Source organism: Streptococcus lutetiensis (genome assembly GCF_900475675.1).
In the GTDB taxonomy this organism is placed as follows: domain Bacteria; phylum Bacillota; class Bacilli; order Lactobacillales; family Streptococcaceae; genus Streptococcus; species Streptococcus lutetiensis.
Genome location: NZ_LS483403.1, coordinates 1,555,953 through 1,613,623 on the forward strand (window position 1 = coordinate 1,555,953; position 57,671 = coordinate 1,613,623).

The 57,671-nt window shown below is 37.2% G+C and carries 51 protein-coding genes, 1 tRNA gene and 3 pseudogenes (2 of these 55 cut by a window edge); 6 read left to right on the top strand and 49 right to left on the bottom strand.

Translation table 11 applies throughout. The features are described 5' to 3' along the window. Window positions 1-1,401, top strand: the 3' portion of a protein-coding gene (rnjA, locus tag DQN23_RS07840) for a ribonuclease J1 (RefSeq protein ID WP_020917472.1). It extends 282 nt beyond the left edge of the window; only the last 1,401 of its 1,683 coding nucleotides appear in the window; its start codon lies off the left edge, out of view; the stop codon is at window positions 1,399-1,401. A gap of 109 nt (window positions 1,402-1,510) precedes the next feature. On the opposite strand, the gene DQN23_RS07845 is transcribed toward rnjA, so the two are convergent. From DQN23_RS07845 to purR, 14 genes and pseudogenes are all read right to left on the bottom strand, one after another. After that, window positions 1,511-2,862 (bottom strand): IS3 family transposase gene (locus tag DQN23_RS07845; protein WP_111712835.1). Its coding sequence is split into 2 segments (ribosomal slippage): window positions 1,511-2,403 and window positions 2,403-2,862, totalling 1,353 coding nucleotides; the frame shifts between segments, so codons are not numbered across the junction. An 80-nt stretch (window positions 2,863-2,942) separates the two neighbouring features. Then, window positions 2,943-3,611: pseudogene (locus tag DQN23_RS07850) on the bottom strand (CHAP domain-containing protein). A 180-nt stretch (window positions 3,612-3,791) separates the two neighbouring features. Then, the gene (locus DQN23_RS07855) at window positions 3,792-5,231 is read right to left on the bottom strand and encodes a glutamate synthase subunit beta (RefSeq protein ID WP_020917473.1); all 1,440 of its coding nucleotides are present in this window, start codon (window positions 5,229-5,231) and stop codon (window positions 3,792-3,794) included. Window position 5,232: 1 nt separating this feature from the next. Continuing rightward, on the bottom strand, window positions 5,233-9,750 hold the full coding sequence (gltB, locus tag DQN23_RS07860) for a glutamate synthase large subunit (protein ID WP_061408633.1): 4,518 nt from the start codon (window positions 9,748-9,750) through the stop codon (window positions 5,233-5,235). 171 nt (window positions 9,751-9,921) lie between these two features. Further along, complete coding sequence (gene glnA, locus DQN23_RS07865; protein WP_020917475.1) at window positions 9,922-11,268, bottom strand: type I glutamate--ammonia ligase; 1,347 nt, start codon at window positions 11,266-11,268, stop codon at window positions 9,922-9,924. Between the two features lie 46 nt (window positions 11,269-11,314). Continuing rightward, window positions 11,315-11,686 carry a MerR family transcriptional regulator gene (locus DQN23_RS07870; protein WP_111713002.1) on the bottom strand — a complete coding sequence of 124 codons (372 nt, stop codon included), beginning with the start codon at window positions 11,684-11,686 and terminating at the stop codon, window positions 11,315-11,317. Window positions 11,687-11,767: 81 nt separating this feature from the next. Further along, window positions 11,768-12,313, bottom strand: a complete 546-nt coding sequence (locus DQN23_RS07875; protein ID WP_043895123.1) for an FUSC family protein — start codon at window positions 12,311-12,313, stop codon at window positions 11,768-11,770. 135 nt (window positions 12,314-12,448) lie between these two features. Next, window positions 12,449-13,645 carry a phosphoglycerate kinase gene (locus tag DQN23_RS07880; protein WP_009854982.1) on the bottom strand — a complete coding sequence of 399 codons (1,197 nt, stop codon included), beginning with the start codon at window positions 13,643-13,645 and terminating at the stop codon, window positions 12,449-12,451. Window positions 13,646-13,775: 130 nt separating this feature from the next. Continuing rightward, window positions 13,776-14,729: an IS30 family transposase gene (locus DQN23_RS07885; protein ID WP_111713003.1), complete on the bottom strand. Its 954-nt coding sequence runs from the start codon at window positions 14,727-14,729 to the stop codon at window positions 13,776-13,778. Window positions 14,730-14,916: 187 nt separating this feature from the next. After that, a complete protein-coding gene (gene gap, locus DQN23_RS07890; RefSeq protein ID WP_020917478.1) occupies window positions 14,917-15,930 on the bottom strand; it encodes a type I glyceraldehyde-3-phosphate dehydrogenase in 1,014 nt (337 codons plus the stop codon). 205 nt (window positions 15,931-16,135) lie between these two features. After that, window positions 16,136-18,214, bottom strand: a complete 2,079-nt coding sequence (fusA, locus tag DQN23_RS07895; RefSeq protein ID WP_020917479.1) for an elongation factor G — start codon at window positions 18,212-18,214, stop codon at window positions 16,136-16,138. Between the two features lie 201 nt (window positions 18,215-18,415). Further along, on the bottom strand, window positions 18,416-18,886 hold the full coding sequence (gene rpsG, locus DQN23_RS07900; protein ID WP_020917480.1) for a 30S ribosomal protein S7: 471 nt from the start codon (window positions 18,884-18,886) through the stop codon (window positions 18,416-18,418). 21 nt (window positions 18,887-18,907) lie between these two features. Then, window positions 18,908-19,321, bottom strand: coding sequence for a 30S ribosomal protein S12 (rpsL, locus tag DQN23_RS07905; protein ID WP_003066537.1), 414 nt, complete (start codon window positions 19,319-19,321; stop codon window positions 18,908-18,910). 243 nt (window positions 19,322-19,564) lie between these two features. Then, the gene (gene purR, locus DQN23_RS07915) at window positions 19,565-20,380 is read right to left on the bottom strand and encodes a pur operon repressor (RefSeq protein ID WP_020917482.1); all 816 of its coding nucleotides are present in this window, start codon (window positions 20,378-20,380) and stop codon (window positions 19,565-19,567) included. Window positions 20,381-20,785: 405 nt separating this feature from the next. Between purR and DQN23_RS07920 the strand changes: the two genes are divergently transcribed. After that, complete coding sequence (locus DQN23_RS07920) at window positions 20,786-21,244, top strand: DUF3642 domain-containing protein (RefSeq protein ID WP_058814252.1); 459 nt, start codon at window positions 20,786-20,788, stop codon at window positions 21,242-21,244. A gap of 98 nt (window positions 21,245-21,342) precedes the next feature. On the opposite strand, the gene DQN23_RS07925 is transcribed toward DQN23_RS07920, so the two are convergent. The 5 genes from DQN23_RS07925 to rsgA are packed head-to-tail and all read right to left on the bottom strand — an operon-like array spanning window position 21,343 to window position 25,713. Beyond that, window positions 21,343-22,281: a 3'-5' exoribonuclease YhaM family protein gene (locus DQN23_RS07925; protein WP_020917484.1), complete on the bottom strand. Its 939-nt coding sequence runs from the start codon at window positions 22,279-22,281 to the stop codon at window positions 21,343-21,345. After that, window positions 22,271-23,545 (bottom strand): DNA recombination protein RmuC, encoded by a 1,275-nt coding sequence (rmuC, locus tag DQN23_RS07930; protein WP_020917485.1) that lies wholly within the window; start codon window positions 23,543-23,545, stop codon window positions 22,271-22,273. The genes DQN23_RS07925 and rmuC overlap by 11 nt, the downstream gene beginning before the upstream one ends. A gap of 1 nt (window position 23,546) precedes the next feature. Then, a complete protein-coding gene (locus tag DQN23_RS07935) occupies window positions 23,547-24,179 on the bottom strand; it encodes a thiamine diphosphokinase (protein WP_020917486.1) in 633 nt (210 codons plus the stop codon). Next, the gene (gene rpe, locus DQN23_RS07940) at window positions 24,172-24,834 is read right to left on the bottom strand and encodes a ribulose-phosphate 3-epimerase (RefSeq protein WP_020917487.1); all 663 of its coding nucleotides are present in this window, start codon (window positions 24,832-24,834) and stop codon (window positions 24,172-24,174) included. Before rpe ends, DQN23_RS07935 begins: the two co-directional genes overlap by 8 nt. Window positions 24,835-24,840: 6 nt before the next feature. Beyond that, window positions 24,841-25,713 (bottom strand): ribosome small subunit-dependent GTPase A, encoded by an 873-nt coding sequence (gene rsgA, locus DQN23_RS07945; RefSeq protein ID WP_058832824.1) that lies wholly within the window; start codon window positions 25,711-25,713, stop codon window positions 24,841-24,843. Between the two features lie 187 nt (window positions 25,714-25,900). Here rsgA and DQN23_RS07950 point away from each other — a divergent pair. Continuing rightward, a tRNA-Ser gene (locus DQN23_RS07950) sits at window positions 25,901-25,989 on the top strand. A gap of 41 nt (window positions 25,990-26,030) precedes the next feature. Here DQN23_RS07950 and DQN23_RS09535 read toward each other — a convergent pair. The 11 genes and pseudogenes from DQN23_RS09535 to DQN23_RS09715 form a co-directional block, all read right to left on the bottom strand. Next, the gene (locus tag DQN23_RS09535; protein ID WP_313769791.1) at window positions 26,031-26,192 is read right to left on the bottom strand and encodes a LytTR family transcriptional regulator DNA-binding domain-containing protein; all 162 of its coding nucleotides are present in this window, start codon (window positions 26,190-26,192) and stop codon (window positions 26,031-26,033) included. After that, window positions 26,170-26,550 (bottom strand): LytR/AlgR family response regulator transcription factor, encoded by a 381-nt coding sequence (locus tag DQN23_RS09540; RefSeq protein ID WP_267895290.1) that lies wholly within the window; start codon window positions 26,548-26,550, stop codon window positions 26,170-26,172. Before DQN23_RS09540 ends, DQN23_RS09535 begins: the two co-directional genes overlap by 23 nt. After that, window positions 26,535-26,762, bottom strand: a complete 228-nt coding sequence (locus tag DQN23_RS09435; RefSeq protein ID WP_233422877.1) for a hypothetical protein — start codon at window positions 26,760-26,762, stop codon at window positions 26,535-26,537. Before DQN23_RS09435 ends, DQN23_RS09540 begins: the two co-directional genes overlap by 16 nt. Before the next feature lie 557 nt (window positions 26,763-27,319). Then, window positions 27,320-28,153, bottom strand: coding sequence for a sensor histidine kinase (locus DQN23_RS07960; RefSeq protein WP_111713004.1), 834 nt, complete (start codon window positions 28,151-28,153; stop codon window positions 27,320-27,322). Between the two features lie 895 nt (window positions 28,154-29,048). Then, window positions 29,049-29,342, bottom strand: coding sequence for a bacteriocin immunity protein (locus tag DQN23_RS07965; RefSeq protein WP_020917489.1), 294 nt, complete (start codon window positions 29,340-29,342; stop codon window positions 29,049-29,051). 27 nt (window positions 29,343-29,369) lie between these two features. Next, entirely contained in the window at window positions 29,370-29,675 is a 306-nt protein-coding gene (locus DQN23_RS07970; RefSeq protein ID WP_020917490.1) for a bacteriocin immunity protein, read from the bottom strand. Window positions 29,676-29,687: 12 nt separating this feature from the next. Next, on the bottom strand, window positions 29,688-29,837 hold the full coding sequence (locus DQN23_RS07975; RefSeq protein WP_020917491.1) for a hypothetical protein: 150 nt from the start codon (window positions 29,835-29,837) through the stop codon (window positions 29,688-29,690). 406 nt (window positions 29,838-30,243) lie between these two features. Further along, complete coding sequence (gene rsmA, locus DQN23_RS07980) at window positions 30,244-31,116, bottom strand: 16S rRNA (adenine(1518)-N(6)/adenine(1519)-N(6))-dimethyltransferase RsmA (protein ID WP_021143191.1); 873 nt, start codon at window positions 31,114-31,116, stop codon at window positions 30,244-30,246. A 122-nt stretch (window positions 31,117-31,238) separates the two neighbouring features. Continuing rightward, window positions 31,239-31,808 (bottom strand): ribonuclease M5, encoded by a 570-nt coding sequence (rnmV, locus tag DQN23_RS07985; RefSeq protein ID WP_167394768.1) that lies wholly within the window; start codon window positions 31,806-31,808, stop codon window positions 31,239-31,241. Then, on the bottom strand, window positions 31,801-32,571 hold the full coding sequence (locus DQN23_RS07990) for a TatD family hydrolase (protein ID WP_003066600.1): 771 nt from the start codon (window positions 32,569-32,571) through the stop codon (window positions 31,801-31,803). Before DQN23_RS07990 ends, rnmV begins: the two co-directional genes overlap by 8 nt. A 136-nt stretch (window positions 32,572-32,707) precedes the next feature. Further along, window positions 32,708-35,042 (bottom strand): annotated as a pseudogene (locus DQN23_RS09715) (Cna B-type domain-containing protein). A gap of 478 nt (window positions 35,043-35,520) precedes the next feature. On the opposite strand from DQN23_RS09715, the gene DQN23_RS08000 reads away from it, so the two are divergent. Beyond that, complete coding sequence (locus DQN23_RS08000; RefSeq protein ID WP_111713006.1) at window positions 35,521-36,489, top strand: L-lactate dehydrogenase; 969 nt, start codon at window positions 35,521-35,523, stop codon at window positions 36,487-36,489. Window positions 36,490-37,347: 858 nt separating this feature from the next. Continuing rightward, complete coding sequence (locus DQN23_RS09460; RefSeq protein ID WP_233422878.1) at window positions 37,348-37,851, top strand: CPBP family intramembrane glutamic endopeptidase; 504 nt, start codon at window positions 37,348-37,350, stop codon at window positions 37,849-37,851. Between the two features lie 119 nt (window positions 37,852-37,970). Here DQN23_RS09460 and DQN23_RS08010 read toward each other — a convergent pair. The 6 genes and pseudogenes from DQN23_RS08010 to DQN23_RS08035 all read right to left on the bottom strand — a co-directional run bounded on the left by DQN23_RS08010 (window position 37,971) and on the right by DQN23_RS08035 (window position 45,067). Continuing rightward, window positions 37,971-39,076: pseudogene (locus tag DQN23_RS08010) on the bottom strand (IS3 family transposase). Window positions 39,077-39,383: 307 nt separating this feature from the next. Continuing rightward, a complete protein-coding gene (locus DQN23_RS08015) occupies window positions 39,384-40,202 on the bottom strand; it encodes a metal ABC transporter permease (protein WP_230318133.1) in 819 nt (272 codons plus the stop codon). A gap of 10 nt (window positions 40,203-40,212) precedes the next feature. Beyond that, a complete protein-coding gene (locus tag DQN23_RS08020) occupies window positions 40,213-40,926 on the bottom strand; it encodes a metal ABC transporter ATP-binding protein (protein WP_013852281.1) in 714 nt (237 codons plus the stop codon). Between the two features lie 42 nt (window positions 40,927-40,968). Beyond that, window positions 40,969-41,895 (bottom strand): metal ABC transporter substrate-binding protein, encoded by a 927-nt coding sequence (locus DQN23_RS08025; protein ID WP_058832832.1) that lies wholly within the window; start codon window positions 41,893-41,895, stop codon window positions 40,969-40,971. A 256-nt stretch (window positions 41,896-42,151) separates the two neighbouring features. Then, a complete protein-coding gene (locus tag DQN23_RS08030) occupies window positions 42,152-43,423 on the bottom strand; it encodes a 2-hydroxycarboxylate transporter family protein (RefSeq protein ID WP_020917500.1) in 1,272 nt (423 codons plus the stop codon). A gap of 21 nt (window positions 43,424-43,444) precedes the next feature. Next, window positions 43,445-45,067, bottom strand: coding sequence for a malolactic enzyme (locus DQN23_RS08035; RefSeq protein WP_058814259.1), 1,623 nt, complete (start codon window positions 45,065-45,067; stop codon window positions 43,445-43,447). Window positions 45,068-45,223: 156 nt separating this feature from the next. On the opposite strand from DQN23_RS08035, the gene DQN23_RS08040 reads away from it, so the two are divergent. Then, window positions 45,224-46,105 carry a LysR family transcriptional regulator gene (locus DQN23_RS08040; RefSeq protein ID WP_020917502.1) on the top strand — a complete coding sequence of 294 codons (882 nt, stop codon included), beginning with the start codon at window positions 45,224-45,226 and terminating at the stop codon, window positions 46,103-46,105. A 58-nt stretch (window positions 46,106-46,163) separates the two neighbouring features. On the opposite strand, the gene dltD is transcribed toward DQN23_RS08040, so the two are convergent. The 13 genes from dltD to DQN23_RS08105 form a co-directional block, all read right to left on the bottom strand. Next, window positions 46,164-47,429: a D-alanyl-lipoteichoic acid biosynthesis protein DltD gene (gene dltD, locus DQN23_RS08045; protein WP_111713007.1), complete on the bottom strand. Its 1,266-nt coding sequence runs from the start codon at window positions 47,427-47,429 to the stop codon at window positions 46,164-46,166. Further along, a complete protein-coding gene (gene dltC, locus DQN23_RS08050; RefSeq protein WP_015695707.1) occupies window positions 47,422-47,661 on the bottom strand; it encodes a D-alanine--poly(phosphoribitol) ligase subunit DltC in 240 nt (79 codons plus the stop codon). Before dltC ends, dltD begins: the two co-directional genes overlap by 8 nt. 32 nt (window positions 47,662-47,693) lie before the next feature. Next, the gene (gene dltB / locus DQN23_RS08055) at window positions 47,694-48,956 is read right to left on the bottom strand and encodes a D-alanyl-lipoteichoic acid biosynthesis protein DltB (protein ID WP_020917504.1); all 1,263 of its coding nucleotides are present in this window, start codon (window positions 48,954-48,956) and stop codon (window positions 47,694-47,696) included. Continuing rightward, window positions 48,953-50,491, bottom strand: coding sequence for a D-alanine--poly(phosphoribitol) ligase subunit DltA (dltA, locus tag DQN23_RS08060; RefSeq protein WP_020917505.1), 1,539 nt, complete (start codon window positions 50,489-50,491; stop codon window positions 48,953-48,955). The genes dltB and dltA overlap by 4 nt, the downstream gene beginning before the upstream one ends. 15 nt (window positions 50,492-50,506) lie before the next feature. Continuing rightward, window positions 50,507-50,629, bottom strand: a complete 123-nt coding sequence (locus tag DQN23_RS08065; RefSeq protein ID WP_111713008.1) for a teichoic acid D-Ala incorporation-associated protein DltX — start codon at window positions 50,627-50,629, stop codon at window positions 50,507-50,509. Between the two features lie 9 nt (window positions 50,630-50,638). Next, window positions 50,639-51,799 (bottom strand): sensor histidine kinase, encoded by a 1,161-nt coding sequence (locus DQN23_RS08070; protein ID WP_164496881.1) that lies wholly within the window; start codon window positions 51,797-51,799, stop codon window positions 50,639-50,641. Further along, complete coding sequence (locus DQN23_RS08075) at window positions 51,793-52,482, bottom strand: response regulator transcription factor (protein WP_043895131.1); 690 nt, start codon at window positions 52,480-52,482, stop codon at window positions 51,793-51,795. The genes DQN23_RS08070 and DQN23_RS08075 overlap by 7 nt, the downstream gene beginning before the upstream one ends. 325 nt (window positions 52,483-52,807) lie before the next feature. Further along, the gene (locus DQN23_RS08080) at window positions 52,808-53,602 is read right to left on the bottom strand and encodes a helix-turn-helix domain-containing protein (protein WP_111713009.1); all 795 of its coding nucleotides are present in this window, start codon (window positions 53,600-53,602) and stop codon (window positions 52,808-52,810) included. 158 nt (window positions 53,603-53,760) lie between these two features. Further along, on the bottom strand, window positions 53,761-54,402 hold the full coding sequence (bglS, locus tag DQN23_RS08085) for a beta-glucanase (protein ID WP_111713010.1): 642 nt from the start codon (window positions 54,400-54,402) through the stop codon (window positions 53,761-53,763). Window positions 54,403-54,413: 11 nt separating this feature from the next. Further along, window positions 54,414-54,605, bottom strand: coding sequence for a hypothetical protein (locus DQN23_RS08090; RefSeq protein ID WP_020917511.1), 192 nt, complete (start codon window positions 54,603-54,605; stop codon window positions 54,414-54,416). A gap of 321 nt (window positions 54,606-54,926) precedes the next feature. Then, complete coding sequence (locus tag DQN23_RS08095; protein WP_020917513.1) at window positions 54,927-55,772, bottom strand: carbohydrate ABC transporter permease; 846 nt, start codon at window positions 55,770-55,772, stop codon at window positions 54,927-54,929. Continuing rightward, entirely contained in the window at window positions 55,772-56,716 is a 945-nt protein-coding gene (locus DQN23_RS08100; protein WP_020917514.1) for a carbohydrate ABC transporter permease, read from the bottom strand. The genes DQN23_RS08095 and DQN23_RS08100 overlap by 1 nt, the downstream gene beginning before the upstream one ends. Window positions 56,717-56,876: 160 nt before the next feature. After that, on the bottom strand, window positions 56,877-57,671 hold the 3' portion of the coding sequence (locus DQN23_RS08105) for an ABC transporter substrate-binding protein (RefSeq protein WP_020917515.1). The gene runs 573 nt beyond the window's last position; only the last 795 of its 1,368 coding nucleotides appear in the window; its start codon lies beyond the right edge, outside the window; its stop codon occupies window positions 56,877-56,879.

Here is a 57,671-nt window from a genome sequence, read left to right on the forward strand (position 1 = left end):
CCAATCTACGCTGGACCATTGGCTCTTGCACTTATCAAAGGAAAATTGGAAGAACACGGACTTCTCCGTGATGCTAAACTCTATGAAATTAATGCTAATACAGAATTAACATTTAAAAACCTTAGCGTTACTTTCTTCCGCACAACCCACTCAATTCCAGAACCTCTTGGAATCGTTATCCACACACCACAAGGTAAAATTGTCTGCACAGGGGACTTCAAATTTGACTGGACACCAGTTGGTGAGCCAGCAGATATCCACCGCATGGCTGCCCTTGGTGAAGATGGCGTTCTCTGTTTATTATCAGACTCAACCAACGCTGAAATTCCAACCTTTACAAATTCAGAAAAAGTCGTTGGACAATCTATCATGAAGATTATTGAAGGCATTCATGGACGTATTATTTTTGCATCATTTGCTTCAAATATCTACCGTCTCCAACAAGCTGCCGAAGCTGCCGTTAAAACAGGACGTAAAATCGTTGTTTTCGGACGTTCTATGGAAAAAGCCATTGTCAACGGTATCGAACTTGGTTATATCAAAGTTCCAAAAGGAACATTTATCGAACCAAGTGAACTCAAAGACTATCACGCTAGTGAAATCCTAATCATGTGTACAGGTAGTCAAGGAGAATCAATGGCTGCACTAGCACGTATTGCCAATGGTACACACCGCCAAGTCACATTACAACCTGGCGACACCGTTATCTTCTCATCTAGCCCAATTCCTGGTAACACAACAAGTGTTAACAAACTTATCAACACTATCCAAGAAGCTGGTGTAGAAGTTATCCACGGAAAAGTTAACAATATCCACACATCTGGTCACGGTGGGCAACAAGAGCAAAAACTTATGCTCCGCTTGATGAAACCAAAATTCTTCATGCCAGTTCACGGTGAATACCGTATGCTTAAAATCCACGCTGGTTTAGCGATGGACACAGGTGTGCCAAAAGACAATATCTTTATCATGGAAAACGGTGATGTGCTAGCTCTTACAGCTAACTCAGCTCGTCGTGCTGGACACTTTAACGCCCAAGATATCTATGTTGATGGTAATGGTATTGGAGATATTGGCGCTGCCGTACTTCGTGACCGCCGTGATTTATCTGAAGACGGTGTTGTTCTTGCCGTAGCTACTGTTGACTTTGATAGCCAAATGATTTTGGCTGGTCCAGACATTCTTAGTCGTGGATTTATTTATATGCGTGAATCTGGTGACCTTATTCGTGAAAGTCAACGTGTTCTCTTCAATGCTATCCGTATTGCTTTGAAGAACAAAGACGCAAGTATCCAATCTGTAAATGGCGCTATCGTTAACGCACTTCGTCCATTCCTATACGAAAAAACCGAACGTGAACCAATCATTATTCCAATGATTCTCACACCAGATGATAAATAACCAAAAAGTCTAGTTGACTCAGTCAACTAGACTTTTTTATTAACAACTTATCCACAGAAACTTAAAAAGCCTGGAATTTTGTACTGACCCCAAAAAGTTGGACAATAAATTATTGAAAGGATTTAGTTCTGTATTGCACAGGACTGAGTCCTTTTAATTTTGTCTTGATACGTTTATTGTTGTAATAAAAAATATAATCCGTAATGGCTTGTTCTAGCTTATCAAGCGACTTAAAAGTCTTTTCATAACCGTAAAACATCTCAGACTTTAAGATGCCAAAGAAGGACTCCATCATGCCATTATCTGGACTATTTCCCTTGCGTGACATAGATGGACGAATCCCTTTGGATGCCAAGAAATCATGATAAGACTGGTGTTGATATTGCCACCCTTGGTCGCTGTGAAGAATAGTTCCTTGGTAAGAGGTAGCCGGAAATGCTCTTTTAAGCATGGTTTGAACCTGTTTTAAATCAGGTGAGCGTGACAAGGTGAATTCAATAATCTCACTATTGTATCCATCAAGAACAGGGGATAAATAGAGTTTCCCTCTAATATTCGGTAAAGCGAATTCAGTGACATCTGTATAACACTTCTCATAAGGCTTAGCCCCTTCAAACTGACGTTGAATTAGATTATCAGCTTTCTTCCCAATCTCTCCCTTGTAAGACGAGTATTTACGCTTACAACGAGTACGAGCAGCGAGTCCCATGAGTTTCATTAACCGTTGAACCTTCTTATGATTGATAACAAATCCTCGGTTTCTTAGTTCTAAATGAATACGACGGTATCCATAATTGCCTTTATGGTCATCGTAAATGGTTTGAATCATCTCTTTGACCTTCTTATCTTTCTTAGCTCTATTAAACCGTTTCAACTGATAATAATAAGTAGAACGAGCTAGCTTAGCGGTTTTTAGTAAGAGGTCTAATCGAAATCCTCCTGAGACCAGTTCTCTAACTGTTTCCGCCTTTTGCGCTGTAAGGCTTCGTCCCTCAAGCGCAATTCCCTCAACTTTTTTAGATAAGCTACCTCGGTACGCAGACGCTCATTCTCTTCCAGAATATGCTCTAGCTCAGTCATTTCTTTACAAGTTTTCTTTGGTTTACGTCCCATCTTACTCGGTCTCCCTCGTTGTTTCTCAACAATAGTATACCCGTTTTTCTTGTATTGTGCTATCCAATTGGTGAGTAGGGATTGTTGGGGAAGAGCATAATCCAGTGATACGGTGAGCTGAGATTGACCTTCAATAAGAACTTTATTAATGATTTCCTGCTTTAATTTAGAGGGATAATACTTATTTTTCCCTTTTTTAACAACCTCAATACCATGTTTATTCATAAGCCGTACCATGTACTTAAGATTGGATAGACATACACCGTACTTTCGACTAATATAAGGCCAAGAAAAACCAGCTTGTCTTAACTGATATATTTCTAGTTTATCTTCATAACTTAATTTCATACAAAAACACCCCAATTGTTAGATTTTTTTCTGTCTAACTTTTGGGGTGCAGGTCATTTTCCCAGACTTATTCTATCTTGTTAATAACTTTCTGGATAGATATAGCTGATAGCTCCAGCAGTATTACTCTTTGTTGGATCAAACCAGCCACGATCATTATCAAGCCATTGCTTATTGCCATAATTAGATTCTAAAACTTGAATTTGCCCACTAGCATTTACAGCTGTCATGTAAGCCACGTGACCATAACTATCAGGATCAGTCCAGCAGACAATAGCTCCTACTTCAGCCTGTGTCCCAACCACATAGCCTTGTGAAGCGGCATTAGCTGCCCAGTCGCCAGCATTTCCTCACCAATTACTTGCCCATGTTGCTACCTGCTTAACACCCTAGGTACATTGTCCAACAGGATAAGTATTAGTTGGATTTTCTGACTTTACCGCCGGTACACCAGCTTGAGCTGACTCAGAATTTCTACTTGATGTTAACAAATTAGTCACAAATGGATCAATTGGTGTCTTATCAGGTATCTGTAACACTTGCCCAGAAACAATAGTGTCATAAATCGACATCCCATTTAAGGCTGCTAAGTCATAAATACTCAGTCCATACATTTGCGCCATACTATAAAATGAATTACCACTTTGCAAGGTATAAGTATCTGTCTTTACATTTACCTGTGAAAATAGCAAAGCACCTGACAATGTTGCGGTTGCTAAAACTAATTTTGTTTTGTAATTCATAAAAATCTTCCTCCCTTTATGAACACTAGTATAGCAAGCCAATATTACAAATTATATAAGGGAATGTAAGCGTTACATTTAACGAAATCTCAATTTGCAAAATGAACGTTACAAAAAAACTGCCCAATGGACAGTCTTTTTATGATTGAAAAACAAGAAAGTGTGTTAAATGCTTAGATTAATTTATTATTGAGCTACCATGACACGAAGACCTTGGTCGATTTGTTCAGCAGCCTTACGTCCCTCACGAATTCCCCAAATAACAAGACTTGGACCACGACGAGCATCACCAGCAACAAAGACACGATCGTTGTTAGTTGAATAATCATCGTAAACACTTTGGACACCAAATTGTTCAAAGAGTGATTTTTCAGCACCAGTGAATCCCATTGCTAACAAGACAAGGTCAGCTTTAATTGTTTCTTCAGTACCTTCGATTGGTTTGAAACCAGGACCAACTTTGATAGTTTTCGCAGCAATAACTTGACCACGATCAGCACCAATAAATTCTGTTGTTGATGTTGCATAAGTTGTCAATTCTGTATCTTGTACGAAATTAGCTTCTTCTTGTCCATATCCAACACGTTTAATCATTGGATATTGTGGCCATGGATTAGTTGGCAAGCGTTTTTCTGGTGGTTCTGGAGTGATTTCAAGCTGTTTAACACTTGCTGCACCTAAACGAACCGCTGTACCGATACAGTCATTACCAGTATCACCACCACCAATAACAAGAACATGTTTTCCTTCAAGTGTTGGACCAAGTTTTTTGTTATCAGATGCAAGAACGTTTTTAGTTGTTTCAGTTAAGAAATCAACTGCAAATCGAATACCAGTTAAGTGACGACCAGGAACATCCAAATCACGTGGCACGCTAGCACCAGTGGCAAGAACAACACGGTCATATTGTTTCAACAATTCATCTGCAGTAATATCACGTCCAACTTCTGTATTGGCAACAAAATTGATACCAAGTTTTTCCATAAGGTCAATACGACGTTGAACAACTTCTTTATCCAACTTCATATTTGGAATACCATACATCAAAAGTCCACCAAAGCGGTCACTACGTTCATAAACTGTGATACTGTGACCAAGTTTGTTAAGACGCCATGCCGTTGAAAGACCTGCAGGACCAGAACCAATAACAGCAATTTTAAATCCTGTACGGAATGCTGGGCGACCTGATTCTTCTACCCAACTATTTTCAAAGGCTGTATCAATGATAAAGCGTTCGTTATCATGTATAGTAACACCAGAGCCATTGAGACTCTCTGTACAGCCTTTTTCACATGGAGCTGGACAAACACGTCCAGTCATCTCTGGGAACGGATTAGTGCGTGATAAACGCTCAAATGCACGCTTATAGTCACCTTTGTATAGCAAATCATTCCATTCAGGAATCAAGTTGTCATTTGGACAACCTGAGACCGCACGTCCACCACCGTAAAATTGTCCTGAGTGACAGAAAGGAATCCCACAAGACATACAACGCGCAGCTTGTTTTTGACGTTCTTCTGCTGTTAATGGAACTTGTAATTCTTCAAAGTCCAAGATGCGTTCAGCAACAGGACGAAACGGATTGTCTTTTCGATTATATTTCAAAAATCCAAACGGATTAGCCATTTTATTTACCCCCTGTTACTTGTGCGAGAAGTTCTTCTTTTTCTGCTGCTGTTTCTGCACCACCAGTTGCAATTTCGAAAGTACGCAATTCAAGTTCGTCACCTTCTAGACCAGTGTTAGCAAGAGCATACTCAATGTTATTGATTTCGTGGAACTCAGTTGGGTAAACTTTAACAAATTTATCAACTTCTTGTGCCCAGTTTTCAAGCAAACGTTTAGCTTTAGTACTACCTGTGTATTCGTAGTGTTTTTGAATCATATCTACTAAAACATCGTCACCACGTGTTTCACCAACTTTGTAAAGGTCAACCATTTGACGGTTAACTTTTTCAGCAAAATCGCCATCAGCATCGTAAACGTAAGCAACACCACCACTCATACCAGCAGCGAAGTTACGACCTGTTGTACCAAGGATAACCGCAACACCACCTGTCATGTATTCACAACCGTGAGCTCCAACACCTTCAACAACAACTTTCGCACCTGAGTTACGAACACAGAAACGTTCACCAGCACGACCAGCGAAGTAAGCTTCACCTTTGACCGCACCAAAGAGGGCAACGTTACCAACAATTGGTGAATTTTCAATATCATAAGCAGCATCACGTGGTGGTTTCACAATTAAACATCCACCTGACATAGATTTAGCAATGTAGTCATTGGCTTCACCGACCAAAGTCAATTCCATACCTTGAGTAATAAAGCTTGCAAATGATTGACCTGCGATACCAGTGTACTCGTACTTAATCAAACCAGGTTCAACTGAGTAGTTACCATAACGTTCAGCCATCCAACCTGCCATACGAGCTCCAACAGCACGTTGAACATTGTTGATTGTTTCTTTAACAGTTACGCTTGTACCACTATCGACAGCGGCTTTGGCAAATCCATCCAATTCTTTCCATTGACGTGCTTCAGCAAATGGGTCTTCTGTCTTACGTTCAATTGGATAAGCTGTTCCAAGCATACGAGAGAAATCAAGTGATTTAGCTTTACCTTTTGGAACAAATTTAGCTTTCAAGATTTCTGAGTGTCCAACCATTTCGTCAACAGAACGGAAACCAAGTTCAGCCATGTATTCACGTAATTCTTCTGCCATAAACATCATCATGTTGATAACATGTTCAGGTTTACCAGCAAAGTGTTTACGAAGTTCTGGATTTTGAGTAGCAACACCAACTGGACAAGTATTAAGCGAACATACACGCATCATGACACAACCAATTGAAATCAATGTCAAACTTGCAAATGAATATTCTTCCGCTCCAAGAAGAGTGGCAATGGCAACATCGCGACCAGTCATTAATTTACCATCAGTTTCAAGAGTCATACGTTGACGGAGACGGTTAAGTGACAATGTTTGGTGAGCTTCAGCCAATCCCATTTCCCATGGAAGACCAGCATCACGAACAGAGTTACGAGGAGAAGCTCCTGTACCACCATCATAACCAGAAATCACAACCTTATCAGCACCAGCTTTTACACAACCTGTAGCAATTGTACCAACACCAGTACTTGAAACCAATTTAACATTGATTTTAGCATAAGGATTGATAGCTTTAAGGTCATAAATCAATTGAGCCAAATCTTCGATTGAGTAGATATCATGGTGAGGTGGTGGTGAAATCAAACGCACACCAGGCGTTGCACCACGAATTTCAGCAACCCATGGGAAGACTTTTTGACCCGGCAACTGACCACCTTCACCAGGTTTTGCACCTTGTGCCAACTTGATTTGGATTTCTTCAGCAGACATAAGGTATTCAGCATTGACACCAAAACGTCCTGAAGCGACTTGTTTAATCTTAGAGTTCAAGTTACGACCATCTGGTTGCACTTTGAAACGATTACGGTTTTCGCCACCTTCACCAGAGTTTGACTTAGCTCCGATTGAGTTCATTGCTTCGGCGATTGTTTCGTGCGCTTCTTTAGAAAGTGAACCAAAACTCATGGCACCAACTTTGAAGCGTTTAACAATTGCTTCAGCTGGTTCAACCTCAGAAAGGTCAACTTTTGGACGATCTGATTTAAATTCCCAGATTGAACGAAGTGTCGTCGGAGTTGACAAGGCTTCTTTATCCAATTCAGCAGTGTATTCTTTGAAGAGTTTGTAATCTCCTTTACGAACAGCTTGTTGGAAATTATAAATTGTATGTGGATTGAAGAGGTGATATTCACCATCAGCTTTAAATTGGTAAATACCGCCACTTTGCAAATAGTCTCCACGACGAGGACCAAAGGCATCTTCCATACGTTGAAGATATTCTTTTTCAATTTGGTCAAGAGACAATCCACCGATACGTGTTACTGTACCTGTAAAGTATTTGTTAACTACTGAGTCTGAAAGACCAACTGCTTCAAACAATTGAGCCCCTTTGTAACCTAGGATTGTCGAAATCCCCATACGACTCATAACTTTAACGATACCTTTTTCAGCTGCTTTACGGTATTTCTCAAATGCAGTTGCATCTTTACCATATTCTTTCAATGTTGCATAAGCACCATAAGGGTGAACGGCTGCAGCACCATAACCAACCAAAGTAGCAAAGTGATGAACTTCAATTGCTTCTGCTGTATCCACAACGATTGAGAATTGACTAGCTTTACCTTTGCCAACCATGTAGTTATTCAAACCAGAAACAGCCAAAAGCATTGGGATTGTTGTTTGGTTTTCTTTTACATTGCGGTCTGAAAGAATGATAATCTTGCTACCATTATCAACAGCTTTTTCAGCTGCTTTGAAAAGATTTTCCAAAGCACGTTGCAAACGATTATGTGATGGTTCAACAACATCGTAAACTGTTGAGAGAGTTGTTGCACGGTAACGTTCGTCTTGCAAGTTAGCAATTTTAGCAAAATCTTCGCTTGAAAGAACTGGACTATCAATTTTAACTTTGACACAGTTATCAGCACCATCAGCTTTGAAGTTACCATCACCACCTAGGTAAACACTTGTTGAAACGACAATTTGTTCACGAATCGCATCGATTGGTGGGTTTGTAACTTGGGCGAATTGTTGTTTAAAGAAAGTGAAAAGAGATTGACTCTTATTAGAAAGAACTGCTAGTGGGCTATCAAATCCCATTGAAATAACAGGTTCCTCACCTTTTTCAGACATTGGAAGAATAACTGTACGGATAACTTCTTCATTATATCCGTAAGCTTTCCACATTGTTTCAATGTCATTAGTTTCTTGAGTCAATTCTGAAGCTTCAAAGTCATTAAGATGTGCAATATTTTCTTCAACCCATTCTTTGTATGGATGTTGTGCAGCATAGTAGGCTTTGACTTCTTCATTACGCATCAATTTACCAGAAGTTGTGTCAATCAACATCATATTACCAGGTCCAAGCACACCTTTTTCGATGACGCGACTTGGTTCAAGGTCAACAACACCAGATTCACTTGAACAGATCAAGAAATTATCTTTTGTCAATGAGTAGCGGCTAGGACGCAGACCATTACGGTCCAAACGAGCACCAACCATATCACCATCTGTAAAAACAAGAGCAGCAGGACCATCCCATGGAGCTACAAAACTTGATGCATATTCATAAAATGCTTTAAGGTCATCAGAAAGACCTGACTCGTCACCCCAAGCTTCTGGTACCATCATCAAAAGACTTTGTGGGATATCACGACCATTGCGATAAAGGTACTCTAAACAGTTTTCCAACTTGGCAGAATCTGAGTTTTCTTCATTATAAACTTCAATCTGGTGGCTGTGCATCCAGTTTTCTGCACCACGAAGAGTATTGATTTCACCATTGTGCGCTAAGAAACGGAACGGTTGTGCACGGTCCCAAGATGGGAAAGTATTAGTAGAGAAACGTGAGTGTGTCAATGCAATGTGTGATTTAAAATGTTCATCTTGCAAGTCAGGGTAGAAGAGCCCTACTTGGAAAGCGTGAAGCATTCCTTTATACACAATTGTTTTACTTGAAAGAGAACAGATGAAGAATTCATCAGATGAAAAGCTCTTTTCAAGTTGACGACGCAAGCGGAACAATTTGTCTTCAAAATCACGACCATCTTTAGTATCATCAGGTTTTTTAACAAAAACTTGAACAAAACTTGGCATAATTTCTTGTGCCGCTGGACCACAATTGTCATAATTAAATGGCACATCACGAGTCATCAAAACATGAAAACCAGCTGATTTAATTTCTGCTTTAACTGCTTCTAGAAGGCTATCTTTAGCCTCAGTATCTTGAGGTAAAAATAGTTGTGCAACAGCGTAGTCACCTTTTTTAGGTAAATCATAACCTGCTTCTTTTGCTTTTACTTGAAAAAATTCATCTGGTAAAGCAAGCAACATTCCGGCACCATCACCAGTATCAGGTTCTGCACCTGTACCACCACGGTGATTCATACGTGTCAACATTGTCAAGGCATAATCAATCAAAGTATGACTTGCTTCAGCATCGAGTTGTGCAACAAACCCCATCCCACAGGCATCTGATTCAAAAGATGGATCCCAAAGCGTTGTCTGCTGTGCCCTCAAAGCACTTTCATTCATAGCTCTTACTCCTATCATTAATACAAATAGTCTAATTATTCAGAATATTTACTTCACATTATACCACATTCTATCTAATTAGAATAGCTCTTATTTAAACTTTCTAATGAGAATATGGTATTTTTTGGAAAAAAAAAGACAGCTAGAAGCTGTCTTACTTACTACTACTTCTTAGTAAAGATCTAGATAGTTATCAATTTCCCATTGTGAAACAAAGGCCGCATAGCTAGACCATTCAATTTTCTTAGCTTCCACAAAGTTTGTAAAGATGTGATTTCCAAGAGCAGCTTTAACCACTTCATCATCTTGCAATGCTTTAACGGCATTGTGCAATGTTGATGGAAGATCACGGATTCCAGCTTCTTTACGTTCTTCTTGAGTCATGATGTAGATATTTGATTCAACTGGAGCTGGTGCTTCAATTTTATTTTCAATACCATCAAGACCTGCTTCAAGAAGGACAGCAAGAGCAAGATATGGATTAGCAGTTGGGTCAACTGAACGAAGTTCCAAACGAGTACCCATTCCACGTGATGCAGGTACGCGGATAAGTGGTGAACGGTTACGTCCAGCCCATGCGATGTAAACTGGTGCTTCATAACCAGGAACCAAACGTTTGTATGAGTTTACAGTTGGATTCATGATTGCAGTGTAGTTATAAGCATGTTTCATCAAACCACCAAGGAAGTAGTATGCTGTTTCAGACAATTGCATACCTTTTGGATCTTCAGTATCAAAGAAAGCATTGTTTCCATCGTAATCAAACAATGACATGTTACAGTGCATACCTGAACCGTTGATACCGAATTTAGGTTTAGCCATGAATGTAGCATAAAGACCGTGTTTACGAGCAATTGTTTTAACAACAAGTTTGAAAATTTGAATGTTATCACATGCTTTCAAAACATCAGCATATTTAAAGTCAATTTCGTGTTGACCGATTGCAACTTCGTGGTGACTTGCTTCAACTTCAAATCCCATTTCAGTCAAAACATTAACGATTTCACGACGAGTGTTATCTGCAAGGTCAGTTGGTGCAAGGTCGAAGTAACCACCACGGTCGTTTACTTCAAGAGTTGGTTCATCTTTTTCATCCAATTTGAACAAAAAGAATTCCGGTTCTGGACCAAGGTTAAATGATTTGAAACCAACTTTTTCCATGTGGCGAAGCGCACGTTTCAAGTTACCACGTGGGTCACCTGCAAATGGTTCACCTTCAGGAGTGTAGATATCACAGATCAAACCTGCAACGGCACCATTTTCACTACCCCATGGGAACACTGTCCATGTATCAAGATCTGGGTGCAAGAACATATCAGATTCGTTGATACGTACAAAACCTTCGATTGAAGATCCATCGAACATTGCTTTGTTTGACAATACTTTGTCAAGTTGCTCATCAGTTGCTGGGATTTCTACGTTTTTCAATGTCCCAGCGATATCTGAGAACATCAAGCGTAAAAATGTAACATTTTTTTCTTTGACTTCGCGACGGATGTCAGCTGCTGTAATAGTCATGAATTTAGGTCTCCTTTTAAAACCGAAATAACCGAGCGACGCTTATTTAGATGCGCCAATTGCTAATGTACTGTGATGGGGTCGAAAAACGACCTTGGTTTCGGAGTTCATCTTGTAAGATTCGACGAACATCAGCATCAGTTAAAGACTTCTGCTTTTGAAGTGCTTTATCTTGTCTATCCGCGTATTCACGCTTGATAGCCGCAATATTAAGCCCCTCGTCAAGGAAATCTTTAATTTCAAGTAATCGATCCATATCGTTCAATGAAAACATACGACGGTTACCTGAAGTACGTTCTGGGGTTATTAACCCTTGATCCTCATAATAACGAATCTGACGTGCTGTTAAATCGGTCAATTTCATTACTGTCCCAATGGGAAAAACCGCCATGGAACGTCTGAGTTCTTTTTCTTTCATGATGACCTCCTTCCGACAATTATTATAGTCTGAAAATTCTAAACTGTCAACCCCATATGTCAGAAAATATGACATTGAGACTCAATTTTTTTCATTTTTATTTTTCAACCACTCGCGAACCATATCTACATCAGAATTAACGAGTATGGCAACAAAGACTCCACAGAACGTTTCAAACACCCTTGCAAAGACATACAAAATCGTATCCCCAGCAGGAATGGACAGCGTAATAATTAAAAGTGCCGAAGTTCCACCAATAATCCCTGCTTTATTATTAATCGAAACATTAATCATAATGCCAAGCATGGTAAATACTGGAACAAAAAACAGAGTCACCCAAAATTCGTTGTGAAAAAATTGATTAATTAAAAAGAAGAGCAAAGATAGCAAACCACCGACACTATTTCCAACAATACGTGAAAAACCAAAGTGAACACTTTTATCTAAACTTTCACGTAAACTGAAAACAGCCGTCAGCGTTCCAATCTGCAGCCCTTCCCAACCAAATAAATGAAATAATAAGAGAACCAAGAAGACAGACAAACCTGTCTTCAGCGTTCGCATTCCTAACTTAAACTTACTCGGATCAAATTTATAATTTGATAAAAGATCTTTCAAATACTTCATAACCCACAACCCAATATATTTTCTTTATTTTAACACATTTTAAATCGTTTTCGCTAGATACGAATGTGCTTTTTTCTATTATAATAGAAAACAAAAAAGAGCCCCAAAGGGCTCTCATACTCTCAAAGTTGAAAATTATTTGTCAGTCAATGCAGCAAGACCTGGAAGTACTTTACCTTCAAGAAGTTCCATAGAAGCTCCACCACCAGTAGAAATCCATGAGAATTTGTCAGCACGACCAAGGTTGATAGCTGCGGCAGCTGAGTCACCACCACCGATGATTGATTTAACGCCTGGTTGTTTAACAATAGCATCCATTACACCGATTGTACCAGCTTGGAAATCAGGGTTTTCAAACACACCCATAGGTCCGTTCCAAACAACTGTTTTAGCACCAGTCAATTCTTCGTCAAATTTAGCGATAGATTTTGGACCGATATCAAGACCAAGGAATCCAGCATCTACTGCTGCACCTTCAGTATCTTTAACTTCAGTGTAATCAGCAAAAGCGTTAGCTTCTTTTGAGTCAACTGGCAAGATTAATTTACCGTCAGCTTTAGCCAAAAGTTCTTTAGCAACGTCAAGTTTATCTTCTTCAACAAGTGAGTTACCGATTTCGATACCTTGTGCTTTAAGGAATGTGTATGTCATACCACCACCGATAAGGACTTTATCAGCTTTCTTCAACAAGTTTTCGATAACACCGATTTTATCTGAAACTTTTGAACCACCAAGGATTGCGATAAATGGACGAACTGGTTTTTCAACAGCTTCTTGGATGTATGCAATTTCGTTTTCAAGAAGGAAACCTGCAACAGCTTTTTCAACGTTTGCAGAAATACCTACGTTAGATGCGTGTGCACGGTGTGCAGTCCCAAATGCATCGTTAACGAAGATTCCGTCACCAAGTGAAGCCCAATATTTACCAAGTTCTGGATCGTTTTTAGATTCTTTTTTACCGTCAACATCTTCAAAACGAGTGTTTTCAACAAGAAGAACTTCACCATCTTTAAGGTTATTGATAGCTTCTTCAAGTTCAGCACCACGTGTAACACCTGGGAAGACAACTTCTTGACCAAGTTTAGCTGCCAAATCAGCTGCTACTGGAGCAAGAGATTTACCTTCTTTATCAGCTTCTTCTTTAACACGTCCAAGGTGAGAGAAAAGAATTGCACGACCACCTTGTTCGATGATGTACTTGATTGTTGGAAGAGCCGCAGAAATACGGTTGTCGTTAGTGATAACGCCATCTTTCAAAGGCACGTTAAAGTCAACACGGACAAGAACTTTTTTGCCTTTCAAATCAACGTCTTTAACAGTCAATTTAGCCATTTGATAGGACTCCTTATAAATTTTTTATACATGCTAATTATATCACAAAACCTGTAAAAGAGGTAGTTAAATCAATAGAATTTGTCCTTTGGCTGCTACGAGACATTAGGTGCCAAATTTCAAGTTCAAATTAGCCAGTCTGTAAAAACTCTTTAGGAGATTTATAATTGAATAGTTTCTTTGGATAATTGTTAATCCAGTTTTCAATAAATGCGACTTGTTGTTGAGTCGCATTTTTGCTTCCCTTAGGTAACCAACGCCGGATGAGTCTATTATGATTCTCATTAGTACCACGCTCCCAAGAATAATACGGGTGGGCATAATAGATATGAGTAGGGTCAAAAACTTCTGCTAAACGACTGAACTCAGCCCCGTTATCAGCTGTGATAGAGTTCATTTGATAATCCTTGAGGATTGCTTTCAGAGCTTGATTGACTGAAACCGCGGACTTATCGGGAATGAGTCGAATGATTTGATAACGACTCTTTCTATCGGTTAGAGTCAACAGACACTCGTTTTTTGCCCGTGTTTGAATAACCGTATCAATTTCAAAATCACCGATATTCTCACGCTTATTAATGCTTTCTGGTCGTTCCTCAATAGACTTTCCAGCTGGCTTAAAATTGGGACTAGCATGCGTTTTCTTAGCTTTCTCTTGTCGAGGATAAAGCATATCAGCCTTGGTCAATCCTAAGTGTCCATGATGAATCCAGTAGTAAATGGTGGAGATGGGAACAGGTATCCCTTTTGACTTTACCATCATCTCGGGAGAGTATTTCTGTTCGATGTAGTGAGTTATCTTTTCTTTGAGTCCCTTGGTTAGGGAGACTTGTTTAACAGAACGTTTGCGATTGTTTTGATAGGCTTTTTGAGCAAAATCAGCTGAGTAGATCACTTCAAATTTTCCTTTACGCACTTGTTGTCTAACCTGACCACGTTTGACTTCGTTGTGAATGGTTTGAGGAGCTTTAGCTAATCTCCTAGCGATTTCACGATTTGAGAGCCCTTCTTGAGGCCAATGTTTAATCATTCTACGTTCAGTTAGTGTTAAATGTTTACTTTTTAGTGTATAATAGGTTTGCATCTCAGAGTCTTTCTAATTGTTGTTGTGGTGATTACAATTATATCTCTCTGCGATGTTTTTTGATACCCTTAGGTGGCTAACTTCATTTTAGAACTTTCCACGAGACATTAGGTACAAAACTTCTATCATTTAAATAAAACAAAAAAAGAGAGGAATAAATCCTCTCTTTAACTGATCAACTCAATGATTATTTAGCAATTTTTGCGAAGTATTCAAGAGTACGAACAAGTTGTGAAGTGTAAGACATTTCGTTGTCGTACCATGAAACAGTTTTAACCAATTGAGTACCGTCAGCTGCTTCAGTTACTTCTGTTTGAGTTGCGTCAAACAATGAACCGAATGAGATACCTACGATATCACTTGAAACGATTGGGTCAGTGTTGTAACCGAATGATTCAGTTGCAGCAGCTTGCATAGCAGCGTTAATTTCTTCAACAGTTACTTTTTTGTCAAGAACTGAAACAAGTTCAGTAAGTGATCCAGTTGGAACTGGTACACGTTGAGCATGACCTTGAAGTTTACCGTTCAATTCAGGGATAACTAGACCGATAGCTTTAGCAGCACCAGTTGAGTTAGGAACGATGTTTTCAGCAGCAGCACGTGCGCGACGGAAGTCACCTTTACGGTGTGGTGCGTCAAGAGTCATTTGGTCACCAGTGTAACCGTGAACTGTAGTCATTGTACCAACTTTAAGACCGAATGATTTGTTCAAAGTATCAGCCATTGGTGCAAGACAGTTTGTTGTACATGAACCAGCTGAGATAACTGTTTCAGTACCATCAAGAATTTCGTGGTTAGTGTTAAATACAATTGTTTTAACATCTGATCCACCAGGAGCTGTGATAACAACTTTTTTAGCTCCACCTTCGTGCAAGTGTTTTTCAGCAGCAGCTTTAGTTGCAAAGAAACCAGTTGCTTCAAGAACGATTTCTACACCATCGTTAGCCCAGTCGATTTGTTCTGGGTCACGTTCTGCAGAAACTTTAACGAATTGACCGTTAACTTCAAAACCACCATCTTTAACAACAACATCACCATTGAAACGACCTTGAGTTGTATCGTATTTCAACAAGTGAGCAAGCATAGCTGGGTCAGTAAGGTCGTTAATACGAGCTACTTCAACACCTTCAACGTTTTGGATACGACGGAATGCAAGACGACCGATACGACCGAAACCGTTAATACCAACTTTAACTACCATTAGTGATTTCCTCCTTATGAAAATCAAAAAAAATTTTTATTTTAAAAGGTTTCCCTTTTAGACAATTGTGAAAAGATTAACTTACGTAGGTACAAATCAACCTTTCAACGCTTTTATTATATAACTATTTCGCTAAAATTGCAAATATTATTACCGTTTTCATTACAAAAAAGGACGCTCATTTGAGCATCCTTTTTAACAGTAATTATTCACCAGAATTTTTCTTGATGATTTCTTCTTGAACTGATTTAGGAACGTCTTCGTAGTGGTCAAATACCATCATGAATGTACCACGTCCTTGAGTTGCAGAACGAAGAACTGTTGCGTAACCGAACATTTCAGCAAGTGGAACGAAGGCACGAACGATTTGGCTGTTACCGTGAGCTTCCATACCATCAACACGTCCACGACGCGCTGTAACGTGACCCATAACGTCACCAAGGTTTTCTTCTGGAGCTGTGATTGTAACAAGCATCATTGGTTCAAGAATAACTGGGTGTGCAGTTTTAGCAGCTTCTTTAAGTGCAAGTGATGCAGCGATCTTGAAGGCTGTTTCAGATGAGTCGACATCGTGGTATGAACCATCGTAAAGTTTAGCTTTAACGTCAACCATTGGGTAACCAGCAAGAACACCGTTAGCCATAGATTCTTGAAGACCTTTTTCTACTGCAGGGATGAATTCACGAGGAACCACACCACCGACGATAGCATTTTCGAATTCGAATCCTTTACCTTCTTCATTTGGAGTAAATTCAATCCAAACATCACCGAATTGACCTTTACCACCAGATTGGCGTTTGAAGAATCCACGTGCTTGAGTAGCTTGACGGAATGTTTCACGGTATGATACTTGTGGAGCACCTACGTTAGCTTCAACTTTGAATTCACGTTTCATACGGTCAACAAGGACGTCAAGGTGAAGTTCACCCATACCAGAGATAACTGTTTCACCAGTTTCAACGTTAGTTTCAACACGGAATGTTGGATCTTCTTCAGCAAGTTTTTGAAGAGCGATACCCATTTTATCTTGGTCAGCTTTAGATTTAGGTTCAACCATCAATTGGATAACTGGTTCTGGAACATCGATTGATTCAAGAATAACTTTAGCTTTTTCATCAGTCAATGAGTCACCAGTTGTAGTATCTTTCAAGCCAACAGCAGCGGCGATATCACCAGCGTAAACTGTTTCGATTTCGTTACGGTGGTTAGCGTGCATTTGAAGGATACGTCCGATACGTTCACGTTTACCTTTAGATGTGTTAAGAACGTAAGAACCGCTGTTCAATACACCTGAGTAAACACGGAAGAATGTCAAACGACCTACGAATGGGTCAGTCATGATCTTGAACGCAAGGGCTGCAAATGGTTCGTCATCTGAAGCTGGACGTTCTTCTTCTTCATCTGTATCTGGGTTAACACCTTTGATTGCAGGGATGTCAAGTGGGCTTGGAAGGTAGTCGATAACCGCATCAAGCATCATTTGAACACCTTTATTTTTGAAGGCAGAACCACAAAGGACTGGGAAGAATTCAACATTGATAGTTGCTTTACGGATAGCAGCTTTCAATTCAGCTTCAGTGATTTCTTCACCTTCAAGGTATTTCATCATCAATTCTTCATCAGTTTCAGCAACTGCTTCGATCAATTTTTCACGGTATTCGTTAGCTTGATCTACGTATTCAGCTGGGATGTCTTCTTCAAGAATATCTGTACCAAGGTCGTTAGTGTAGATTTCAGCTTTCATACGAACCAAGTCAATGATACCACGGAAGCTATCTTCAGAACCGATTGGCAATTGAATTGGGTGAGCGTTAGCTTGAAGACGATCGTGAAGTGTGCTTACTGAGTAAAGGAAGTCAGCACCGATTTTGTCCATTTTGTTTGAGAATACGATACGAGGAACACCGTATTCAGTAGCTTGACGCCAAACTGTTTCTGTTTGAGGTTCTACACCTGATTGTGAGTCAAGAACTGTAACCGCACCATCAAGAACACGAAGTGAACGTTGTACTTCGATTGTGAAGTCCACGTGCCCTGGCGTGTCGATGATGTTTACGCGGTAGTCTTTCCATTGTGCAGTTGTAGCGGCAGAAGTGATTGTGATACCACGTTCTTGCTCTTGTTCCATCCAGTCCATTTGTGAAGCACCTTCGTGTGTTTCACCGATTTTATGGATTTTACCAGTATAGTAAAGAATACGCTCAGTTGTTGTTGTTTTACCAGCATCGACGTGAGCCATGATACCGATGTTACGAGTTTTTTCAAGTGAAAATTCGCGAGCCATTTTTTTCTCCTATTATAAATTTAGTTTACTACTTTATTATAACATACTTTTAGAACGGATAGGCAGGACCTACCCGTTCTAAAGATGTTTTATTAAATTTGATACAACCTAAGCAGAAATAAATTTTGATTAAGCCAATTTCGAATGTCAGTAGTAAAACAAGTTAAATGCATTCGAAGTAATGTATCATTATCTTGCAGATTACCAGCGGAAGTGTGCGAATGCACGGTTTGCTTCTGCCATACGGTGTGTATCTTCACGTTTTTTAACTGAAGCACCAGTGTTGTTAGCAGCATCAAGGATTTCTTTTGCAAGACGATCTCTCATAGTGTGTTCACCACGATCACGTGATGCGTTTACCAACCAACGAAGTCCAAGAGTTGTACGACGTTCTGGACGAACTTCAACTGGGACTTGGTAGTTAGAACCACCGACGCGACGAGCACGTACTTCAAGAACAGGCATGATGTTTTCCATAGCTGTTTCGAATACTTCAAGTGCATCGTTTCCAGTAGCTTCTTTAATTTGTTCAAATGCATCATATACGATTGATGCAGCAGTACCACGTTTACCATCAAGCATAACACGGTTGATAAGACGTGTTACAAGTTGTGAATTGTATAATGGATCTGGCAATACTTCGCGTTTTGGCGCTCTATTTTTACGACTCATTCTTTCTTATCTCCCTTCTTATTATCCTTTAGGACGTTTAGCACCGTATTTAGAACGGCTTTGTTTACGATCAGCAACACCTGCAGTATCGAGTGCACCACGAACGATGTGGTAACGTACCCCTGGAAGGTCTTTTACACGTCCACCACGAATAAGAACAACACTGTGTTCTTGAAGGTTGTGTCCGATACCTGGGATGTATGCAGTAACTTCGATAAGGTTGCTCAAACGTACACGAGCGAATTTACGAAGGGCTGAGTTAGGTTTTTTAGGTGTCATTGTTCCAACACGTGTTGCAACACCACGTTTTTGTGGTGAAGATACGTTAGTTTGAACTTTTTTGTGGCTGTTATAACCAACGTTAAGAGCTGGTGATTTAGATTTTTCAACTTTAGATTTACGTGGTTTACGTACCAACTGGTTGATTGTAGGCATCTACTTTTCTCCTGTAAGATTTTTATTTTGGTTGATAGGGCGCTTGGTGACAGTCCCTATCTAAAATGTGTACTTTGCAACATTTGTCAGCACGTCTCTGTACACTCTGGAGAGACCAAAAGTAAAAAGTACCGTTTACAATAGTACCATAAGACTGGTAAGATGTCAACTGATTTCGCTTGTTTTCCTGTTTTAAAACATTATTTTCGGAGATACAAAAAAGAGGCTATCGCCTCTTTCTGATTATTTGTCAAAGATATTACCAAGTTCTACTTTAACGTGATTATTTTTAACGTCAATTTCTGAAACTTTTAGCAATGATTTGTAGTTCATGCGGTCACGTTTTTCTTGTGCGTTTTCAGCAAAGACAGCAACACCAACTAATGTACTATCAAATTCTGTCAAAAGGCTAACCATACCCGAAATTGTACCACCACCTTTAAGGAAGTCATCAACAATCAACACTCGGCTATTTGGTTTCAAGCTACGTTTTGACAAGAACATCTTTTCAATACGATCACTTGATCCACTTGCGTAATTGACAGAAACTGTAGAACCTTCAGTAATTTTAAGGTCTCGGCGAACAATAACAAAAGGTACATTTAAGATGTTAGCTACGGCATTAGCTAATGGCACACCTTTTGTAGCAACTGTCATAACAGCATCAATCTTGTGTCCTTTAAAGGCATTAGCAATAATACGCCCTACACTTTGTAAAATGCGTGGGGTACTTAGCAAGTCTGATAAGTAAATATAACCACCTGGAAGGATACGATTACTTTCTGACATACTATCACGTAAGTCTTCAATAACCGATCTTGCTTCTTCTTCAGAGATTCCTGGTGTAAAAATGACACCTCCACTTGCCCCTGTGACAGTTTCAATTTCACCAATGCCAGATTCTTCAAAAGCTTTTTTAATGATGGCAATATCTTCAGAAATAGAAGATTTTGCTGCTTCGTATTTTTCAGCAAAAGTATTTAAACTTGTCAACTTATAAGGGTTATTAATCAAATAGTTGGAGATGACAACCATGCGTTCACTACGTCGTAATTTCATAATTTCTCCATTTTTTAGTATCTGTTTTTGTTATTATAACATAAGAAGACGAAAAAAACGAACATTTTAACAAAAAAATATATGTTTTTTATGTTTTTTCCTAATGTAAAGGGATTCTTGAGAGCGTAACATTAAAATATTGTGTTATTTAACGCAATTTATAACTTTAATAAGCTCTCTTAAAATGCGAAAAAAAGCCATCATAACAGCATAGTAAGCATTATCCTTTTACAGTAAAAATCTCCGATGATATAATAGTGGTAAGAAGAGACAGCTATAAATGATAAAGCAATTGATAATCTCGGTTTGATACCATAAAGTGAAATAATAATATTTTCTTATTTAATTGATGGTCCTTAGTGTATTTGCACAACGATGCAATCAGTGAAAAACGGAGGTCTAATTATGAAAAAGCTGCTTAAATTAATGGGTTTACTCTTACTAACGATTTTTTTAGGAGCTTGCCAGGCACAAAATGCTGCTACTCCTTCAAATCAAACCGCTGCAACAAGCTCATCTGTCACAGAAAGTAGTTCAACTTCAACTACTTCAACACCAAACCAAACAACTCCTAGCTCTAGTTATTCTAGCTCAGACATTTCTAATGCAGCACCGTCAACTGTTTTGGATGGTACTTATGTTTTAGAAAGATTTGATGAAGTGAAAACTTTAACCATCAAGGATGGAACTGGCCAATTAGAAACTAAGGAATACGACGGAGAAATTGATATTGATCCAGTAAAAATCAATGCTGACAAACAGATTATCCTAATCGGTGATGATATGAAAACCTATCAATTAGACGGTAATCAACTTACTTTGACTGAAGGCGATGGCGACCAAGATATCTATACGAAGCAATAAATAATACAACTGTACACCATTAAAGGTATCCTTCTGGATACCTTTTTATATTAAAAAACCGCGGGTGAACCACGGTTAGAATTTTTCAAATCGATTAATTATAGCTTTGGTTTATAGAAAGAACGGTTGTCCATAGCAAAGATACGATTTGTCATTTCGCCTTCATCAATACGGCTCAAAGCTGTTGTCATCATCATCATTTCAGCATCGATATTATCAATCATGTGAATAATTTCTGCTTCCATGACACGTGGACGAACTGGACTACCATATTCCAGTAAACCATGGTGACTTAAAACAACATGACGGAGAATAATAACATCTTCTTTCGTATCATCAATATTTAACTCTGTCAGAACTTTTGTAATTTCTTCATCAATCAAAGCAATATGACCGATTAGATTACCACGAACCGTGTACTCTGTATTGTCTGGCCCTGTCAATTCAATAACTTTAGCCAAGTCATGAAGCATAATACCAGCGTAAAGAAGACTCTTATTAAGCTGTGGATAGACATCACCAATCGCATCTGCCAAACGAACCATAGTTGCTGTATGATAGGCTAAGCCTGACTCAAAAGCATGGTGATTAGTTTTAGCAGCTGGATACGTAAAGAATTCTTCGTCATATTTGCGATAGAGTGCACGAACCACACGTTGCCAAACCGCATTTTCAATTTTAAACATCATCTGTTCAAGATATTCTTTAACATCAAGCACATCAACAGGTGATTTTTCTTTGAAATCACGTGGGTCATTTGGTTCACCTTCTCGTGTATTACGTAGCGTAATTTGGTTCACTTGAGGTGTCCCATTATAAACCTCACGACGTCCTTTCATATAAACAACTTTACCTGCAGTGTATTCTTCAACGTTATAAGGCTGAGCATCCCAAAGATTTCCTGAGATTTCACCACTATCATCTTGGAAGGTAAAAGCGATGTAATCTTTACCAGCTCTTGTTTTACGAAGTTCTGCAGATTTTATCAAGTAGAACCCTTCAAAGAGTTCGTCTTTTTTCATTTGACTAATTTTCATGATTGTCCTCTTCTTCTAATGGTGGGAGGTTAAGCAAGCTTTTCGTCGCTTGATCTTGGTAAGATTCTACTGTATTCAACGCACGGATAATTGCATTTGTTCGTGTGGAAATCAAGCTATCCAAGGTATTATTTGCAGTGTTAATTTGTTTTTGAGCTTTAACAAGCATGTTGCCAAATTTCTCAAATTCCACCTTAACATTCCCTAGAATCTTGCTGATATCGTTCGCATTTTTCTGAATATTAAGAGTTTTGAATCCGACAGCAAGCGAATTTAATAGAGCTGATAGCGTTGATGGACCTGCCACAACAATATTCTCATCACGTCGCAAGCTATCAAAGAAGCTAGCATTACGAACCACTTCTGAATACAAGCCTTCTGTCGGTAAAAACATGATACCGAAATTAGTTGTCTCGGGTGGATTTAAGTATTTTTTATTGATATCTTTAGCAAAACGTTTGATGCTATTTAGAAGTGACTTACGATAAAGTTCAACTTGTTCCTTATCACCACTTTCATAAGCATCTTCTAGGCGATAATAATCTTCAAGTGGGAATTTTGAATCGATTGGCAAATAAACATAACCATCATCTTCGACTCCAGGAAGCTTAATAGCATATTCAACGCGTTCGCTTGAGCCAGAAACAGTTGGAACTTCACGTTCGTACTGACTTGGCGTCATAATATCTTCGATAATTTGCCCTAATTGCAATTCACCGAGAATACCACGTGTTTTCGTATTAGAAAGCACTTTGTTCAAGCTACCAACATCCTGAGCGACCGTTTTCATCTCACCCAAACCTTGGTTAACAGATTCTAATTGTTTCGACACTGTCTCAAAGGAAGCTTTCAAACGATTCTGCAAGGTCTGCTCTAGTTTTTCTTCAACGGTCTGACGCATTTCTTCTAAGCGTTTTTCATTAGACGCTTGCATTTCTTTGACAGAATTTGTCAAATTACGGTTAATGATTTCTAGGCGTTGGTCAGAACGGTCGCGGTTCTCATTCAAACTTTTATGAAGCACATCGCGAATATCATTTAATTGTGTGTATAAATCATTTTGCAGACGATTGAGCTGATTATTTAAAGCCAAGACCTGATCTTTTTGAGCTAAGTCAAGTTGATAAGAGACTTGGTCAGATAAATTATCTGCATTATCATCCATTTTTTGTGATAAATCATCAGTTAGCTTTGCAATTTTTGATAAAAGATAAACCAACAAAGTAACTCCGATGACTCCTAACAATAAAGTTATTACTAACATATTACCTATCCTTACTTTGAATAACGATAAGATAACCCGATGCTAAGGTAACTGTAATAGGCTGCTGGTCTAAAAATTCGTTGCTAGAATAGATTTTCTTTTTGAAAAAATTCTTAGCATTCAAATTATATTTAGCTCCTTCAATGGTTAAATCCGCATCCCCATCAGCCATGAAAGACACATAGGTCATTTCGGCTTCTGGCAAAACTTGGCAAGTCCCTGCTGGATAAAACTGAATGCTGTTTTGCTTGTCTCGCAAAGTTATCTGACGCATAAATGGTGCTAGATCAGGATCCCCAGGCAAAAAGAGATTGGACATCATATGATCAATTCGACCACCAAAAGCTCCGAAAATAGTCACTTGGGCTTTTGGATACTGCCCAAAAACAGTTTTCAGAGCTAGTTCTGTGTCAGTGTCGTCCTTTTCAGGATTAGCTTGAATAAAAACACCTGCCTTATGCTGAATCTCTTGCAGTTCATCTTGACTAACTGAGTCAAAATCACCAACTGCAATATCCAGCGGGAGCTTATTTTCTAATAAAAACAAACTGCCTCGATCTACACCAACAAAGACATCAAATCCAGTGGAGAAATCTGATAATTGACCACCAGCAAATACAGCTACCTTAGTCATCTAAAGCCACGCGCAATGTTTCTACTTGTGCAGTCAAATCGCTAGCTTTAAAGAGATATGATCCTGCAACAAAGACATTAGCTCCAGCTTGGTAGCAAGCTTTAATAGTCTTGTTATCCACACCGCCGTCAACTTCGATATCAAAATCGTAACCTTTTTCGTCACGAATTTTAGCGACTTTTTGAACCTTTTCAAGCATTTCAGGAATGAAAGCTTGACCACCAAATCCTGGGTTAACTGTCATGATAAGCACTTGGTCAACCAAGCTCAAAACAGGTTCAATAGCTGAAACAGGTGTTCCTGGGTTGATAACAACACCAGCTTTCATGCCAGCTTTTTTAATTTTTTGAAGGGCACCGTGAATGTGAAGGGTTGATTCTGCATGAACAGTCATGATATCAGCACCAGCTTGTGCAAAAGCATCAACAAAGCGTTCTGGATTAACAACCATCAAGTGGCAATCAAAAACAAGTTTGCTGTGTTTACGCATGCTAGCCACAACATCTGCACCAAAAGTAATGTTAGGTACAAATTGGCCATCCATAATATCGATGTGCACATACTCAGCGCTTGTTTCTTCAATACGTTTTAATTCTGAAGCAAAGTTAGCATAATCAGCAGCTAAAATTGATGGAGCGATTTTATTGTTTGACATAAGTACCTACTTTCTTTTTACAGCTTTCTTATATGTTTCGCGACGATTCTCAATTTCACTGAGAAATTGAAGATAGTTATCATAGCGTGACTGCCAAAGTTCTCCAGACTCAACGGCGTCTTTGACCGCACACGATGGTTCATGAGTATGCGTACATGAACGGAATTTACACAAACGACTTAAACGACGGAGCTCTGGAAAAGCTTTGTTCAGGTCTTCTGCATTAGTTATTTCGTAATCCAGTGATGAAAATCCTGGCGTGTCAGCGATTTTACCACCGTTGACATTATAAAAACTAACAGCTCGTGTCGTGTGTCGACCACGCCCAAGACTATCTGAAATTTCACCTGTTTCTAGTTTCAAATCAGGAGCAATCTTGTTTAGCAATGTTGATTTTCCAACACCTGTCTGTCCCATAAAGACGGTTACTTTGTCCGTCAAGAGCGGAAGCAATTCGTCTAAAAATGTGCAAAATTGATAGCCAATTTCTTGGTATTGTTTTTGAATCACTGCAATCTCATCAGGACTTGTCAATAAATCCATTTTTGAAATATAAACAATTGGCTCAATAGCCTTGTGCTCAAGTAAAACCAAGAAACGGTCTAATAAGTTTGCATTGAAATCTGGTTCTTTAGCAGACATGATAACCACCGCTTGATCAATATTAACAATTGGTGGACGAACAAGACTGTTTTTTCTGTCATGAATCGCTAAAATATAACCTTCTGAATGGTCTTCAGCTGAAAAATCAACAAAATCACCAACGTATGGTGTCTGACCTTTTTTTCTAAAATTTCCACGCGCACGCGTTTGATAAACTACTCCATCAGATTCTACATAATAGAAACCTGCTAGAGACTTGATAATTCTACCTTGCAAATGTATTCCCTTTTTTTGATTGATAGTCCTATTATAGCAAAAAATGGGCATTTATTCAGTAATCAAGTCAAAAGATTTCACTTGATTGGCTTTTTTACTTCAAAGGAGTATAATGGTATTGTCTTTTAGAAATGCTGACTTAGCTAGTGTTTTTGATTAAGCACACTTCACATCACTATTAAAGTTTGGAAAGGTGGCCCAGCTTGGTACGGCACCAGACTCGAAATCTGGCAAGTGGAATCCTTTCACACGCGGGTTCAAATCCCGTCCTTTCCTTTTTAAAGCACAAAATGCCAACTAACGAGCTGGCGTTTTTTCTATTTCAGATTTTCCATTTTTGACCTTAAGTCTTTGATATATTTTCTAGAAACATAACAAGCTTTATCATCGTCAAAATAAACCAAACCTTCTTTTTTATCTAACCTAACAATATTATTTAGGTTAATCAGATATGATTTAACATCTAAATAATTTCTGATTAGCTTGCATCACTTCTTTGATTGAACCATAAAAATGACATTGCCCAGTTTTTGTAATCAACTTCAGGCGATGACTTTCCGCAGTTTCAAAATAAAGGATATCTTGCAAGGGAATGCGGATTTTCGTTTTGTTATTTTCAAAAACAAATATTTTCTTAGGAATGTTAAAACCTTGGTCCTCAAAGACCTTTTGCAAGCATTTTTTAAAATTATCTTTTATCGCATCATCTTTATCTGTTTTATCAATAAAATTAAGTGCACTAACTTGAGCTCGATAAGTCAATAACATGAATTCAGAGTAAGTCGTCACAAAAACAATTGTCGCTGTTCGTGATTTTTCCCTTATCGCCTTAGCCACTTCAATTCCTTTGGTATTATCTCCATGAATATCAATATCCAGGAAAAAAATTGAGGAAAAGGCTCCTCAACTAGGTTAATTAAACAATCAGTTTCACTAAATAAATCAAAATGACGAGTTTCCCACTGATTTGTCTCCAGCAAATCTCCAATCATTTTCTCAATACGAAACTGCTGATTTACATTATTTTCTAATACATAGATATCAATCATTGTTTTCTCCCTTAAACAATAACATCATTGATCATCTATTATTGTAACATATAAAAAATCCCTATCGATCGACAGGGACTAAAAAACTATTAGTTGCAATCAAAAACATCTTATTGTCTAAACTGACTCAATGTGTAGAAAGGATTGGTGTGCGATCGATGAAGGATACTAGTGCTCCGCTCATCTTGCTCTCTACAATCTCATCAAACTATTTCCTTTTAATATCAAGTAGTTCTTTTTATGGATGGATTTTTCTCCCAGAAAAACACTAATACTAGCGCATAAATCACCTTTATCTTCCCCAGAAATGATTTTAAAAGTATTGTAAGTATTCTCTGAAAAACAGATGTTAAAAGTTAAACTAATACTTGACAATAATGTTAGCTATTATTTCCCCAAAATCTCTAATAACAACTAACCTGAAATAGCAGGGTGATTGATCAATAAATCTATTAAGATTCCTAAACCCATTTACCACTAACCCAAAAAGCAAAAGTGAGCAAAAATCTAATCTGTCAATGCTCCAATGAGGATAAAAATTAGCTTTTTAGGAATAATTATGCATCAAAAATTCGGACAACTTGTGTAAATGTGTAATCTGAGCTGCGAATTTCAACTGACAGATTTTCGTCGTCATCTTGGAAATCCATTAGTGTGGCTAGACCAAGTCCACGATTTTCTCCCTTAGTTGAGTAGCCACGCTCAAAAATCTTAGTTAAATCCACTGATTTTTCCTTAGTTGAATTCTCAATCATGAAAACAAAGTTACCATCTTGGTAAAAATTAGCGACTGAGATTTCTGGAGTTTCTGACTCCAAAGCGGCTTCTATGGCATTATCAAACAGAATCGACAAAATTCGAATGTAATAAATTAATGGCATGCTAGGATTTTCCATTTTTTCGGCGACTTCTAGACTAATTGCAATCCCTTGATTTTCAGCTTGCAAAAATTTAGCTGACATGAAGCTTTTGACGCCGCTGTCTATGATGTTAGCCAAGCGAGTCAGGTCAAATTTATTATTCTTGACTAGCTTCGTCGAATTGGCTGTGATTTCGTTGTAAATTTTCTTGATGTCATCAAGATTGCCTTGATCAATTCCAACCTTTAAACTCATCAGGACATTAGCGTAGTCATGCCTGAAACTGCGAACCTCCTGATACAAACTCTCCACGTGCTTGCTACAATTTTCCAAGGCCGCCAATTCCATTTCCTGGTTACGAAGCAATTCATTTTTCTGCTCTTGCCCATGACGGAAATTAAGATAAAAGAGGAAGACAAAAAGAAGGATGAGATAAATGAAAGCAACAATTCCCCTTATTGCATCGTTAACAGTATTATGAAAAGGTTTTACAATAGCAACGGCATCCATGAATAAAAAATAAGAGACCATCAAGCTATTAATAATATTAAAAATTTTTGGCTCGATGCTCGATGTGTTTTTTAAAACTTTGACTTACATTTGAAATATCAATATTTAACTATCGTGAAACCAGATAATACACAATAAATGGTTCAGCTCCCAATAATACGACTACCAATGACGGATTTGTAAGAGTAATCTTTACTGAAAAAATAGATTGACAAATAATGAAGAAAGAATTATGCAGAACAATATAGAATGCAATAGGATATAAGCCGTAAAAGAAATGGTATCTAAATTCTATTTTAGAATCACGCTTATAAGAAATAATAAGATATAATACAACTAAATAAATAGTAACTTCTTTAACCAGATAAGAATTTAAATTTAGTGTACTTAGAAAAATACCATTCACTATCGGTAATAAAACTTCAACCTCAAATAAAAAGAAAATCCATTCTTTTTAAAGATAATTTATATTTAATAATTTGTTGAAATAATAATCCTAGTAGAACAAAACTTATAAAATTAACAATAAAAGCAAAAAATAGCGTTAAATTACCCAACATTTTGACCTTCCTTCTTCATAAATTCTAACAACTTGTGTAAATGTGTGATACAAGCAGACTGTTTTAAACGATAATTTACATAACCATATATCACACTCAATTTATTTTTGGTAATTTCTTGAAATAGAATTCCAAACATTATTAGACTCAGCAAGTTTGCTAAAAAGGCTAGACACTCAGCTAAAATGCTAACTTACTTCTCCCTATTCTCATTTATTATTTACTATCTAAAGATTTTAATCTTAAAAATTGTTACTTTTTTAATTGTACCATGTTGGAAGAATATTGGATATACTTATTTTTATAAAAAATAAAAAGGCTCTGAAGCCTTTTTTATTTGTATTATTCGAGGTTAACTAGAATATTCTAATCTCCATTAATTTTCTAAGTTCTTTTAATTTTTCAGATTGTTCAGGAGTGAAGTGAATATTGCTTTGTAAAACGGCATCCGTTAATTCTAAACTCATGCAATTCATAAGAAAAGGAAATGATGTTCCGTTTGTTTTAAATTCATTAAGATAATGTGTCAATGTCTTTTTCACACTTGTAGCAGAATCATTTGTTTGTAAATCAAGAAGCAACTCCTCAATAATTCGGATAGCTTCCTCTCTTCTTTCTTTTCCACCTGAAAACCATTTTAATTTTGCCATCTAAAATTCTCCTTTTCTTACTCAATTTCAATGAAAAATAACCCCAGTTGCAGCTAATCCACGCGCAAAATTTCCTTCAAACAATCCATGACTAGAGATTTTTTTGTAAAAGTCATTGACACTTGAAGACATTTTTTCTTTTTTAGCAATATTTGCAATGCCAATCTGGCGTAAATCAGAAGCAAGACTCACAACAGCTTTGTCAAAGTCTTTGCCATTTTCGACAGCATTTTTAAACTTCAGCAAAACTTGACGCTCTTCTTCTTTGATATCAACAGATAAAACAAGATTATAAACGTCATTTAACAAATCTTCCTTGACTAATTTTCCCATAAAAATTTCCTCCTATGGCATTAAAGTATTTACTAGACTTCGGCCAAAATCTCGCCCAGTTGAATAGACATGTTCAAAAATGACAGGATAAGCGATGATTAATAAAGCAAATCCAATAACTGTGATGGTAATTTTGTATTTTGAAAATAATGTCTTAAGCATATCTCATTCTTTCTAGTTTTAATGAAGGGCCAAAAATCCACTTGTTACCAAGCTAGATGTCGCTCTGATTTTCTTTTTCATTTCTCAGCTATATTATACCCTTTTTTCATCACTAAAACGGAGCAAGTCGCAAACAGTCGTTTTTTCGTCGTAAACGGTAAGTTTTTTTGAATTTTTTACCATTCGCGACTAAATTTTGACCGTTTATGACTTTCGCGTTTATAAACAAGATTATATGGCATAATAGAAATGTTAATTATTAACAAGGGAGTTTAGGAGAAAATGTATTTCACATTGATTTATCACTTTATGACATTGCAACAATGGCACGATATTGCTTCAACGGTAATGAATTTCATTAATCATATTTAAACTAAAAAACCAGCTCTATGAGCTGGTTTTTGATTTATAAACCGACTTCTTTCAATGCGTCAGCTAATTTTGCAAAGTCTGCAATTGAAAGAGCTTCGCCTCGAATAGATGGCTTGATTTCTGCGATTTCAAGTGCTTTTTCAAGTTTGGCTTTTGTTTCCTCTGCTTTTCCGAAGTGACTTGTCAAATTGTTCCAAAGTGTTTTACGACGGTGAACAAAACTGATTTTCGCAACGCGGAAGAAGAAGTCTTCGTCTTTGACTTTAACAAGTGGTTCTTCACGGCGAGTCATTTTCAAAATAGCTGAGTCAACATTTGGTGCTGGCACAAATACTGTACGTGGCACGATGAAAGCAACTTTGGCTGTCATGTAATATTGCACAGCAATTGATAGTGAACCGTAAGCTTTAGTGTTTGGCTCTGCTGAAATGCGGTCTGCCACTTCTTTTTGCATCATTACGACAAATTCTGCAAATGGGATTTTTGATTCAATCAAGTGCATCAAGATTGGTGTTGTGATGTAATATGGCAGATTTGCTACGACCTTGATTGGAAGGTCTGGGTTAGCAAATTCTTTGATACGGCTTTGTAGGTCTGATTTCAAGATATCTTCGTTAATCACTTTGACATTATCAAAATCGCGGAGCGTATCAGCCAAAATCGGAATCAAACGATCGTCGATTTCAAATGCCATGACTTCGGCAGCATTTTCAGCCAAAAATTCTGTCAAAGCACCGATACCAGGACCAATTTCGATAACATTGACATTCTTATCAATCTCAGCAGTATCCACAATTTTTTGTAGAATATTAGTATCTGTCAAAAAGTTCTGTCCAAATGATTTTTTAAAGGTAAATCCATGACGCTCAAGGACAGCACGCGTCACACTGTAATCAGCAATTCTCATAATTTATTTAATTACCTTATCCACAAGTTATCCCCAGAATAAAGTTTTGTCATTCCTTTCGTTTCTGTCAATGCAAGTGACTATTGTATCACATCTGGCTTAAGTGTAAAATACACAATTTATCACGCAGTATATTTCTCCATCACTTCTTCGACTTCAGCCAGAGTGATGCCAAAGAGTTCTAAGCGTTTAAGGAGTTGTTTACCGTTGCTGTAGCCAATGCGGAGCTTTTCACCCAAATATTCACGGCGCTTGCGGCTATCATTTCCCATTAAAAGCTCCATACGCATCAGGTCAGCTCTTGTGATGTCGAATTGATTATCATCATCAAAATTTCCTAATACGCCAGAAAGAGCTGTTTGCAAATCTTCGAAACTTGCGTGTTCAACACCGAGTGAACGACCTTTACTTTTTGATTTTGGCGCAGCTTCATCACGATTTAAAAAAGCGTGTTTAACGTTTGGAATAGCATTCATGATGATCTTGCGAATGCGTTCTCCGTTATAATCTGGGTCCGTAAAGATAATGACCCCACGAAGGTCATTTAATTTTTCGATACGTTCAAGGTCGTCATCATTGATAGCTGACCCGCGGGTTTCATAGGTATCTACATCATAAAAACGGCGCAAATTTGCGGTATCGTCTTTCCCCTCAACAACAAGCACTTCTTGAATTTTGATTTTTTCAGTCACAGTTAAACAACCTCTTTGCATTATCTGATGTCGCTTTTGCCACTTCTTCACTGGTCAAACCGCGGAGCTCTGCAATTTTATCTACAACATAGCGAGTATAAGCGGTGCGGTTTTCACGACCACGTTTTGGAACAGGTGCAAGGTAAGGCGCATCCGTTTCAACTAAAATCTTATCAAGCGGCAATTTCTGCGCAGCTTCTTGAACATCAAGTGCTTTTTTAAAGGTAACAACCCCTGAAAATGAAATCATCATGCCAAGCTCGATAAAACGCTTTGCCATTTCTAAAGAGCCTGAAAATGAATGAATAATCCCGCCGCGAGGTTCAACGCCTACTTCTTTGATGACAGCGTAAGTATCTTCAAGCGCATCACGAGTGTGGACAATAAAAGGGAGGTTGTGGTCTTTTGAAAGCTGAATCTGACGTTTAAAAACCTCAATTTGGACGTCCTTTGGGTCTTCCATCCAATGATAATCTAGCCCAATCTCACCAAGGCCAATCACTTTGGGGTGTGATAGATTGGCAACAATCATATCCTCAATTTCTTGAGTATATGAACCTGCTTCGGTTGGGTGCCAACCGATTGTGGCGTAGATTTCAGGGTATTTTTCAGCTAACTCAATAGCACGTTTAATAGTTGGTGCGTCAAAGCCAACAACATTGTGTCGAGTGACGCCCATTTCTTTAGCAAGTGCCAATTCTTCTGCTTCACGCCCAGCAAAATCATCGGCGTTTAAATGCGTATGTGTGTCAAATATTTCCATGATTTTATTATAACACAGACCACAAGAGAGACCAAAGCCAAGTACAAGTAAAGCGGTAAAATATCAAAGATAAATACAAAAAGAGAACCAAATTGGCTCTCTTTTTTAAAAGGTTGGATTCAATTACTAACTAATACTATGCTTTAGCTTTTTTTGCTTTATAAACAAAACCAAAGATAACTGATAATACAAGTACTAGACCAAGTATCATCGATCCTAGACCGCTGCTATCTCCTGTTGACGGAAGGAGTGATTTCTTTTCTTGTTTCTTCTCTGATTGTTTATCAGAATTACTTGACAGAGTTGTTGGATCATCAACTGTTGGGGTATTTGACTGTTTTTTTCTGGAATTACTGGTGTTTTAGCATCTTCCATTTTGATTATCGCATCGGCTTGGACTGTCCATGAACCGTCTGTTCCTTTTACCTCGACTTGACCGTCTGCTGTGACACGGAAAGTGATTGACTCTGCTAAGTCATAACCTGCTGGCGCTTGACTTTCCACCATAGTGTAGGCGCCCTCTGACAAGCTGAACACTTTGGCTGTATCACCTGAAGTCCACGCTAAGTTTTCACCCGTTTTTACATCTGTGGCGATTTGACCGTCTGCGGTTTCACCTGAAACAACTTTGAGCGATGCACCTGGGAGTTCGGCGCTACCGTTAACTTCAACTTTGCTAAATGTCACATCTGTTGTCTTAGGGTCCTCTAATTCTTCTGGAATTACTGGCACATGCGTATTCGTAATGGTTACATTTCCGTTCTCTACTTTTCCTTCAGTAGTTGTATAGTCATCAACTTCAGTCACTTTTTTGACAGAGTAAACAATATCTTTTTTATTTGCTTTTTCAGCAAGATTTGTCCATGTATATGTCCACTTATTCGCTGCTGTTAACGTCACAACATCACCAGATTTTTTGCCATTAGCATATAATTGGACATCAATAGAATTAGGACAAAGCCATCTTGGTCATCGCTATCATCCCAAACTTTTGTGACTGTCAAACTTGTTTTACCTGGAGTATAGTTATTTGTAATGTCATATCCATTAATTGTTGCCGTGTAATTGTCAACACTATCTTCAGTTACTGCGTAAGTAATAGCACTACCATTTGCATATTTGGCAAGATTTAAAAACGTATATGTCCAATTCGTATCAGCTGTTACTTCTTGTGAAGCTACCTTAGTTCCATTGGCTAAAAGGTTAACTGTACTCGAATCTGGACGTTTACCATCTTGGTCATCATTGTCATTCCATGTCTTTGTTCCAAACACTTCTGTCGTGTCTGGGGTATGACTGTTTGTAATGTTAAATTCAGAAATAATAGTTTCATAACCACCAACACTGTCTTCTGAAACAGTATAAACAACTTCTTGACCATTTTGATATTTCGGTAAATTTTCAAATCGGTAAGTCCAGTTATCAGTTTGTGAAACTTCTTTAGTTTGACCAGTATCTACACCATTTGCAAGTAGATGAACAACAATTGATTCTGGACGGATACCATCTTGGTTATTATTGTCATCCCATGTCTTTGTTCCTGATAAATTAATTATCTCTGGAACATGAGTATTTGTAATAGTGTAGTTATTGTCACTTCCTGAAACTACAGATTGATAACCAGATAAATCTGTAACTTCTTTTACAGTGTAATCAATAAGAACATTGTCAGAGTCATATTTATCAAGATTTTCAAAAGTACCATTCCAACCATTGGCATCACTTAGCACTAATTGCTGATCAGAGACTTCCACTCCATTTGCTAACAATTGAACAGTAACTTCACTTGAACGTTGTCCATCTTGATTGTTTACATCATCCCAAACTTTATTGACAGATACACTTGTGTATTCAGTTTGATTTTCTGGCAACATTTCTGCTGCCAGAAAATTTTGTACATAAGGATTTGTACTTAGGTACAAATTTAATTTAAAATTTGAAGGATAAGTTAACTGTGAAACATTACTTAATTCATTATAAGCATTTTCTAAATTGTCAGAGCTAAACGAATACCCTGTATAGCTATCTGTGAATTTCCAAATAACTAGCTGAGTAATTCCTCTAAACTGATCATCAGTTAACTGATACTTTTGTTGAATGCTACTCCCATTATTTGGATAACCGTTATATAAAATTTTCATAACCTAATCGTATAACACCGCATCCTCCAATGTACTGCTACTGTTCTCTTTCATTTGCTCCGCAGTTACATTAGTATATTTAATGTACCGATCTCCATACATACTAGGATACGGCTGTTTGATATTAAAACAGTACCCTACAATAGTCTGACTATTGTCATCTATGTAAATATTATTAATACCTAATCGGCTTTCGCTACTCTTACCATCATTATTTACATAACCTCGAAAAGTCTCTAAACTATTAGATTCAGCTAATACTCCCTTTTCCCCACCTAAAAAACATAGCACTGATAATAAAACAAATAATATAGTAAATAACTTCTTCATAATTATCATATCCTTAATATAAATATAAACAGTAAAAATATTAATATTTTTACTGTTTATATTTTACCCCCAAAAAAGTCAAGTATATCAACGTTTTTTTATCACAAATAGCAGTTTTATTTTTAAACGCATATTTTTGAATTTTTCCATAAAAATTTCCAGATTGATAAATCAATCTGGAGACATCGTAAAAGAGTCATGAGGCTATTCTAACAATTCAATCTTGCGACTTAAAGGTTATAAATTAGTTTCTTTTATATATCATATTGAACAATTAGACAGATAGACTATTTCCCATTTTTGAAATTATAGTAATAAACTCATATTAGTCTAATCTCACTGTTTGGGAAGTAGCTACGATATTCCTTTTTAGAATTAACTTATTAATATATATTATTATACAATTCCAGACCAAAGTGTTACACTATTAAGTGAAAGTAACTAGATACAAAAATATTAAGAAAAGAGGTTTTTAGTTATGACTACAAGAAAACAACATAAAAAAGTAATTATTGTTGGTGATGGTGCAGTAGGCTCAGCCTATGCCTTTTCACTTGTTAATCAAGGAATCGCTCAAGAACTGGGAATTATTGAAATTCCTCAATTATTCGACAAAGCTGTTGGGGATGCTGAAGACCTTAGTAATGCCTTAGCATTTACTTCACCTAAGAAAATTTATGCTGCTCAATATTCTGATTGTTCTGATGCCGATCTTGTTGTTATTACGGCTGGAGCTCCCCAAAAACCAGGTGAAACACGTTTAGATTTAGTGGATAAAAACTTAGCAATTAATAAATCAATTGTTACAGAAATCATTAATTCTGGATTTAATGGTATTTTTTTAGTTGCTGCTAATCCCGTTGATATTTTGACATATTCTACTTGGAAATTCTCAGGATTTCCAAAAGAACGTGTCATTGGATCAGGAACTTCACTTGATACCGCACGTTTCCGTCAAGCACTTGGTGAAAAAATAGGGGTAGATGCACGTTCTGTACACGCTTATATTATGGGGGAACATGGTGACTCAGAGTTTGCAGTTTGGTCACATGCTAATGTTGCTGGTGTTAACCTTGAATATTACCTTCAAGAGGTGAACGATTTCGACGCAGAAGAAGTTTTTCAAATATTTGAAAATGTTCGGGATGCTGCGTATTCAATTATTGACAAAAAAGGAGCAACTTTCTACGGAATTGCAGTCGCTCTTGCTCGTATCACTAAAGCCATTCTAGATGATGAAAACGCCATTCTTCCAATATCGGTATATCAGGGAGGACAATACCCCGATGTAAGCGACTGTTATATTGGACAACCTGCTGTTATTGGTGCTAATGGGGTTGTACGTCCTATTAACATCCCATTAAATGATTCAGAACTTCAAAAATTACAAGCTTCAGCAACAGAATTAAAATCTATAATTAACGAAGCTTTCTCGAAATTACAATAATAAAATAGTTAACTTTTAAATTGTTCAAAAAATAACCAATAATCTATATGAAAAGCCGTGATATTTTAGTCATGGCTTCTTTAATTCTCAAAAAATTTCACCTATTTTTGAACTCCAATAAAAGTTAAACTCTGTAATTTATTCTATCACTACCTTTAAAATCCAAAAGATATTTTATAATAAAATAATATTCATAATCTCTAATAGTTTCACTCCTAGATCTAACTTTAGTTCAGAAATATTATAAATGTTTAAAGCATAAAATTCAACAATGACTAAATAACCTAATCACAATCCATAACAGACTAATGTCCCTAATAAAAAATAACTAAAAAAATAAAAAGCATTGATAATCTTAATATCTCCCCTCTACTTTTATTACTTAAAATTAATCACTATTATATGATGTTTTAAGTGATAAGGTCCTAGGATTTGTTTTCTTGCGCATGTTGTATCGATATACTAGTATAACGATGACTGTTTTTTTATGGAGGAATTATATCAATCAGAAAATTAACACCAAATGCAACTGTATTCATAGCTCTCGGTCTAAATACTATATTATTTGATATATTAGCTAACCGATTACTTATAAATATAGTATCAGATACAGGAATAAGGCTTATAGTTTCTGTACTTATAGCGTTTATTCCTGTAGAAATTGTTATGTATCGATATATTAAAGATGATATGTTTCTGTTCTCCCCCAAACTATACCTATTACCAAAATAATGATATTTTTTGCTACCCTATTAACAATCTCAATGACAACTAACATCTTTAGTGTTATTCTAGAAGCTGGATTCAAAGTATTTAATTTATCTGCCAAGCCAACACTTACGGTATCAAAAACTACTTTTGCAATATCTTTATATTTGTGTCATTGGTCCTATTATTGAAGAACTTATTTATCGTGGCACACTAATGACACAACTAAAAAAATATGGTATTCACTTCGCTATTCTATTTTCAGCTTTCTACTTCGGACTAATACACCATGATTTATATCAGGGAATATCTGCAGGACTTGGAGGAATTATTTTTGGGTACGTTGCTTATCGCTACTCACTTTTATATTCTATAGTATTACATATCACTAGTAATACTTTTGCTACTATTACCAGTACTATCAAAGGCAATGATACATTAAGTGATTTATTGGTTATAACAATTATACTTATAGCTCTTATTACTACACTTGTAGTAGGAATTAAATATCTAAAAAATAGGTCTTCAAGTCATCTTCTACCACAAAAAACTTCTTCAGAACATATGACCGCCATGGAGAAAATAGTAGCAACTAGTCTATGCATATTAGACCTCGTTATTCTTATCTATTCTAGCTTTCATCTTTTATCTTAACATGACAATTTGAAAAGTTACTGCTACATATTAACTTCAATGTCAAATTTAGCTCGAATATTATTATAAAAGTTAATGAAAAGGCAACACTTTTCTGAACAATTTTTATAAAGTGCTTTTTAAGCGATAATTCGTTTGGTCATGGGAGTTTGGTAGTTAAGACTACCATGAATGCGATGATAGTTCCACCAATGGACATAATCTTTCGTTTTGAGGGCTAATTCTTTTAACGACTGAAAGGTTTCTTGGTTGATAAACTCCAGTTTGAAGGAACGATAGGTATTTTCAGCGACGGCATTATCATAGGGACAACCAGCTTGACTGAGGGAACGAGTGATTCCAAAAGCTTCAAGCATCTCATCAATCAGCTGATTGTCAAACTCCTTGCCACGATCAGAATGGAACAACTTGGCCTTGGTTAGTGCATAAGGGATGCTTTGAATGGCTTGTTTAACGAGCTCCGCAGTATTGTGCCAGCCAACGGTCAATCCTATGATTTCACGATTAAAGAAGTCAATGGTGAGACAAACATAAGCCCATCGCCTATCCACACGGACGTAAGTCAAGTCGGTCACCAGGGCTTCCAGTGGTCTTTCTTGGTCGAATTGCCTGTCTAGGCGGTTTGGAATAGGAGCTTCATTCTTCCCTCTAGAATGCGGTTTGAAGGCTGCTTTTTGATAAACGGATACCAAGTTTAGGCGCTTCATGATGCGACGAATCCGACGGCGAGAGAGTATGATGCCGTCCTTTTCTAAGCATTTCTTGATTTTTCTAGCCCCATATCTGGACTTGCTCTCAAGGAAAATATAGGTGATTTTATCCTCGAGATCAGCCTCTGACACAGGATCTACAGCTTGGTAGTAGTAACTTGAGCGCGGGATGTTCAGCCAACGACACATAGCTGAAATGCTGTATTTATACTTGTTGGCAGTGATTACTTGTCTTTTCGTGCCATAATCACTGCCGCTTGCTTTAGGGTGTCTAATTGCATTTCGAGTTCTTTATTGCGTTTTCTGAGTTGAATCAGTTCCCGTTGTTCATCTGTCATATTATCAACAGACTTGAAGGAACCCGTTAGTTTGGCTTGTCTGACCCACTTATCGAAGGTTGAGGGCGTTAACTCATATTCTTTGATAAGCTCACTTCATTTCATTCCAGCATTGTGGAGGTCAACAATTTGTTGCTTAAAGTCATCGGTGAAGTAGCGACGTATTTTTCTAGACATATCTGTTCTCCTGTTTTCTTTAGTGTAGAACACTTTATAAATTCTGTCTAGTTTAGTGTAACCTTTAGTGTAACCAATTCAACTGCTGAGAGGGTTTGTCTACGCTCTATACTACAACTATGGTTATCAACTAGCTGACAGTACTTGGTAATTTTAAAAATAAAGTATTTCTGAACTGATAGTATTAATATCTTTATTACTATTAGCACATACAAACGTATTTCTTCATATTCCAGATATTTAAGCGTTTAGACTTTTACAATAAAATAGGTTTTAATTTCTATTAGGATACATTGTTTACCTAATGTCACTTCATAAAAGATTGTTTTGGAGATATGAAAAAGCTAACTAAGAAGATAAAGGCTGAGGTTAAAACGATACTAGAGCCTACTGCTATATTAAACGTGTAGCCTAAAAATAACCCTATAATCGAAGTAATCGCTCCAATTCCTGATGATAGGAGTACCATCGCCTTAAGACTATTCACATAAAGATAGGCTGTTGCTGCGGGGGTAATCAGCATTGCTACAATTAAAATAGTCCCTACGCTCTGCATCGCTGTTACAGAAACTAAAGTTAATAGTACCATCAAAAGATAGTGAAAAAATTTGACATTCATCCCCATTGATTCCGCTAAAATTGGATCAAAAGAGGTTACTAACAATTCTTTGAAAAAAATAATAAGAAACCCTATTACAATTCCTGAAATAACTATAGTAACCCATTTATCACTATCTTGTACGGCTAAAAGATTTCCAAATAGAATATGAAAGAGGTCTGTTGAACTGTTGGCTACTCCTATCAGAATAACACCCAACGCTAGAAAAGATGAAAACGTAATACCAATAGCTGTATCCCCTTTAATAACACTATTTTCTTTAATAAAAGTTATGATGAAAGAAGCTAATATACCGAAGATAACTGCTCCAATAAAAAAGTTAATTCCTAAAATAAAAGATATAGCTACTCCGGGTAATACTGCATGTGAGATTGCATCTCCCATCAGTGACATTGAACGTAAAATAATAAAGCAGCCAATAGCTCCTGAAACAATTCCAATAACAACAGCCGTTACCAAAGCATTTTGTAAAAAATGATAGGTCATTAAATCGTTAATAAATTCCATAAATACCCTCTTATAATACAACAATCGAATCCCCATAAGCTTTTTTTAAAGCATCAGGAGTAAAAGTAGTAGCTACGTTCCCATAGCCTACCAACTTTTTATTCAAAATGACTACTTTATCAAAGTAATCCGATACCTTACTTAAATCATGATGAACAATCACAATCGTTTTTCCCTCTCTTCTTAGTGATTGCAATAAATTCATAATAATTTGTTCACTCACCAGGTCTATCCCAACAAACGGTTCATCTAGAAAAAGAATATCTTGCTCTTGAATCAAACATCGAGCAATTAACATTCGTTGAAATTGTCCTCCGGATAAAGTGGAAATAGGGTGATTACTAAATTCTTCTAACTTTACTTGCCTTAAAACATTCTCAACCTTTCCCCACTCTTTTTTCCTTAAATGTCGAAAAAGTCCAACTCGTTGATAAGTACCAAGGGATACGCACTCCTTAACAGTAATAGGAAAATGATAGTCAACATGACTTTTTTGCTCAACATAAGCCACTTTCCCACGTAAACTATTAACTCTTTCGTGTGAAATAGTAATCATTCCTGTACAAGAAACCAACCCTAATAGTGCTTTCATAAAAGTTGATTTCCCTGCACCATTTGGTCCAATAACACCAATAATATTTCCTTCTTCTAAAGTAATTGACACATTAGCTAAGGCTTGATAATCATTATTATAAATAACATTTAATCCTTGTATCTCTATCATTTGTCTCCTTTCATAGTTTCACCAACTTTATCATACATATCATCACTGAGATAATCCTTCGGCTATTTTATCTAAATTCCACTTCATCATACTATAATAGCTGTCCCCTTCTTCACCTTTATTAGCAATAGAATCCGTAAAAATTTTTGAATAGATCCCAATTCCTGTTTCTTTAGAAATTGTTTTCATTGGACGGTCATCAACACTTGACTCCACAAATAATGCTGACGGCGTTGGTCCTTCTTTTAATTTCCTAACTAAGCTAGTAGTCTGCTCAGGTGTTCCTTCTTCCTCAGTATTAATTTCCCAAATATAGGCTGATGGCACGCCATACGCTTTAGAAAAATATTTAAAACATCCTTCACTTGTAACAATTAATTTTTTATTTTCTGGGATTTTTGAAAATTTTTGCTTAGCTTCCTGATCTAATTTATCAAGTTTATTAATATAGCTGGTAAGATTTTTGGTATAAAATTCTTTATTTTTAGGATCTTTAGCTATCAATTGTTTCGCAATGTTTTTTGCATAAATAATACCGTTTTCTAAATTTAACCATGCATGTGGATCTTCTTTTCCTAAGTCATTCTTTCCCTCAAGATATATGACATCAATACCATCGCTTACCGCAAAATAGTCTTTATTAGCTTCTTTATGAGCATTTTTAACTAATTTGGTGAACCATGCATTTCCACCAGTCTCTAAATTGATACCGTTATAAAAAATAATATCTGAATTTGTTGTTTTTTTAACATCTTCAGGAAGTGGCTCATATTCATGTGGATCCTGACCAATAGGAACAATACTGTGTAAGTTTATTTTATCCTTACCAATGTTTTGAGTAATATCAGATAATATAGAATTAGTCACAACAACATTTAACTTATTCTTTTCTGATGTCCTTGTAGTAGCACATGCTCCCAAAATACATATTATTAGTAATAAACATATGAGTGATGTTATCTTTTTCATTATAGAACTCCCCATAAAATATTTATATTTAAAAATTAAGTGCGATTAATTTTATATTTAATATAACTTAATTTAGTTGCAGTGTCAAATATTATTTAAAAATAAGTTGATCAAAATTTAGAGCTTAAAAAAATGACTAGAACTTTCTAGTCATTTTTCAACTCACTACAGATAGCTTACATGGTTATTATATCATCTAAAAAATATTCACTCTTGCCAAAGAACAAGAATGAATATTTTTCCAGAAGTTGTTGAATTAATGTAAAAATTGGATAAGGATTCCTCCTAGGATGAGGACAATTGCGCCGCCTAGGCGGTTTGCCATTTGGGCAAAGGCAATCATTTCCATGCGGTCCGCCGCAGAAAGCACAGCGATATTTCCTGTGCCACCCATGGAATTGTTAATCATCCCAGCACCGATAGCTGTTTCAACTGGATACATACCGAGAACCTGTCCCAAAATCCAGCTAGCAAGTCCCATTGACACAACAGATGTTAAACTGATAAGGACAAATTGCCATGTCATGGCTTGCGCTAATGAACTCAAATCAATCATTGAAAGCCCAATACCTGCCAAAACAGCGTGTGTCAAGTTAGTCATAATCACACGATTAAACATAACCACTGCTTCTTCTAATGGTTTTGGTACAATATCAAGCGCTTTGAGAACAAAGACAATAATAATCATAAAGGCATAGCTGTGCACTTTTGGAATAAAGGCATTTAAGATAACGCCGATAAGGAAAAGGGCAAAGGCAAGCATCATTCCGACACCGGTTTTTGTAGGGTCAAGCGGAGCTTCAGATTTTTTCAAATCGTCTTTGTCAACAGGGATGAGCACACCGTGCCCATTGAATTTGGTGTTAGCAAATCCACGCGCCAACACAATGGCACCGATAATGGCAAAAATATTTCCTAGCGTGGTTGCTGGGGCTAATTGTGACAAGATTGATGAGGCATCTGTGTGCAATCCAGCCGCATAGATTTTGGATAATGGCACGATTCCTGCACCCATTCCTCCTGCCATTTGGGCAAATGAAATGTACATGACAGAATGTCCAAAGCCTTGACCGAGCAAAGCCCCAACAGCACCAGTAGCAAAGAAACCGATAACCATTGATAAAAGAGCGACAGGAATGAATTTAGCAGAGGCTTTCACCAAAAGTTTGCGGTTCATTCCTAGAATTGAGCCACAAATAAGCGCTGCAATATAAAAATCTAGAAAGCCCCAATCACTCATGAAACTAGAAGTGGCTGAGATAACTGATTTTGGAATCAATCCTGTTGAAGCTAAGATTGCGGCTAACAGCAAGGTAAAGACTGACCCACCACCAAGGTAAGTATTCCAAAATGGTAATCGTTCACCAAGAAAGTAGAAAAGATGTCCTAAAACGACCAACATGAAAGTAATTCCAACCATGTTGAGCGGTAGTTTTCCCATAGCAATAACAACAGCTAAAATGATAACCAGAGCCGTATAAAGCGGTAGAGAAAGACCTGCAATTTTAATATCTTTTAATTTTTTCATACGAATGGTTATCCTCCTAAACTAATATTTTGGATACCATTTAAGGTCGCGAACAGCTTTAGCCATGTCTTTTTCTTCAGCTTGAGCTAAGCCTTGTTCTTGAGCTTTTTTAGCAACAGCTTCCGCAACTTTGATTGACACTTCAGCAACGTATTGGAATGGAGGAAGAACAGGTGCTCCTGGTTGACCTGGATCTACAAGACCACTAAGTGAGTGAGCTGCAGCACCAATCATTTCATCTGTAAGAAGTGATGCTTCAGAAGCCAACATACCAAGACCAAGACCTGGATAGATTAGGGCATTGTTTGCTTGACCTATTTGGTAATCAACGCCTTTGTAGCTTACTGTACCTGAAGGCACACCAGTCGCAACGAAGGCTTTACCGTCTGACCATTCGATAACTTGTTTGGCTGTTGCTTCTAATTTCTTAGTTGGGTTAGAAATTGGGAAGATAACTGGGCGTTCAGTGTTTTCACACATTGCTTCAACCACTTCTTTAGTGAAGGCTCCAGCATCAGTTGATGTACCAACCAAGATTGTTGGTTTAACTGTTTTAATAACGTTAAGAAGGCTAGTCATGTCACCACAATCAGCGAAGTCTTCACGTTTTTTAGCAAATGGTTTTTGAGCAGGTGTCAAATCTTCCATGTCATCAAAAAGAAGACCTTGTTTGTCAATCATGAAGAAGTGTTTGTAAGCTTCTTCTGGAGTCAAACCTTCTGAAACCATTTCAGCGTGAACGCGGTCAGCAATACCAGCACCAGCAGAACCACCACCGTAGCAAAGGTAAACTTGGTCAGTTAGTTTTTCACCAGTGATGTCCATAGCACCGAAGATACCACCAAGAACAACGATACCAGTACCTTGGATGTCATCGTTAAATGTTGGAATTTCTTTTTTGTATTTGTTAAGAATGTTAGCAGCATTTGAACGACCGAAATCTTCCCAGTGAAGGTACAATTTAGGGAACATATTTTCAGCTGTTTGAACGAATTTGTCGATAAATTCATAGTATTTATCACCAGTGACACGTTCGTGACGATTACCAAGATACATTGGATTTTCCAAAAGTTCTTTACGGTTTGTACCAGCATCGATAACAAGTGGCATAACTGAAGCAGGGTCAATACCAGCAGCAGCTGTGTAAATCATCAATTTACCAACAGAAATATCCACACCTTGGACACCCCAGTCACCAATACCAAGAATTCCTTCGGCATCTGTCACAACGATTAAACGAATGTCACGGTCACCAGCAGCATTTTTTAGTGTTTCTTCGATGTTTTCTGGGTGATTAATATCAAGGTAAGCAGCGTATTGTGGGTCAACATACAATTCGCTATATTCTTCAATCGTTTCAGCGATAACTGGGTCATACACGATTGGGTTAAATTCAACGATGTGTTGGTTGAATAGGTAGTAGAAAAGCGTACGGTTTGTGTTGAAAATTTCCATTAAGAAATGGCGTTTTTCAAGATTTGATGGTTTACGCAAGAAATGTTGATAAGCTTGTTCAGCTTGTTCTTCGATTGTTTGAACGTAAGGTGGTAGAATACCAAGCAATCCTAGTTCTTTACGTTCTTCCATGGTAAAAGCAGTACCCTTATTTAAGAATGGGTTGTTTAAAATATCATGTCCACGCATGACGTATCCTCCTAAAGATGTATTAAATAAGAAGAAATTTCTTATGCGGGTCATTATAAACTGTTCCAGTTCTTATAGTCAAACGCCATAGTTTTGATAAATAATATTTATAATAAGTTTTAAAAGATTATGGTAAAATAAGGCAAGGAGGTAAGCATGAATTTACGTGATTTAGAATATTTTTACCAGCTTGGAAAATTAAAATCTTATACTGGTGCTGCACAATATTTCAAAGTCAGTCAACCAACGATTTCTTACGCTATCAAGCGCTTGGAAACAGAATTAGGTTGTGATTTAATCATCAAAGACCCATCACACCGCACGGCTGAATTAACCTTGCAAGGAGATATTTTTCAAAGTCACGTTGAAGATGTCTTACTGCAAATCAAAACGGCTGTTAATGAGGTGCATCAATCACTAAATCCCATGATGACTGTTGGTTTTCCGCCGATTATCTGCAACTATATTTTGACGGAATTGCTGGAGCAAAATGAGAATCTCGAGCCCTTCTCTCAAGTTAAAGCTATCCGTGGTGGCTCACGAAGCCTCATGATGAAACTTCTCAACGGGCAAATTGACTTTAGTCTGCTAGGTTCACTAACACCCTTAAAAAATGATCAACTAGTCATTCATCAGCTCTTTACTAAGGATTTTTATGTTGTTCTTTCTAAAAATCACCCACTGGCAAATAAAAAAGAGTTGTCATTCCAAGAAATTCTCTTTGAGAAATTTATTCTGCTGGACGAACACAATATTCATCTAACAGCCTTTAATCAGTTAAATCATCGCTATCATGACCAAGCATCTGTCCTTTTCAAAATCGATGATGTGTCTGTCATCAAGCAAATGGTCGCTGAAAATATGGGCATCTCACTTCTTTCTGACATTGCTCTAACTAGCGATTCTGACCAACTGGTCAAAATCTCTTTAGTCAAAGAAGATAGCATCACATTTTACGTTAGCTATGCCCACTCAAAACACGCTGTTTTGTCAGAAGAAACTAAGAAATTAATTGACTTGATTGAAAAAGTATCGTAAAAAAGTAAAAAATCAGCCCAAATTCGGGTTGATTTTTTCATGTTGTATTGTTGAATTTTTAATAGAATGAATCGGACTCTTTAGTGTATTTAGCCCATTTTTTACTTAAAAATTGGTCGTTGATTTGGTAGTTTGGCTTGCTTTGTTTTTTGTTCAAGAATGGATTAACAGCTTTGTCCATTGCGACCCAACCATTCCATCCCATGTGGATAGTATCTTGCATAAAGTAAGCTTTGTCACCATCTCTTGAGAAATCTGCAATATTTTTAAAACCTTGGCTTTGCAATTGATATTTAATCTTAGCAACAGCTTTTTGGTACATGTCTTCGTTAAGTCCAGTATAATCAGACCATTTGCTATTAACTGGAGGAATCACAAAAAGAACATTAGTATTATTTTCGGCAAATTGATTCAATACCAACTGCAAATCGTTGTATTCTGGAGATTTTAAGTAGTTAAATTTACGTTGAGAATTTTTTAAGTCTTTCAATCTCGGTTTGATACGAATATCATAAAAACCGTTGTCGATTCCGAAGGTATTACCACTACTTGCTTTTTTACCATCAGCTGTCGCCAATTTCCCTAGATGTTGATATGAAAAGGCATCTGGTAACTTTTTAGCTTGAGAGACAACCTTACCATCATAATGATCGATAAGAGAAACACGACTGAAAAAGGCATCTTCTTTCTGGTAAATGATACTTTGGGTTTTGAGTTTTCGTTTATCAGCTGTTGATAATTTTTTACCCTCAGCCACTTTTTCCATCATTTCCTTGTAAGAAGAATCTGGGTAAAGTTTCAAGAAACGTCTAGCAGCGTAGCGGTCATAAGCTGTTCCTTTTTGATTTTGCAAGAAATCAATGGCTTGTCCACTGCTAAAATAAGTTTGAAAAGCGGCAGCATTGGCACCCTTAGCTGTAAACCACTGAGGAGAAATGAAATAAACGGCTTGTTTATTTTTCAACTCATTATTGATTTGTTGGATGCCATAAAAATGCGTCAATGAGGCAGAACCTCTTTGACCAAGCAAATACGGCGTGTAAGAACGATTGTAAGCCTCAGCAATGACCGATGGGTGCATTTTGTCAAAGCGCAGCCACTCACTTGATCCAAAGAACGGAACAAAACGGTGCTTTGGATCTGTTAAGGCACGTACTTTTTTATACTTACTCTTAAATCCTGTCTTACTTAGCGAAACCGCGTCTTTCTTTTCTACTTTTAGGGAGTGCGATTTATTCGAAAGCGAGACACTACCCAGACTAATGACAACTAGCAAAAAGGCACAAATAACTGGTCCTAAAATTTGCCAAAGGCGTTTAAGCATTGCGAAGTTCCTCTATTCCAGCAATGATTTTATTAGCGGTATTCCAATCATCACGCCCAAATTCTGAAATTGGAATATCAATATCAAAATGACTTTCCAATTCAACGATTAATTCGACAGTTCCCATGCTATCAAGCACACCCGCATCGAACAAATCTTCATCCATCATATCTGAAACATCTTCCATAAAAAGATCATCAATAATTGCTAATACATCTGATTTAATATCCATTTGCTAAACTCCTTTACAATAATGAATTGTTATTATTTTACAGGTGATTGTGGGAACCATAATTGATCCAAGAAACCTGAAAATAGTAAGAATGATAACATCACAACATTAAAGGTGATGAAAATACCAAGACCTTGTGTCCATTTGTTGTCAGGCAAAGGTGAGAGTCCTTGTTTTTTGCGCTCACGATTGATTTTTTTCTTCTTACGAACCCAAGCATCATTAATCACAAGACCTACACCATGAAATAGTCCATAAGCGATATAGTACCATGTTAACCCATGCCAAAATCCCATGATTAACATATTAATAATATAAGCGACGCTTGATGTGACATTGCGATTTTTAAAGATTTTGTGCTTAACCAAGACCTTAACCAAACGCATGAAAACAAAATCACGGAACCAAAAAGATAAACTCATGTGCCAACGATTCCAAAATTCTTTCAAATCGCGTGATTTAAAAGGCTGATTAAAGTTAACTGGACTTTTAATCCCCATAAGATTTGAAATAGCTAACGCAAACATGCTATAACCCGCAAAGTCAAAGAATAAATCAAAACCATAGGTGTACATAACACCTAGCGTAGCAATGTTAAAGACTCCGCCCATTTCCAGGGCTTCTTCTTTTAGCGGCGCCATAAATAGCGTTCCAAAAATGTAAGCTAGGATGAACTTGTAAAGAAATCCAAGCATCAAGTAACGAACACTTTCTTCAAGCATATCAAGCAGTTCATCTTTGTCAGGAATATTTTTATAATCCTCATCAAAGCGATTGAAGCGATCAATTGGTCCACTTGAAAAAGTTGGCATAAAGAGAAGGAAACGCAAAAATTGCCACAAACTAAACTCTTTTAAGACACCATCTCGCATTTCCATAATTGTGCCAACTGCACGGAAAGTTAGGTAAGAAATCCCTAAAAATCCAAAGAGCGATTGATGTTTATCAATGGTCATCAAAGGGGTAATCTTAGTCCACGCTAGTGGAAAGACAGCTAAGAAGACCCAGAGGTAAAATACCCACTTGTTATTATATTTTTTCCGATAAGTCTTGTAAGAAAAGATCAGAAAAATTTGCCAAACCACGTAAGCTAAAAGAGACACAATCTGATAAAGATTTTTCCCTGTCAGCATCAAAATAATGAAAGCTAAGCTAACCAAAGCTTCATAAACAGGAAATCGTTTTTTGAAAAATAATCCGATAAAAATAGGTAAGACAGCCACAATCAGGTAAAGAAAATACTGCGGATTGCCGTAAGCCTCTAAGTGTGGCAACTGATGAAGAAATGCTATCATCGGCTATTTACCTCGTTCATCAAGCCTTTGATATCGATTTTACCATTTGGTGTAAGCGGCAAGCTATCACGGTAAAGGAATTTTGAAGGCATCATATAATCCATCATGATATCTTTCAAGTCTTCCTTAATCGCTTTAGTGATGTCCAATTGACGGTCAAATTGTTCTGCGACACCTTCTTTTAACACCACATAAGCTAGAAGATTTTGTACCTTGTGGTCTTTGTTGTAACGCGGAACAGCGACAGCTGACTTGATATATTCTGATTTGTTAAGATTTTGTGAAACTTCCTCAAGCTCGATACGGTAACCGTTGAATTTGATTTGGAAGTCCATGCGTCCGCCGTAAAGGAGCATGCCTTGGTCAGTCATCACACCCAAATCTCCAGTGTGATAAGCTGGCAAGCCTTCAAATTCAAAGAAAGCAACTTGTGTGCGTTCAGGATTATTGAGATACCCTTTTGAAACAGCAGGACCAGAGACAATGATTTCACCTTGCTCGCCATTTGGCAAAGCTTTGCCATTTTCATCAATGACAAAAGTTGGTGAATCTGCTTTGGTGTAACCAATCGGCAGACGTTTGCAAGTTGCTAGCATCTCATCGGTGATAGCTACCGCAGAAAGGGCAACAGTAGCTTCTGTCGGACCATAAGCATTAACAATGCGTGCTTTCGGGAAACGGCTACGCAATTTTTGCGCTGTTTTTACTGTTAACTCTTCCCCATCGAAATAAAAATGCGTCAAATGTGGCAATGTTTCTTGATTAAAGTCATTTGACAACATAGCCATATCAGCAAATGATGGTGTTGATGTCCAAACCCCAATCGGCAATTCATTAATGGTTGTAAAGAGTCGTTTAAAATCTGTTGTTAATTCTTTTGGAAGTGCAAAAAGTGTCCCTCCAAGGGCTAGCGTTGGTGCCCAATACATAACTGACAAATCAAACGAATAAGGCGGCTGCGCCAACATTTGTGGTCGTTCTGGCACTGAAAATTCTTTGTCAGAAATCATCCAATTAGTGAAACTTAGGAGATTGTCGTGTGAGATTTGCACCCCTTTTGGTTTTCCTGTTGTCCCAGACGTAAAGATAATATAATAATTGTCATCGCCTTTAACAGAGTGAGTCAATTGATAGTCCGTTTTTTGAGCAAAAATCGTTTGTAATTGGTCAAGCGTAATCATTGGAATATTCGTTATTTCTAAAGGAAAATCACCTACAGCAATAATCAAACTTGGCTCTGCCACTTCTAAAATCGCTTCAATGCGTTCCAGAGCTGAATGTTGGTCAACAGGAATATAAGCATGTCCAGATTTTGTTAATGCCACAAAAGTAGCCAACATGTCATACTCTTGTCCTCCAAAAACAAGAACGGGAGATTTTTCTTCCAGCTTCAAAAAATCAATATAAGCTGCAAGCGAATCTGAATTTTCCTTTAAATCGCGATAAGTGTGAACATCTCCTAAGATATTATAGACAGGGAAATCTCCTTGTGTCTGAGCAAAATGCTCAATTCTCTCAATCATATCGTGTAACATGAACCGTTTACCTTTCTAAAACTCATTGTAGATGAAATTACCTTGACCACGACCAAGATAACTGAAAAAATAAATTAAAACCATAAAAATCACAAAATAAAACAAGGTTTTTAATACAAATCGAGTGATATCTTTCATTTAAACTCCTTATTTAAGTGGTAGTTGTACTTCAAATGTTAACTGGTCATCGGATTGACTGACAGTGATACTGCCTTTATGTTTTTCTACAATAGCTTTGGCAATCGCCAAACCTAAACCAAAACTTGAACTGCTATTGCGGGAATCTTCTGCTTGATAGAAACGTTCAAAAAGATTTTTCAAAACCTCATCTGGATAGACCAGACTAGGATTTGACACTCGTAAAAGTGCTGTTTTCTTTTCTTGCAACAACTCTACGGTAATCTTTCCATTGTCCAAAGAATGCTTAATAGCATTATCCAAAAGAATGGTAACCAACTGCTTTAACTGAGATTCTTGACCAAGAATTTCAATATTTTCAGCGATTTGATCTTCGATTAATTTGCCCTCTTCATAGGCTAGACTTTCGTAACTTAGAATCATTTCTTGGCAGATACTTGATAAATTAACTTTTTCAAAATGTTCTCTACCATCTTTGTCATCAAGTTTAGACAAGCCAAGCAACTCTTGAATCAAATGTTCCATGCGCTTTGTTTCTGAAAGAATATGATTCAAATAACGGTTAGGAGCGATTTGATTTTGCAATACTTGAGCATTGGCACGAATAGAAGCAATCGGTGTCTTCAACTCATGACTAGCATCTGAAACAAATTGTTTTTCGCGATCAATCGCAGCTTGTGCTGGTTGAACGATAAAACGTGATAGGTAGATACTAACTCCCGTAAGCAAAAGAAGACCAAAAATAACATAAACAGTAACCAGAAAAACTTGAGCATAGGAAGCTGAATAGCTTGAAAAATCAATAAAGACAAGTTGCCAGGTTCCATCTTTCTTTTCCTTCAAAGAATAGATGTAATCATACCATTTCCAACTCTTTTTCCCTCTGTTTAACAAATCTTTGCTGACTTCTTTAACCTCTTTATTTGTTAAAAAAGTGTTGTTAACTTGAATATCTGGTTTGTCATTTTCATCAATAATAACAAAAGCAATGGCTTCGTCAGTATTTTCTTTGACGTAACCATTAGCAGCCACCAATTTAACAATCCGATAAGTATCATACTCATCCCAATATTTGTTATAACGTTCACTAATGACCAATAACACCAAAACCATGGTGGTTAACATGGACATCGTAATCAAGACAAATTTTAGCCGAAGATTCCTCATGATGAGCCTTCTTTCTCTCCATCTTCTAGCGAGTAACCAACGCCTTTGGTCGTTTTAATAACAGCACTGGCTGCCAAGAAACGAAGTTTCTTACGTAAAAAGGAGATAAAGACTTCCAGTTGATTATAATCGGATTCATCTAAAGGTCCCCAGACCTTCAAAATTAATTGGTTTTTGGGGATAATCTTCTTGGAATTTCGCAAGAAAGTTTCCATCAGCAGAAATTCTTTATTAGACAACTTAACTTCGCGCTCTGCCACGCTTAATTCTCTCGTGTCCAGATTCAAAATCAAATTGCCAAACTTGAGATGATTCACTTGCGTAATAGACGATTGACGAGTCCGCAAACGAATTCGTGCCAATAATTCTTCTGCCTCAAATGGCTTAATCATATAGTCATCAGCACCCAAATCAAGTCCCAAAACACGGTCTTCTAACTGAGATTTGGCTGTCAAAAAAATGATAGGAACTTCCATTCCCATTTGGCGCACGCGCTTCAACACACTGACACCATCAAGTTTTGGCAACATAATATCCAAAAGAACCAAATCATAAAGTCCCGTTAATATATAATCCAGTGCAGACTCACCATCAAAAACCAAATCCACTTCATAACGGTGATTTTCAAGAATGGCTTGAATAGCTTCCGCAATTCCTTTCTCATCCTCGACCACTAAAATTCTCAACTGGCTCTCCCCCTTTTCACTCAAAATCTAGTATAAAACGCCAAAATTGAATTAACCTTGAAATTTTCTTAATTTTTAAGATTGCCTGTTTAAAAATATATCAGCCTCACATGGACTTATACCAAACCATTATAAATAAGCCTCTCCCAGAAAGTCCGTGTAAACTGATGAAAATTTATGGCAAAAATGTGGCAATTTCTTTGATTCTAGTTTATATCCAATCTAAAAAAATGTCCTTACAGAGCTGTAAGTTTGGCAAAAAATAAGAGCCTGTGGCAAATGCCTCAGACTCTACATTTTCAATCACATACTATGTTTGTGTGTATTACATAGCTTCAGAAGAACTATTAGCCTTGTCACCTTCTGACCAAATCTTTTCATTCCATTTAACATTATGATGCGTATCACGATATTTTTTCGGCGTAATGCCCACAACTTCTTTAAACTGTTGAATAAAGTGACTTTGTGATGAAAATGATAAATGATTCGCAATTTCAATCATTGAATAATCACTGAATTTCAATAAGTCTTTTGCAACTTCTATTTTTTTATTTTTAACATAAGTGCTTACGGACACGCCAACTTCCTTTTTGAATAAGCGTGATAAATAGCTTGCTGAAATACCAAATTCGCTGGCTAACTGTTCAACCGTAATGCGTTCTTTCACGTGGCAATAGATATAATCCTTACAATCTGAAACGTGTTTTGAAATGACATCTTTTTGAATTTCACGTCGCATGCGTTCTGTGTAATCAATAACCATCTCTTCGTGCAAATTTTGAACTTCTTGTGCCGTGTGAAGGTCATCTAATTTTTGAATATAAAAGTCACTCAGTCTAAAAGCTTGTTCTAATTCCATACCATTTTGACCACACATGCGTGTAATCATAGCTGTCGTAATGACAAAGTGATATTTCAAATTGGTAATGGGGTTACGTGACAAAGTTCCCACACCATCTTCTGATACAAAACGTTCTTGTTCACAATTTTTGCGGACCGCTTCAACATCTCCCGTAGCTACCGCTTGATAGAATAAAAATTCCTCAGTTAAGGGACGATGTTCCACATCATCCAAACTATCACTAATTGCTAAAAGTCTCCATTCATCCTTATAATTCATTTCCAATCCCCTTTTTTGTAAACGATTACCATTTTCTTTTCATTTTACCATATTCTTGCAGATTTGATAAAAATAAAGTGGAAAAAATGGAAGTGAGACAAAATAAAGTCTCCATCGGAGACTTTATTGCTGAACATAACTCTTAAATATAAAGAAGATTATTCATCATAGCTAATCCAGCCATAATATCCATACAAAGGTGTTTTGCCATCATATGGATCAAGCCAGTTATCAACACCAATACCTGGCCAAACATTCATCATGATTTTACCTGGCGTGCTTGGTAGATTTTCAGTCACTGTATGAACAGCTTTACCATCCACATACCAAGTGATGTGGTCTTTTCGCCATTCAAAACCATAAGTGTGCCACTCTTCTGATGCATCAAACCCTAGGTCATAAAGGAATTCATGATTGCCAATGCCATCTGTAAAATAGTTGAATTGAACTTTTGTCGTATCTTTTCCAAGAAACTCAATATCAATTTCATCCCATTTTGTTCCATCTGTTGGTCCAGTGTAAGTGAAAAATGATGTTACAACACCAGTATTTTTAATGGCTTTCGTGCGAACTTGATAAAGACCATAATGGAAATACTCTCTCGTGCGCCACTCACCGCCAGTGTAGCCATCAGCATCACGATCGATTTTTAAACTTAAACCATCACCATCAAAATTCACATTGTCAGGCTGCCAGACGCAATCAAACATATCGCCATTTGCTCCTGTCCGTAATTCCATGTATGAGGCATCGTAACTGTCAAATCTTGTCTTAAAATGTGCTTGTTCGTTTATCTTCATGTTCTTACCATTTACGCTTTCTTGATATTATGGTTTTCCCTTTTTAATGGATTCCCATTGAACCAGTCAGAACGCTCCATTGTCGTATCATCGTAAGTATTAAAATCTTCATGGTAGTCGCCTGTATGTGCATCTTGAGTTCCTGCTTGACTAGAATCTTCGGTAGTTGTTGTGAGATTAACTTGGTCATTTGTAGACGTCAAGCTCAAGTTTTCCTGATTTTACACACTAGTATCAGAAGTTACTACCTGATTTGTGTTCACTTGATTTGTTGAGTCAATCACTGACTGAGTAGTATTGTCATCAGTTATAGACGTATTTACTGTTTCACTAGTAAGGTCATTAGTATCTGTGGTTTGTGTATTCGTAAGGGCAGGAACATTATCAAGTGTTGAAACATTACCCACTTCAGCTGCTGATACTAAACCAGCTCCAACTTGTAAACTACACGTAGCAAATGTACTTTACTACATCTTTCTTAGTCATAAAATCTCCTTTTTTTCTTATAAACCTATTCTATAAACCTATTCCTTAACACCACCGAGTGTCACACCGGCAATAATGTATTTTGAAAGGAAAAGATAAACGATAATAATTGGCACAATAGCCACCAAAATCATTGTGTAAATTTTACCCATATCAAAGTTCATGTAGTCTGCACCACGCAATGTTGCAATCAAAATTGGCACAGTCATCTTGCTCTTCGTTTGAATAACCAAGGCTGGAATGAAGTAGTTATTCCAAGAACCAACAAAGGTAAAGATCGCTTGAACTGCGATAGCAGGTTTCATAATTGGAAGAACAATCGTGTTAAATGTTCTAAATTCATTTGATCCATCAATACGAGCCGCTTCTACCAATGAAATTGGTAATGATGATTCCAAGTAACTATACATGAAATAGAATACCGCTGGTGAAGCAACTGATGGAATAATCAATGGAAGCCAACTATCATACATTCCCATGTTAGTGATTAAACGCAAGAAACCCATTGAAGTAACTTGTGTTGGCATAACTAAAATCGCCAAAATGAACGCAAAGGCAACTTTTTTCAACTTAAAGTCATAAACATACAAACCATAAGCTGTCAAAGCTGAGAAATAAGTACAGATCGCAGCTGTCAATCCTGAAATAATCAAGCTGTTCAAAATCCCATGAAACATCGGGAAGCTACCATCATTAGCTACCTTACTCAGGTTATCAAATAAAGAACCACCAGGTAGTGCTGAGAAACCTTTTTGCAACTCAGCATGTGAGTGTGTCGCATTGATAATCAAGATATAAAAGAAGAACAGGCACATAAATGATAAGGTAATTAACACAAAATGTGCCACAATAACACGTAATCTATTTTTTGCTTTTGTTGACATTATTTCACCTTTCTACCTTTGTGTTTCAATTGGTGTTTAGTCGCTTTAAGTTCATTATTAGTCATACGATAAACGAACCAACAAAGAATCGCACTCACCACAAAGAGGTAAACTGATAGTGCGCCTGCCATACCGTAGTTCTTGCTCTTCAAGTGATTGTTCAAGAACATAATCAAGGTTGTTGATGTACGGTCTGGAGAGCCTTGTCCGTTAGTCAAGATTTGCGGAACATCGAACATTTGCAAACCACCGATAATTGACGTAATCAAGGTATAAGCCAAAATAGGTCGAATCATTGGCAAAGTGATATAGAAGAAACGTTGACGACTGTTACAACCATCGATTTCAGCGGCTTCAAAAATATCTGGGCTAATTCCCATAATAGCTGCCATCAACATGATTGTGGTATTACCAAACCACATCAAGAAGTTCATCACACCAACCAATGAACGTGTTCCAAGAGCAGATCCCATGAAATCAATCGGTTCTTTAATCCAACCAAGTGATTCCAAGATAGAATTGATAGGACCATTTGTTGAAAAGAGTGTGAAGAATAACATGGCAAAGGCTGACGCCATGATTAAGTTTGGCAAGTAAATGACAACTTTAAAGAATTGTCGTCCACGAATTTTAAGTCTTGCATCAACAAACCAGTTGGCAAGTAGCAAGGCAATAACAATCTGTGGAATAAAACCAATCAACCACATAATCATGGTATTTGCCGCATATTTCAACATATCTGAATGCAATAAGCTTACGTAGTTTTTTAGCCCAACAAAATTAGGCCCAATCTCTGTCATCCCTGAACGATAATATTCAAAGAAACTATACCGAATGGTGTCCACCAAAGGTATAAAAGAGAAAATGAAGAAAATTAGGAAGAAGGGAAGGATGAAAATATATCCCCATTTCCCATAATCTATACGCTTACGTCTTTTTTTCATCTTTATCACTCCTCCAAAATACGAGGAGCAAGTCAGAATACCTTCCATCTGGAATCGATTTTCTAATTCGCTCCCGTAAGGTCTACCAAAATTCTAAAATCCTAATTAAATGCCCCAATTTTTTCAAATAGTACTTAAGTCTGGGACGATTAAGCTACTTTTAGTCTGGCCATTTAACATCTGTAATTTCTGGATAACGTTCTTTAATAGCTGTTTCAAAGTTTGATTTAGCTTTGTTGTAGCTTACTTTACCTTGTAGGTAATCATTAAAGGCATTTTGAATCAATTCAACACAACCTTGGTCATATGATGACAATGGTGCAATCTTAATGTTTTCTGCAACTGGTGCGTAGTATGAATAAGCATTTTCACCACCAAGGAAATCTGATTTGAAGCTATCATCTTTAGCTGCTGCTTCCATACCAGATTTAGTATTTGTGAAGTCTTGGTAATCTTTAGAAATCTTCAAAAGGTTATCTTTATTAGCTGTCAAAGCTGTGATGATTTCTTTAACATGTTTAGGGTTATCAGTACCTTCGGCACCATGGATATATGAACCACCCCAGTTGTATTCTTGTGGTGGATTTGTAACAGCCCAATCGCCATCTGCACCATCCCAATTTGATTTCAAAGTAAAGTCAATGCCCCAAGCTGGGAACAAGAATGAGAAGACTTTAGATTGTGAACCCATTGCTTTGTTCCAGTCGTCAGTCCATTGACCTTTAACTGTTTTATTGAAGTAACCAGCATCAAGCCACTCTTTAGAATCTTTAACCCAATTCATAATTTGTGGGTCAACACGAACTGTTGTTGAACCATCTTCAACCCATGGTTTAGAAATGCTATTACCGTACAAGCGGAATGTATCAGCATATGATGCAAATGTGTAGTAACCTTTATTAAGAAGTTCTTGTGATGTTGCTTTCATAGTATCCCAGTCTTTAACTTTTTCACC

What these genes read in the sequence shown, in the direction of transcription:
- DQN23_RS07855 (WP_020917473.1), bottom strand. Translation starts at nt 5,231, where the DNA reads ATGGCTAATCCGTTTGGATTTTTGAAATATAATCGAAAAGACAATCCG.
- gltB (WP_061408633.1), bottom strand. Translation starts at nt 9,750, where the DNA reads ATGAATGAAAGTGCTTTGAGGGCACAGCAGACAACGCTTTGGGATCCA.
- glnA (WP_020917475.1), bottom strand. Translation starts at nt 11,268, where the DNA reads ATGACTATTACAGCAGCTGACATCCGTCGCGAAGTCAAAGAAAAAAAT.
- DQN23_RS07870 (WP_111713002.1), bottom strand. Translation starts at nt 11,686, where the DNA reads ATGAAAGAAAAAGAACTCAGACGTTCCATGGCGGTTTTTCCCATTGGG.
- DQN23_RS07875 (WP_043895123.1), bottom strand. Translation starts at nt 12,313, where the DNA reads ATGAAGTATTTGAAAGATCTTTTATCAAATTATAAATTTGATCCGAGT.
- DQN23_RS07880 (WP_009854982.1), bottom strand. Translation starts at nt 13,645, where the DNA reads ATGGCTAAATTGACTGTTAAAGACGTTGATTTGAAAGGCAAAAAAGTT.
- DQN23_RS07885 (WP_111713003.1), bottom strand. Translation starts at nt 14,729, where the DNA reads ATGCAAACCTATTATACACTAAAAAGTAAACATTTAACACTAACTGAA.
- gap (WP_020917478.1), bottom strand. Translation starts at nt 15,930, where the DNA reads ATGGTAGTTAAAGTTGGTATTAACGGTTTCGGTCGTATCGGTCGTCTT.
- fusA (WP_020917479.1), bottom strand. Translation starts at nt 18,214, where the DNA reads ATGGCTCGCGAATTTTCACTTGAAAAAACTCGTAACATCGGTATCATG.
- rpsG (WP_020917480.1), bottom strand. Translation starts at nt 18,886, where the DNA reads ATGAGTCGTAAAAATAGAGCGCCAAAACGCGAAGTATTGCCAGATCCA.
- rpsL (WP_003066537.1), bottom strand. Translation starts at nt 19,321, where the DNA reads ATGCCTACAATCAACCAGTTGGTACGTAAACCACGTAAATCTAAAGTT.
- purR (WP_020917482.1), bottom strand. Translation starts at nt 20,380, where the DNA reads ATGAAATTACGACGTAGTGAACGCATGGTTGTCATCTCCAACTATTTG.
- DQN23_RS07920 (WP_058814252.1), top strand. Translation starts at nt 20,786, where the DNA reads ATGAAAAAGCTGCTTAAATTAATGGGTTTACTCTTACTAACGATTTTT.
- DQN23_RS07925 (WP_020917484.1), bottom strand. Translation starts at nt 22,281, where the DNA reads ATGAAAATTAGTCAAATGAAAAAAGACGAACTCTTTGAAGGGTTCTAC.
- rmuC (WP_020917485.1), bottom strand. Translation starts at nt 23,545, where the DNA reads ATGTTAGTAATAACTTTATTGTTAGGAGTCATCGGAGTTACTTTGTTG.
- DQN23_RS07935 (WP_020917486.1), bottom strand. Translation starts at nt 24,179, where the DNA reads ATGACTAAGGTAGCTGTATTTGCTGGTGGTCAATTATCAGATTTCTCC.
- rpe (WP_020917487.1), bottom strand. Translation starts at nt 24,834, where the DNA reads ATGTCAAACAATAAAATCGCTCCATCAATTTTAGCTGCTGATTATGCT.
- DQN23_RS09435 (WP_233422877.1), bottom strand. Translation starts at nt 26,762, where the DNA reads ATGATTGATATCTATGTATTAGAAAATAATGTAAATCAGCAGTTTCGT.
- DQN23_RS07960 (WP_111713004.1), bottom strand. Translation starts at nt 28,153, where the DNA reads ATGGTCTCTTATTTTTTATTCATGGATGCCGTTGCTATTGTAAAACCT.
- DQN23_RS07965 (WP_020917489.1), bottom strand. Translation starts at nt 29,342, where the DNA reads ATGGCAAAATTAAAATGGTTTTCAGGTGGAAAAGAAAGAAGAGAGGAA.
- DQN23_RS07970 (WP_020917490.1), bottom strand. Translation starts at nt 29,675, where the DNA reads ATGGGAAAATTAGTCAAGGAAGATTTGTTAAATGACGTTTATAATCTT.
- DQN23_RS07975 (WP_020917491.1), bottom strand. Translation starts at nt 29,837, where the DNA reads ATGCTTAAGACATTATTTTCAAAATACAAAATTACCATCACAGTTATT.
- rsmA (WP_021143191.1), bottom strand. Translation starts at nt 31,116, where the DNA reads ATGAGAATTGCTGATTACAGTGTGACGCGTGCTGTCCTTGAGCGTCAT.
- DQN23_RS07990 (WP_003066600.1), bottom strand. Translation starts at nt 32,571, where the DNA reads ATGGAAATATTTGACACACATACGCATTTAAACGCCGATGATTTTGCT.
- DQN23_RS08000 (WP_111713006.1), top strand. Translation starts at nt 35,521, where the DNA reads ATGACTACAAGAAAACAACATAAAAAAGTAATTATTGTTGGTGATGGT.
- DQN23_RS08015 (WP_230318133.1), bottom strand. Translation starts at nt 40,202, where the DNA reads ATGGAATTTATTAACGATTTAATGACCTATCATTTTTTACAAAATGCT.
- DQN23_RS08020 (WP_013852281.1), bottom strand. Translation starts at nt 40,926, where the DNA reads ATGATAGAGATACAAGGATTAAATGTTATTTATAATAATGATTATCAA.
- DQN23_RS08025 (WP_058832832.1), bottom strand. Translation starts at nt 41,895, where the DNA reads ATGAAAAAGATAACATCACTCATATGTTTATTACTAATAATATGTATT.
- DQN23_RS08030 (WP_020917500.1), bottom strand. Translation starts at nt 43,423, where the DNA reads ATGAAAAAATTAAAAGATATTAAAATTGCAGGTCTTTCTCTACCGCTT.
- DQN23_RS08035 (WP_058814259.1), bottom strand. Translation starts at nt 45,067, where the DNA reads ATGCGTGGACATGATATTTTAAACAACCCATTCTTAAATAAGGGTACT.
- DQN23_RS08040 (WP_020917502.1), top strand. Translation starts at nt 45,224, where the DNA reads ATGAATTTACGTGATTTAGAATATTTTTACCAGCTTGGAAAATTAAAA.
- dltD (WP_111713007.1), bottom strand. Translation starts at nt 47,429, where the DNA reads ATGCTTAAACGCCTTTGGCAAATTTTAGGACCAGTTATTTGTGCCTTT.
- dltC (WP_015695707.1), bottom strand. Translation starts at nt 47,661, where the DNA reads ATGGATATTAAATCAGATGTATTAGCAATTATTGATGATCTTTTTATG.
- dltB (WP_020917504.1), bottom strand. Translation starts at nt 48,956, where the DNA reads ATGATAGCATTTCTTCATCAGTTGCCACACTTAGAGGCTTACGGCAAT.
- dltA (WP_020917505.1), bottom strand. Translation starts at nt 50,491, where the DNA reads ATGTTACACGATATGATTGAGAGAATTGAGCATTTTGCTCAGACACAA.
- DQN23_RS08065 (WP_111713008.1), bottom strand. Translation starts at nt 50,629, where the DNA reads ATGAAAGATATCACTCGATTTGTATTAAAAACCTTGTTTTATTTTGTG.
- DQN23_RS08080 (WP_111713009.1), bottom strand. Translation starts at nt 53,602, where the DNA reads ATGAATTATAAGGATGAATGGAGACTTTTAGCAATTAGTGATAGTTTG.
- bglS (WP_111713010.1), bottom strand. Translation starts at nt 54,402, where the DNA reads ATGAAGATAAACGAACAAGCACATTTTAAGACAAGATTTGACAGTTAC.
- DQN23_RS08095 (WP_020917513.1), bottom strand. Translation starts at nt 55,772, where the DNA reads ATGTCAACAAAAGCAAAAAATAGATTACGTGTTATTGTGGCACATTTT.
- DQN23_RS08100 (WP_020917514.1), bottom strand. Translation starts at nt 56,716, where the DNA reads ATGAAAAAAAGACGTAAGCGTATAGATTATGGGAAATGGGGATATATT.